This is a genomic window from Segatella intestinalis (assembly GCF_029348455.1).
GTDB lineage: Bacteria > Bacteroidota > Bacteroidia > Bacteroidales > Bacteroidaceae > Prevotella.
The window spans coordinates 1-57,671 of sequence record NZ_JARJVV010000017.1 but is presented as its reverse complement, the minus strand read 5'-3'; the positions used below and the strand labels follow the sequence as shown (position 1 = coordinate 57,671).

Sequence of the window (57,671 nt, the reverse complement as noted above, 5' to 3'; positions counted from 1 at the left end):
TGATGGTCGCTATATCACTGAAAATACAAACAATCCTTTTCATAACAATCAGTCGGAAACGAGCTCTGACGGAGGTATGTTGGGGTCTTTCTATTATGAACATTCTTTCAAGGATAACAGCATATTGGCATCGTATGCCAAATATAATTATGGATTTGCAAAATCCTGTCAGGTGAATGTGGAGGAGAATGCAGACAACACCGTACCCACCATGGTAGATTTCGACTCAAGACGAGACCAATATGAAGTGTCAATAGATTATGACAGTGGTGAAAAGAAATATGGAAACATAACTTCGGGTGCCAGCATGGAGTATACCATGGATAAAGACTATAACTATGTAGCCACACCTACCGAAGAGTTGCACACAAAACGGTTGAACAGTTTTGCCTATGCATCGTATGCCAACGGAATAGGCAAACTCTACTATATGGCTTCGGCAGGTGTGCAGTTGCTGAGCATATCTACGGATGCAGACAAAACTACTCATTGGCGTCCCAAGGCTTCGGCAAGCCTGACGTGGCAGTTGCCTCATCAGCAAGTATTACGAGCAAGTTATTATCTCACCAACCGCCTTCCAGAAACCAGTCAGTTGACAGCATACAATACTTCCACCAACCCTTGGTATCGGATAGAGGGAAACCCATATCTGGTACCTGTAATGATACAAAATATCGACTTGAAGTATGACAAGTCGATAGGTGACTTTATGATTCGTGTATATAGTAGTCATAATCGGTATAACAAAATGATAGAGTCGTATGTAAGAACAGAGGATAACATACAGATAGAGTCGTACCGAAACAATGGTACCTATATTGGTACTAATGTAGGTTCTTATATTTCCTATCGTGCCAAGTCGTTTAAGGCTTCTTTCTCAGCTGAGTATAACTGGGATAAATATAATGGTCAATCGGCTAAGGGATATGTCGACCTCAATGGACATGTACGTTGGGATTTTGGAAAATTTTTCCTCTATTCTACCTTCAACTGGCAGAACAAAAGTTACACGGCTATCAGCCATACAGAGTATCACAACCCAATAGAAGCCCATGTTCAACTGGCATGGCAAATTACCAAACAACTCTATGCATCCATAGCCATGCCTTATTATTGGGGAATAAAGAGCCAGACCAATATTACAGAGATGCCTGGTTATACGATGAATAATAAGATGCGCTTTAAGAGTGAAAGCCTAAGGCCATGGTTGCTCGTTTCGTGGACTCTTTATAAAAATCCTAAGCTAAGGATTGACGACAGAAATCCTGATATGTAAAAATATAATTTGTAGTATTATAAAAAACAGGTCGAAATGGAAAAGTACATACCTTATTTACTTAAATTCGCATTCATGATTTTTGCAGTTTTTCCTGCAATCAAACATGAATGGCTGGCTATAAGCGTGGGAGTCATAGCCTTAGCAATACCTTTGGTTTGCTTTGTCTGGTGCTGGATTTCCGATAGTGTGATGAAGGCATTTGAGCATGTTCGCAAAGACAGTATTTATAATGTGATGATTTCTTTTATAGGATTTGTTATATACTATTCTGTATATGATCATTTGCTAATATGGATCATTATTTTGGCATGTTATTTATTCGACTTCTATTGTGAATATTCTTCTCAGAAAGATCGTAAATGATTGAACTTTCACAAGTCCAGAAGTTATAGAAGTTAAAGAAGTTATCACTCCCTTCGGTCGTTAGAAGTTATAGCCAACAGCCTTTTTGGTTGAATATCTATCTGTAAAGCATATGGCTTTAAGTTCTCTAACTTCTTTTACTTCCCCATTTGCGGAAGTTGAGTAAATGATAAGTCAACTTCCGAAAATGGGGAAAGTAGAGTTAATATAAGGATGGCAGGATTGATACTCTTGCTATCCTTTTGGGGTATAAGAAAGTGTGTTTGTCACACAAAATACGGTTTTTTGTGACAAAAAATATTAAATGATCCGACTATTAGTATGAACAGCTATACTTATTTCGCTGATTTTTATATCTTTGCACCATCGTTTTAAAATAAAGTCATCAGCATGAAAAAAATCATTTATATTATTTCAATTCTTTTCGTAGCAATTGTTATTACAACTATTGCATATGCTTTATTTGATTTTAATCATGAAAATTTGATAATAATTTTCTTTTCATCTTTAATTTCAATTATCATTACGGAATATGTTAGGAAAAGGATTTCTTGACTAACATTGATTGGGTAAGTTTTCATGGTTACTATAAAAGTATTAATTGAATAATAAGCATTAAATGAAACTCGAAAAAATGCAAAACAATATGATTTTCAACAAAAAAATAGTGTGGAGGATTTGGAGTATATGGTTATTCCTTAACCTAAGTTTGTTGATTATTGCAAGTAGGCAAACGGCTGAAACAGGTAGCAGAATCGCCTGTATATATCCTTTTAATTACCACATGGCTAATACAAGTTTGTGGGCTTATGACATTACGGAATTTATAGGCTATGCATTGGTTATACCACCTGTTGTGGCTTTTCTGTTTCAAAGATTTAAGAGATCAGAAAAGGATAGGTTTTGCCAAATGATGATATTTGCTTTTAAAACCTATATCATATATTGCTTTGGCTTTGTTGTAATAGCTTATTGGGATGACTCTGCCATTATAGAGTTTTACCTTACGATAGCCAAGGCCATAGCCATGATGATAGTTACCTACTATGTGGCATATTAAATGTGGTTCTGATACTTGTAAGAATTTAATTTGTTGTGTATATAAAAATAAACAGAAATGGAAATGTACATACCTTATTTACTTAACTTCGCTTTACTGAAGTTTCGCAAATAGGGAAGTTATAGAAGTTAAAGTCATATGCTTTATGACTAAATAGTCGACAAAAAGTTCACTTTTTATTTTGTTTTGTCTTCGATTTGCTGTAACTTTAAATAAGTTACGCTGCATCTCAACAATAAAAACAAAAAGTTCACTTTTTATTTTGTTTTGTCTTCGATTTGCTGTAACTTTGCACCCGCAAACTACAATTTGATAAAAGTTGTTTTCTAACTGATTAAAAGATTAGATTATGAGTGAACAGATTGAGCAACAGAATAACAAGGTGCAGACAACAGCAGAGAAAACAACTGCGGCTGCAGAACAGGTGGCTGGTTTCCAGGTGGTAAACGAGGGCTTCACTACACGTGAGGCTATTGAGGAAGCCAAGCGATGCCTCCATTGTAAGGTGCCACAATGTAAGAAGGGATGTCCTATCGGAAATGATATCCCCGACTTTGTGCATGAACTTTCCATGGGTAATATGGGTGCGGCTATGTCTATCATCAATGCCAAGAGTAATCTGCCTGCTATCTGTGGACGTGTGTGTCCTCATGAGAAGCAATGCCAGGGCAACTGTGTGCTGGGCAAGAAGGGAAAACCTGTACAGATAGGCAAGTTGGAGCAGTTTGTTGCTGACTTCGATACCAAGATGAACCTCTCTCGCGAGAAGCTTCCACAGAAGACTCGTGGACGTGTGGCTGTCATCGGTTCTGGTCCTGCCGGACTTACTGTTGCTGGTGATTTGGCACGTCAGGGCTTTAATGTCACGATCTTCGAAGGACAGGCTGAGCCTGGTGGTGTGCTGATGTATGGTATTCCTGAATATCGACTGCCCAAGGCCGTGGTACGTGCTGAGGTGAGCAAGATAGAGGCTCTCGGTGTACAGTTTATCACCAACTGCATGGTGGGTGAGAACAACGTGACAATAGACAGTCTTTTCCGTGCTGGCTACGATGCCATTTTCATGGGAACAGGAACCAGCGTACCTCAGAATATGGACTCTACACCTGGTGCCAAGTTGCATGGTGTGAGCCAGAGTACTTATTTCCTGCACAATGTCAATGCCTATAACGAGGGAGCCTTGACACGCGACATGGTGCCTCTTCGTGATGGAGAGAAGGTGGGTGTGATAGGTGGAGGAAATGTGGCCATGGATGCTGCACGTACTGCCATTCGCCTGGGTGCTGATGTGACTGTGCTCTATCGCAAGACACAGGAAGAGATGCCTGCCATACAGAGTGAGTATGATGAGGCTGTGAAGGAGGGTGTCAAGTTTGAATGGAAAACTACAGTCGAGGCTTTCCTCAAGGGTAAGAACGGAAGACTGGGAAGCTGTGTACTCAATACTCCAGAAGGTGAGCGTGTAGAGAAATTCGACCGCATCTACTTGGCCATCGGATCACGTCCTGCCAACCGTATTGTCTCTACTACTGCAGGTATCGAGGTTGACGAGAAAGGTTATGTCAAGGTGGTGGAGCGTCCTTTTGGTATGACCACCCGCAGAGGTGTGTTTGCCGGAGGCGACGTGGTTCATCGTCCTCAGACTGTGGTGCTTGCCATGAAGGCTGCCAAGGAGGTGGCTCAGGGTATTGCTCAATATGTCGATGCCATCAAGTTGCTCGAAGAGGCAAAGCGCATCGAGAAGAGCGGCACGACAGACGTAGAATAACGTTATAGACTTTTAAATCGCATTAATATCTCCCAAAACTCATTGGTGGTTTTGGGAGATATTATTTTTTTATTTACTTTTGTAGGCATAACTCAACTTATGTAAGTTGTAGAAGTTCAATAAGATAAAACGAATGAAGAAGACTATATTGATGATCGTGCTGGTATGTTGGGCAGTGGCAATGGTCAGGGCACAGAAAACCTGCGTCATAGCCAATGCCGAAGACCATGTGCCTGTGCGTGAAGCTTTGATTCATACCGATAACAATCATTGGGCACGTACCGACTACAGAGGATACTGGACCATGAAGTATCAGTTTGACAGTGCTACGGTGTCGAAACCGGGCTTTCTGAAGACTACCATCTATCTGAAGAATCTCCCCGATACGGTGTTTCTGCTGCCACAGAGTCACCAACTCAGAGAGGTGGAAGTATGGGGAGAGAATATGCCTGGCATCAAGGGCATTCAGAACGATGCGCACCGGCAGGCTGAGATAGGTGGGGCAAATGCTCCCAGCGGAGCGAGCTTCGACTTGGCCAAAATGCTTGACAAGAGGGGAAGACGTGACAGCAAGCACCTGCGAGAGGCTCAAAAGATATTCGGCGAGATGGATCGCAAAGACCCCATTGTGGCTGCCTACGAGAAGGCCACAGGGAAGAAATATCAGGCTAACGACAGTATGATGAAGTCGAGCGTGGAGCCTATAGAACCTCGCCAGCAACCTGCCGTTGCATCTGATGCAGAAAAGGCAAAAGCTGCAGGAGAAAGAAATGGGCAAGGCAATGTGCCGGAAAAGAATCCCGGCAAGGAGCAAGGTAAAGGAAAAAACAAGGAACAAGGGAAGGAGCCGCTTCCTGTAAATGATGAAAAATCGTCAAAAAAGGTACGCGTGTCGGTAGAACAGTCGGTAAGTATCCTAAAGTGACAGATTTGACGTGCTTTTTTGGTTACTAATATAGGGTTTTCGGAATTATTTTCGTAACTTTGCAGCCAAAATAAAAAAAGAATTTAAAATGTTTGAAAATTTAAGTGATAGACTGGAACGATCCTTCAAGATTCTGAAGGGTGAGGGTAAGATAACCGAAATCAACGTGGCAGAGACCATGAAGGACGTACGCCGTGCTTTGCTCGACGCCGACGTCAACTTCAAGGTAGCTAAGGAATTCACCAACAAGGTGAAGGAAAAGGCACTTGGTATGAATGTGCTCACGGCTGTAAAGCCTGGTCAGTTGATGGTAAAGCTGGTTCACGACGAGCTGGCTGAGTTGATGGGAGGCGAGGAAGCTCCTCTGAAGCTCGAAGGTCATCCTGCCATCATTCTGATGAGCGGTCTGCAGGGTTCGGGTAAGACCACCTTCAGTGGAAAGCTTGCCAATATGCTCAAGACCAAGAAGGGCAAGAAGCCATTGCTCGTGGCTTGCGACGTTTATCGTCCTGCTGCTATCGACCAGTTGAAGGTGGTAGGAGAGCAAGTGGGTGTTCCTGTATACAGTGAGCCTGAGAACAAGGATGTTTGTGTCATTGCCGACCATGCCATCCAGCAGGCTAAGACCAATGGCAACGATGTTGTCATCGTGGATACTGCCGGTCGTCTGGCCATTGACGAGCAGATGATGAACGAGATCAGCGGTCTTAAGAATCATCTTCGTCCCGACGAGACTCTCTTCGTAGTTGACTCGATGACTGGTCAGGATGCTGTCAATACAGCCAAGGAGTTTAACGACCGTCTTGATTTCAATGGCGTGGTTCTTACCAAGCTTGACGGTGATACCCGTGGTGGTGCTGCTCTCAGTATCCGCACTGTGGTAACCAAGCCTATCAAGTTTATCGGTACTGGCGAGAAGATGGAGGCTATCGACGTGTTCCATCCTGCCCGTATGGCCGACCGTATTCTCGGTATGGGTGACGTGGTTTCGTTGGTAGAGCGTGCTCAGGAGCAGTTCGACCTTGAGGAGGCAAAGAAACTGGAGAAGAAGATTCGCAAGAATCAGTTCGACTTCAACGACTTCTATGCTCAGATACAGCAAATCAAGAAGATGGGTAATATCAAGGATTTGGCTGGTATGATTCCCGGTTTAGGCAAGGCCATCCGTGATGTGGATATTCCTGATGATGCATTCAAGAGCGTTGAGGCTATCATTCAGAGTATGACTCCCAAGGAGCGTTCTAATCCAGGTATCCTCAATACCAGCCGTCGTCAGCGTATCGCCAAGGGCTCGGGTACCAATATCCAGGAGGTGAACAAGCTGATCAAGCAGTTCGACCAGACCCGCAAGATGATGCAGATGATGACTGGTGGCGGAATGGCAGGCATGATGAGCCGCATGAAGGGTATGAAGGGAATGCCCGGTATGCCAAAGATGCCAGGAATGTGATAACACATAACATTGATTATTTAATATTGAATGAAATGCAACTGATAGACGGAAAGGCAACGGCAAATGCCATTAAGGAGCAGATAGCCGAAGAGGTGGCACAAATTGTTGCCAACGGAGGAAAACAGCCACACCTGGCTGCTGTACTCGTAGGACATGACGGAGGCAGCGAGACCTATGTCAAGAATAAGGTGCTTGCCTGTGAGAAGTGTGGATTCAAGTCGACCCTTATTCGTTACGAGGACAACGTGACCGAGGAAGAGTTGTTGGCCTGTGTGGACAAGCTGAACAAGGATGAAGATGTAGATGGCTTCATCGTGCAACTGCCTCTTCCTGCCCATATTGACGAGCAGAAAATCATCATGGCCATTGATTATCGCAAGGATGTGGACGGTTTTCATCCCATCAATGTAGGTCGCATGGCTATAGGTCTGCCTTGTTTCATCTCTGCCACTCCGTTGGGTATTCTTACCCTGTTGCAGCATTATCATATTCCTACCAGTGGCAAGAAGTGTGTAGTGCTTGGCAGAAGCAACATCGTGGGCAAACCTATGGCGCAACTCATGATGCAGAAACAGTGGGGTGATGCTACCGTAACGGTTTGCCATTCTCACTCTGCCAACTTGAAGGAGGAGTGCCGTGAGGCGGATATCATCATTGCAGCTATCGGAAAGCCCAACTTCGTTACAGCCGATATGGTGAAAGAGGGAGCTGTGGTGATAGATGTTGGTACAACCCGCGTGCCTGATGCTACCCGTAAGAGTGGCTTCCGTCTGAATGGTGATGTCAAATTTGACGAGGTGGCAGAGCGTTGCTCTTATATCACCCCTGTTCCTGGTGGTGTAGGTCCTATGACCATCTGCTCGCTGATGAAGAATACATTGGCTGCAGGAAAGAAGGAATTCTACAAGTAGCAATATACTTGATTTTTTATAACTCTCTAATTTGTTGGAGGCCGAGTGTAGTGATGCACTCGGTCTTTTTTTTGTTTCCCTAACTCCAGAACTTACTGAAACTCTCTATATATAATAAATAATGTTCGCGCGCGTAGAAGCATGGAAAAACTTGTGTTTTAGCTTGAAAATGTAAGTAGACTGGGAGGTTGTGATAGGGTGTGAATAATCGATGTGAAAGTCTTAAAGTTATTTTGCAATCGTACAAAAAGAAGAAAATATGTGCTTTTTTTCCAGTTTTCACGGGATAAATGTAAAATATTATGGGAAAAGTTTGGTAGTTAAGTTTTTTTTTTATTACTTTGCACTCGATTTCAAAAATGTGCAATGTGTTGCGCAATAATAAAGATTTCAATAACATTTTTAATAAATTAATTTTTAGAGAGACATGAAAAAGTTAGGTTTATTGTTTGCTGCCGCTGCAATGGCAGTTTCAGTAAATGCTCAGACAGTTACTGAGAGCAAGACATTTGACAACTTCTACATCGGCATCAACGGCGGTGCTCAGGTAAAGACTACTGGCGAGAGCTGGATGAACAACCTGAACTCAAACGCTGGCCTTCGTATCGGTCGCTGGTTCACTCCAGTATTCGGTTTGGCTGCTGAGGGTAATGTTTACTTCAACGATCACTGCAAGCACTACATGCCACAGTCTAAGACTTTAGCTCGCTACATGAACGTAGGTTTGATCGGTACTGTAAACTTGAGCAACTGGTTTGCTGGTTACAAGGGTGAGCCACGTTTGTTCGAGGTTGTTCCTGTATTCGGCTTCGGTTGGGGTCATACATTCGGTACAGCTGCTGGTGATAATGAAAAGGAGCTCAACGCTCTTACTTCTAAGGCTGGTATCGACTTCACATTCAACCTGGGCAAGGCTAAGGCATGGCAGGTATATGTTGAGCCTTCTATGAACTGGGCTTTGAACGGCTATGGCTATGAGGGTGTTGCTTACGACATCAACAAGTCTGCATTCCAGTTGAACGCTGGTATCGTTTACAAGTTCAAGAACTCTAACGGTTCTCACAACTTCACAATCGCTCAGCTCCGCGACCAGAACGAGATCGATGGTTTGAACAGCCAGATCAACAGCCTTCGTGGTGACTTGAACGACAAGGACGCTCAGCTTTCTGCTAAGGACAAGCAGATCAAGGATCTTCAGAATGCTCTCGACGAGTGCAACAAGAAGCCTAAGTATGTGAAGCCAGCTACTGCTACAAACTTGCAGCCAACTGTATTGTTCCGTCAGGGCAAGGCTGTTGTAGACAAGAGCCAGATGCCTAACATCGAGTTGATCGCTCAGTATATGAAGAATCACGCGGATGCTAAGGTTGAGATTAAGGGTTACGCTTCTCCAGAGGGTAACAAGGACTTCAACCAGGCTCTTTCTCAGAAGCGTGCTGACGCTGTTAAGAACGTACTCGTTAAGAAGTACAAGATCGCTGCTGATCGTTTGACTACTAAGGGTATGGGCGCAACAGACAAGCTCTTCAAGCAGGTTGAGTTCAACCGTGTATCTACTTTCAACGACAACGCTGTTGCTGAGTAATTGAAAGCGATACGCTAAAAACGATATTGAATAATATCAAAATAGGGAATCCCTAAGGCTTCGGTCTTAGGGATTTTTTTTGTTTATAGTAACTGATTGATATGTAAATGTAGCAAATGTCTTATAGATTGTAAGTATTATAGGTTATTTTTGTAACAAAATACGCGTATTTGTGAAAGTTTATACGAAATTTGTTGGCTATTACATAAAAACTCAGTATCTTTGTAGGCAAAATAAACGAAGATACAAAAATGATGAAACATCCATTAAGAAGTAGTGTCTGTACTGAAGGCAGAAGAATGGCAGGTGCCCGTGCACTCTGGGTAGCTGCTGGTATGAAACATGAGCAGTTTGGCAAACCTATTATCGCCATTGTGAACAGCTTTACACAGTTTGTGCCAGGTCATACTCATCTTCATGAAATCGGTCAGATTGTCAAGAAGGAAATAGAAGCAATGGGTTGCTATGCAGCCGAATTCAATACGATAGCCGTAGACGACGGTATTGCAATGGGTCACGATGGTATGTTGTATTCACTTCCAAGCCGTGATATCATCGCCGATTCTGTAGAGTATATGGTAAATGCACATAAGGCTGATGCCATGATTTGCATCTCCAATTGTGACAAGGTGACTCCGGGTATGCTGATGGCTTCTATGCGTCTGAACATCCCTACTGTATTCTGTTCGGGTGGCCCTATGGAGGCAGGACGATGGAAAGGCGAGAATGCCGACCTGATCACTGCTATGATCAAAGGTGCTGACACCAGTGTCTCTGATGAGGAGATGACTCAGATAGAGCAGTGTGCATGTCCAGGATGCGGTAGTTGCTCGGGTATGTTTACTGCCAATTCCATGAACTCTCTTACCGAGGCTATCGGTCTGAGCCTTCCTGGCAATGGTACCATCCTGGCTACTCACAAGAACCGCATTCAGCTCTTCAAGGATGCAGCACGTCAGGTGGTTAAGAATGCTTATGCTTATTATCAGGATGGCGATGAGAGTGTATTGCCACGCAATATCGCTACCCGTGATGCATTCCTCAATGCCATGACATTGGATATCGCCATGGGCGGAAGTACCAATACCGTGCTTCACCTGTTGGCTGTGGCTCAGGAGGCTGGCGCCGACTTCAAGATGGAGGACATCGATCAGTTGAGCCGTAAGGTGCCTTGTCTCTGCAAGTTGAGTCCTAACACTCAGAAGTACAGTGTGCAGGAGTGCAACCGTGCAGGAGGAATCATGGGTATATTGAATGAGCTCAACAAGGGAGGACTTATCAACGGCTCTGTAATGCGAGTTGATGGTCATACTCTTGACGAACAGATGAAGAAATATGATATCACCACTGGTCAACTCGACCCAGAGGCCGACAGAATCTATCATTCTGCACCTGGTCGTAAGTTCTCTACCCAGATGGGTAGTCAGGATGCTCAATGGGAGAGCCTGGATACCGACCGTGAGAATGGTTGTATTCGCGATTTGGAGCATGCTTATACCAAGGATGGTGGTCTTGCTGTGCTGTTTGGCAATATTGCCCAGAACGGTTGTGTGGTAAAGACTGCCGGTGTAGACCCTGTGCTTTGGCATTTCGAGGGTCTTGCCGTATGCTTCGACTCTCAGGAGGATGCCTGCGAGGGAATCTTGGATGGCAAGGTGAACTCGGGCGACTGTGTCGTTATTACCCACGAAGGCCCTAAAGGTGGTCCTGGTATGCAGGAGATGCTTTATCCTACCTCTTATATCAAGAGCCGCCATCTTGGCAAGGAGTGTGCGCTCATTACCGATGGTCGTTTCTCGGGTGGTACGTCAGGTCTTAGCATCGGTCATATCTCACCAGAGGCTGCAGCAGGTGGTAACATCGGCAAGATAAAGGATGGCGATATCATCGTGATCGATATTCCTAACCGCAGCATCAATGTGAAGTTGAGTGATGAGGAACTCAATGCCCGTCCACAACAGCCATTGAAGCGCAACCGTGTGGTAAGCAAGGCTTTGCGTGCCTATGCACAGAGTGTAAGCTCTGCCGACAAGGGTGGTGTGAGAATCATAGATTAGTAGTATCTTTAGAAATTTAAGAGAATTCGGAGGAAAGTTAAGTGAGTTCCCACTTAACTTCCCTCATCATATAAAAACAATAAGTATAAATGGCAAAAGAAGTAATTTCAGGAGCAGAAGCATTGATGCGCTCATTGCAGGCAGAAGGGGTGACAACCATCTTCGGCTATCCGGGTGGAAGCATCATGCCAGTGTTTGATGCACTGTATGGTTACACGAGAGGAGAAAATAAGGTGTTTGATCACATCTTGGTACGTCACGAGCAGGCTGCTGCTCATGCTGCACAGGGTTATGCCCGAGTCAGCGGTGAGGTGGGAGTGACTCTTGTGACAAGTGGTCCTGGTGCAACCAATACGCTGACTGGTATTGCTGATGCCATGATGGACTCAACCCCTATTGTGGTTATTGCTGGTCAGGTGGGTGTTGGTGCCTTAGGTACTGATGCATTTCAGGAAGTAGACTTGGTGGGTGTTACCCAGCCAATCTCCAAATGGTCTTATCAGATCAGACGTCCTGAGGATGTGGCATGGGCTGTAAGCCGTGCTTTCTATATCGCCCGTAGCGGTCGCCCGGGTCCTGTCGTGCTCGACTTCACCAAGAATGCCCAGGTGGCTTCTTGCGAATGGGAACCGGTGAAGTGTGAGAAGGTGACATCCTATAATCCTTATCCTAAGATTGACGAGCAGGCTGTGGCTGAGGCAGCCGAACTCATCAACAAGGCAAAGAAACCTTTTGCCTTGGTGGGTCATGGCGTGGAACTTGGTGGTGCCCACAATGAACTGTTGGAGTTCTTGGAGAAAGCCGATATCCCTGCAGGACGTACGCTTCTCGGACTCTCAGCTCTGCCCAGCAATCATCCTCTCAATATGGGTATGCTCGGTATGCATGGCTCTTATGCCACCAACATGAAGACGCAGGAGTGTGATGTGCTGATAGCCATCGGTATGCGCTTCAGCGACCGTATCACGGGTGTTCCTTCCAAGTATGCTCCTCAGGCTAAGGTGATTCATCTCGATATTGACAAGGCCGAGATAGACAAGGTGATAAAGACGGATGTCGCTGTCATCGGTGACTGCAAACAGTCGTTGCCAGCCATCACACGTCTGCTGAATAAGAATGTACACCGTGAATGGCGCGACTCTTTCGATGTGTATCGCCAGCAGGAGCAGGAGAAAGTTATCGAGAAAGACATTCATCCTAAGGAAGGTCCACTGTTGATGGGTGAGGTGACCAATGTGGTGACCGAGGCTACTCACAACGAGGCTGTGCTCGTGAATGATGTCGGTCAGAATCAGATGATCAGCAGCCGTTATTTTAAGTTTACCAAGAAATTGTCTATCGTCACCAGTGGTGGCTTCGGAACCATGGGCTTCGGTTTGCCTGCAGCCATCGGTGCTACTTTCGGTGCTCCCGACAGGACAATCTGCTGCTTCTTCGGTGATGGCGGTTTCCAGATGAACATCCAGGAACTGGGTACTATCATGGAACAGCAGGCTCCTGTGAAGATGATTCTGCTGAACAACAACTACTTGGGCAATGTGCGTCAGTGGCAAGACCTGATGTTCGAGGGTCGCCGTTCGTTCACCCACATGTTGAATCCACGTTATGCAGAGGTGGCTCATGCCTATGGTATTCCTTACGATGTGGTCATCGACCGCAAGGACTTGAAGGCAAAGGTAGAGAAAATGATTGCCACCAAGGGCCCTTATCTCTTGGAGTGCGCCATCAAGGAGGACGAGGACATCGTGCCTATGACTCTGCCAGGCAAGAGCGTGGACGAGATGCAGCTCGAGTTGAACTATTAAGAGTGGAACTGGAAGAGTGAGGAATCGACTCCTTGTGAAAGAGGGGTGAAGTATCAACTTCTTTGAACGATAAGATTATGGAGAATAACAACGAAAAGAAATTATATACACTGCTTGTTTATTCTGAGAACATTGCCGGTATTCTGAATCAGATTACAGCCGTGTTTACTCGCAGACAGGTGAATATCGAGAGTTTGAATGTATCTGCCAGCAGTATCAAGAACATTCACAAGTACACCATTACAGTGTGGAGTGACGAGGAGCAGATAGAGAAAATCAACAAGGCGATAGAGAAAAAGATTGATGTGGTGAAGAGTGACTATTATACCGATGACCAGATCTTTATCCACGAGGTGGCTCTTTTCAAGATTTCCACACCCGTCTTGCTGGAAAATCCTGAGGTGTCGCGTACCATCCGCAAGCACGATGCACGCATGATGGAGGTAAATCCTACTTACAGCACGGTGCTCCTTGCAGGACTGACAGAAGACATCGCCGACTTGTTCCATCAGCTCAACAGCTTTGACTGTCTCTTGCAGTATACTCGCTCTGGACGCATTGCTGTGACAAGAAGTTATGATGAGCCTGTATCCGATTATCTTAAAAAAGGCGAAGAGGAGTAACTTCATAGAGTGATGAAAATAGTATAAAATATGAATTATAAGAGTCGTATTTCTATGGTCATCTGACTATGGAAATACGACTTTTATATAATAAAACAAGTACGAGATATGGAATTATTAAGCAAAGTAGGAAGATATGAGTTCCTTTCGGAACCTTTTCATTGTGACTATTCCAGTCACTTGTTTATGGGGCATTTGGGCAATCATCTGTTGAATGCTGCCGATTTTCATAGCAACGACAGGGGATATGGTATGAACTATCTCATGCCTCGCCATCGCACATGGGTATTGAGCCGTCTTGCCATTGAGATGACAGAGATGCCCAAGTCGTATGACAAGTTCGCAGTGGAGACATGGGTGGAGAATGCCATGAAGTATTTTACAGCGCGCGACTTCAAGATCTGCAGCGCATCACCGGCAGGTGAGGAGGAGAAAGTATATGGTTACGGCAAGAGTGTGTGGGCTATGATAGACACGCAGAGCCGCCAGCCTGTAGACATCTTCTCGATCAACGATGGCTTGATATCTCAGTATATCGAGACAGAAAAGGAATGTCCCATTGCTGCCAGCTCGAGGGTGAAGATGTCGGCAGATGCCCAACTCGTCAGAACCATTGACACCTATTATAATGATGTGGACGTCAATGGACATATCAATTCGGTGAAATATATCGAGCACATCCTCGATTTGTTTGATTTGGATTACTATAAGGCCCATTTCCTGCAAAGATTCGAAATAGCTTATGTGGCAGAGAGCCATCAAGGCGATAAATTGAACTTCTATATGGAGAAAGTAGGAGAGAATGAATATTGCATAAAAGTAACAAAAAGCATGCAAAATTCTGAAAAAGATATAGAAGTTGTAAGAAGTAAAGCGAAATTTATAAAAAAGTGAAAGAAAAATTTGGTTGTTTCATAATGATTTATTACCTTTGCAACCGAATTAATAAAAGGAATAAACCCATAGCCGCTTTCTTGGATAGGGAGTGGACGGATCAAAAGACTTTCTTTGAATAAGTAGGGCTCGCATCCGTATGGATAAGTAAAACCCGCGGCTTCACAACAGTAGTCGCACAAAAAATTTTTATTATGGCAGAAATGAATTTCGGTGGCGTAATTGAAACAGTAGTCACCAGTCATGAATTTTCATTGGAGAAAGCACGTGAAGTATTGAAAAATGAAACTATCGCCGTTATCGGTTATGGTATTCAGGGTCCTGGTCAGGCATGCAACCTTCGTGACAATGGCTTCAACGTAATCGTTGGTCAGCGTGAGGGTAAGACTTATGAGAAATGTCTGAAGGACGGATGGGTTCCTGGTAAGACTTTGTTCTCTATCGAGGAGGCTGTTCAGAAGGGTACTATCATCTGTATGTTGCTTTCTGATGCCGGCCAGATTGCTGTTTGGCCAAAGATTAAGCAGTATCTTACAGCAGGTAAGACTTTGTATTATTCACATGGTTTCGCTATCAACTGGAGCGATCGCACAGGCGTAGTTCCACCAAAGGATATTGATGTTATCATGGTTGCACCTAAGGGTTCTGGTACTTCTCTCCGCACTATGTTCTGCGAGGGTCGTGGTTTGAACTGCTCTTATGCTGTTTACCAGGATGCATCTGGCAAGGCTGAGGAGAAGACAATTGCCTTCGGTATCGGTATCGGTGCCGGTTACTTGTTCAAGACTACATTCCATCGTGAGGCTACTTCTGACCTTACTGGTGAGCGTGGTTCTTTGATGGGTGCCATCGAGGGATTGTTGGAGGCTCAGTATGATGTGCTCCGTGAGAATGGTCACTCACCATCAGAGGCTTTCAACGAGACTGTTGAGGAGCTGACACAGAGCCTTGGCCCTCTCTTCGGTGAGAAGGGTATGGACTGGATGTATGCTAACTGCTCTACTACTGCACAGCGTGGTGCGCTCGACTGGGCTCCTCGTTTCCGCGAGGCTATCAAGCCAGTTATGGAGTGGTTGTATTACTCTGTTAAGACAGGTAATGAGGCACAGATTTCTATCGACAAGAACTCTCAGCCTGACTACCGTGAGAAGTTGAACGCAGAACTCGAGGCTATGCGCAACAAAGAGATGTGGCAGGCTGGTGTTACTGTACGTAAACTTCGTCCTGAGAACAACTAATTTTTTTCTCGTACATAATGTTGGAAAGGGAATGGTCCGTGAGGGGTCGTTCCCTTTTGTTTTTTTGTTCCAATGCTGATACCTCAAAATGAAGACATAAATATTGCAAATAATATAGATAACAATAAACCAGTCACAAATTGTGAGCAGTTATAAAATAATGAGATCGTAGTTACCACTCTTGTAGACTGTCAAATAATGTCTGTTCGTGGAAATCAATTATGATAGATAGAGGCTTGGCAGAACTTTACGTAGTTTTTTTTTGAAAGAAAAGTCTCAAAGTATCATTCTTGACTTAAAAATATTTGTAATGCACTGATTTATAGGTGTATATAATAAATGATACTTTTTGTGTTTTGTTGCAAAAAGTATCATAAAAGTATCATAGAAGTCTCATTTTGGGCCGATTTTAGGCTTTTCCAGCCTTTTCCCAGTCTTCTGCTTTATCTTTCAGATACTGAACTTTAGCAAGTTCAGAAGTTATAGAAGTTAAAGAAGTTATCACTCCCTTCGGTCGTTAGAAGTTATAGCCAACAGCCTTTTGGGTTGAATATCTATCTGTAAAGCATATGGCTTTAACTTCTCTAACTTCTTTAAATTCTTTAACTTCCCCATTTGCGAAAGTTGATGCAGGTATTCTTCATTATGTTTTCTTTGAATGCTTGTTGGAAATAGAAATGATAGTGCCCAAAATAAATCTTATTATTTGGGCACTCGTTGCCCCGCCATGTTGGCAGTGTGTGCCCGAGGCTTGTTCTGTTGATGCCCGCTGGTTGTTCTGCGGATGCCCATACGTTGGTCCATAAGGGATCATGTGGTGGGCACGAACTTCTTTAACTTCTTTAACTTCCCATTTGCGTAAGTTGGCTTAATGATTGATTATCTTAATAACGTGGAATAAGGCATAATGCCGCATCGAAAATGATATTTTTCGCTTAAAATGAGATTTTTGTGATACTTCTATGATACTTTATCTCATATTTCAAGAGAAGTCTCATTGTTGATAACTGGTATTATATCAATTAGTTATAACGATATTGAATATCAAAAATGATACTTTGATACATTTTTATCAAAAAACAAATTAACGTGCATGAACCATATTAATTTAGCCAACCATCTACAGCTATTCCATTAAGTTGCTGAATAAATGTAAATATCACTGCGTTTATGCGGAATTTCTATCCAAGAACACCTGCAGATATCCGGCATAATATAACGGAATATTATACAAAGTGAAAGACTTACCTTTCTGAGTCGTTACTGTATCCGATGTCATCGGACCATTCCAAATCAAAACTATTATTTCGCATTCCATTTCCAAACCAAAAATACTCAATATCGATGCATATCCAAACCAAGATCTATGTCAGAAGAGATATACGATCCATCGATATGGATTTGATTTTCACCCACTAAGTATTCCAATGCTTCATCCACGTACTCGGAAGGAAGCAGGATGTTGCGCAGTTCGATGATGAAGTGCGGTTTGTGGTCGCCAAGCAGCTGGCGTATGGCCTGTTTGGCTTTCTCGAATTCCTGTTTTCTTGTTTTGTTGCTGGTGTATTGTTCCAGGCAGACATCACACTGGTGGCAGTCCTCGCGGCTTGCCTCGCCAAAGTATGCCAGCAACTGTCTGGAACGGCAGATGTAATCTTCCTGTGCATAATGCAGGATTCCTTCTATTCGCCGTACGTATTGCTCGCGTCTCTGTTCCCATACTTCTTGTGGTATGAGAACCTTCTCGCCATCTATTCTGTCTCTGGTGTATGTGATATAAGGAGTCTTGCGCCTTGGCACGAACTTGACGATATGGCGTGCTGCGAAGTTCTTGAGAACGACATATACCTGTTCTGTGCTGGTATCAGCCTGATGGGCTATCAGGCTCTCATCGATATAAACGAAGTCGGTGAACAGCCCGCCGTAGGTACGCAGCAGAGCCGTCACAATGGCCTCCTCTTTGGGAGAGAGGTTGTCGAGCAAATACAGATCGTTTCTGTTCAGGCAGAACATGAGACGTGCCTTTCCGTCGGGATTGTCCTCGTAGTGTATGTAGCCACTACGTTCCAGAATTCTGAGTGCAGAGTCCACCCTGACAGGAAAAAACTTGTAGATATAGCTGAACTTTTCTATATTGAACTCGAATGTCTTTCCTTTTCCGCTGCCAACGCCTATCTGGAAGAAGTATGCCAGATGCTCGTAAACATTCCTGATCAGGTCTTTTGGCGGGAATGTATCGTCGATACGTTTCCTGAGTTTTCGCTCATCGCTGGGGTCGTAGAGCAATACGGCATAAGCCTTGTTGCCGTCTCGACCAGCGCGTCCAGCCTCCTGGAAATATGCTTCCAATGAGTCGGGACAGTCGATATGGATAACCATCCTTACATCAGGTTTGTCGATACCCATACCGAAGGCATTGGTAGCCACGATGACTCTCACCTCGTCCTGTTGCCAGGCTTTTTGGCGCTCATCTTTTACAGATGGCAGGAGTCCTGCATGATAGAAGGTGCTCTTGATGCCATTCTGGTTGAGCAGGGTGGCAATCTCCTTGGTACGTTTCCGGCTTCTGGCATAGACGATGGCAGAGCCTTCTGTGCATCTCAGGATGTGCACCATCTCGTTGATCTTGTCGCCTACGGTGCGTACGATATATGCCAGGTTCTTGCGCTCAAAACTCATTTTGAACACATTCTTCTTCTCGAAATGCAGTTTTTCCTGTATGTCGTTGACAACGTCTGGTGTAGCCGTAGCGGTAAGGGCAAGGATAGGGGTGTTGGGTTTCATATCCCTGATGCTGGCAATATTCAGGTAGGAAGGACGGAAATCGTAGCCCCACTGGCTGATACAATGGGCTTCATCTACAGTGATGAAACTCACCGGTATATGGCGCAGTTTGGTTTGGAAAATCTCGGAGGCGAGTCGTTCGGGTGATACATACAGAATCTTGATACCACCAAAGATACAGTTTTCGAGAATCTGTATCACCTCACTTCTCGATTTGTCGGCATGGATGGCTGCAGCCTGTATGCCGCGCTCCTTGAGGTGCTGTACCTGGTCTTTCATCAAGGCTATCAGAGGTGTAATGACGATGCACACACCCTCCTGTGCAAGTGCAGGAACCTGAAACGTGATAGACTTTCCTCCACCTGTAGGCATCAAACCCAAAGTATCCTTTCCGGCGGCAATGCTTTCGATGATATCGCGCTGTATGCCACGGAAGTCGGAAAATCCCCAGTAAGTATGTAATATCTCCTGAAATTTATCCATGGGTTGATAGGGTATGAGATCTTGTGTCTATTCAGTTTTCATTGGGTCGTATGTCTTCTATCTGCAGTTGTACCTGATTTTTCTTGAAGACATTCTCCTCGATGGTATATGCTATGTCGAAACTGCGCTTGCTCTTGATGTATCGGGCAGACGCACTCTGTCCAAAGGCAATTCCGTTGACCACATTGCTCGACTTGGAGTCTACCAGTTCCAACTTGATGTGTTCCTGCTCGCGTCCCACCACCTTGCTTGTGCCATAGTCGTACACCCGGTGGGTGCAGAATACTGGCTTCTGGTTGCAGGGACCAAAGGGTGAGAAGCGCTTCAGGTCGTTGTGGAGGTGCTTGGTGATATCCTTAAAGTCGACGACAGCGTCTATGTTCAGGATAGCCTCGGTTTGTTCAGGCGAGATGTGTTCTTCCACATATTTCTGGAAACGGTTTCTGAACTCCTTGACATGTTCCCATTTCAGGGTGAGTCCGGCAGCATAGGTATGTCCGCCAAAGTTGACCAACAGGTCGCGGCAGCTCTTGATGGCAGAGTAAACGTCAAATCCTGTCACACTGCGGGCAGAGCCGGTAGCCATGTCGCCTTCTTTTGTGAGTACCACGGTGGGGCGGAAATAGATTTCGGTCAGTCGTGATGCCACGATGCCTATCACGCCTTTCTTCCATCCTTCGTCGTAGAGGACGATGCTGGAGTTGTGCTTCTGGCTTTCCAGTCTCGACACGATGCCGTTGGCTTCTTCGGTCATCTGCTTGTCGATGTCCTTGCGCTGTTCGTTGTATTCATTGATATGTTTTGCCATGCGCAGGGCTGTGGCAAAATCGCGCTCCACCAAGAGGTCAACACTCAGTTTGCCGTTTTCCATTCGTCCGGAGGCATTGATGCGTGGTCCTATCTTGAAGACGATATCGCTCATGGATATTTCACGTCCGTTGAGTCCGCAGATATCGATGATAGATTTCAGGCCTATGCTGGGATTGGAGTTGAGTAGCTTCAGACCATGGAAAGCCAGGATGCGGTTCTCGTCTACTACCGGTACGATGTCGGCAGCAATGCTGACGGCACAGAAATCGAGCAGGGGAATGAGTCGTGAGAAAGGTATTCCGTTGTCCTTGGCAAAAGCCTGCATGAATTTGAAGCCTACGCCACATCCACAAAGATGCTTGAATGGGAAAGGGTCGTCTGGTTGCTTGGGGTTGAGTATGGCCACGGCCGGTGGCATCACCTCGTCGGGCACGTGGTGATCACAGATAATGAAATCGATGCCAAGAGTCTTGGCATACTCTATTTCCTTGACTGCCTTGATGCCGCAGTCGAGGATAATAATCAGTTTGACACCTGTTTCGTAGGCATAGTCTATTCCCTTCTTGCTTACTCCATACCCCTCGTCGTACCGATCGGGTATGTAGTATTCTATATTGGAATAGAACTGCTGCAGAAACTTGTATACCAAGGCAACAGCCGTGCATCCGTCTACATCGTAGTCTCCATAGACCAAGATGCGTTCCTTCCGTCCCATGGCATCATTCAGTCGGTCGACAGCCACATCCATATCCTTCATCAGGAAGGGATTGATGAGGTCGGCCAGCTGTGGTCTGAAGAATCTCTTTGCAGCCGATTCTGTGGTGATGCCTCGCTGGATAAGAAGCTGACCAAGGATAGGGCTGACATTGAGCTTGTCGCCTAATTCTTTAGCCGTTTTTTGCTGTTCTGGTGTCGGTGCTTCATAATTCCATTTAAAATGCATTTTATTGTTTTTTATTTTCTGGCTGTAAAGTTACGAAAATATTATGACAATAAGAAATGTTTTAGATGAAAATAATAAAATAAGGGGCTGCAAAGTATTTTTGCAGCCCCTTACGGTATGTTTGTTGATTGTTTTTAGATGCCGAGCTTTTTGCGGATATCCTTAGGAATGGCATTCTTGTTAACCATGAAATCCATGGTCTTGTAAGCTACGAATGCCTTGGTCATGTACCAGGTTCCCTTGTAGTCGCCATACTCGCCCCAAGAGTTCTTTACCATATAGTACTCTTTACCGTTCTGATCCTTGGCGATACCATAGATGTGCATGCCGTGGTCGTCGGTAGTCTCCCAGTTGTCGAAAGCATCCTGACGCATCTTCTGTGTAGGAACGATTTCAGGAGCATTCACGCCGAGTGAGTCGAGCTTTTCGTTCTTCTCGCTCTTTGAGAGCTTGAACCAGTGGTCGGCATCGGTGCCAGCCATAGAGCGTACCTTCTTAACATCGTAGGCGATACCTAAGCCCTTGCGTGTGAAACCATCTTCGGTCACGTCGCCACCCCATGCTACAGTGTAACCATTATTAACGGCGTTGTCGATGATCTTGCAGAGGTCTTCCATAGGCACGTTGTAGCTCAAAGGCCAGCGCCAGTTGTCCTGTACCTCAACAGCAAACTTGCTCCACATTGGGTGGTGAGTATAGCTGGTGATGGAAACATAATCGTCAAGATTGATGCCGAGGCTCTTGCAGAAAGTCTCAGGAGTGTACTGCTTGCCCTCGTATGTGAACTTCTCAGGAGTTTCGCCGATATAAGAGTCGATGATGCCCTGCAAGCCGCTCTTCCATGCAGTAGAAATCTTCTTGGCCTTGCTCTTGGCTACAGCCTCTACGTAAGGAGTCATGACATCGAAGAACTCGCCGAAGTTGGCAAGTGAGTCACCGGTCAAAGTGCCTGGTGCAGGCATGGCGTTCTCAGGAACGATGCCATAGTGCTGCAAAGCATAGAGTACATCGTAGGCGCTGCCACCCTGTGAGAAACTAACGTCTCCATGCATACGGACTGCCATAGTGGCACGATCCATATAAGTCTTGTTGGCTACGTACATCTCACTGAGGTCGTATGTCTTGCCAGTCTTCTTCAGAATCTCGCTCTCAAAGAAACTGAGGGTAGAGTATGCCCAGCACGTACCGCTACGGTTCTGATCCTTGATGCTTGTAATAGGGTTCTGCTTTACCACTGTAAATACAGGCTTGTTCTTAGCGATGGCAGCTGAGTCCTTCGCTGTCTTTGCGCTTGCACCTGTGGCAACCAAAGCCATCATGGCAGCAACAATCAATGTCTTCTTCATTAACTTTTCTCTTTTTAAATTATTAATAATGTTGTATTCTTTCTCTTTAGGTTGGGGCATCTGAGAACTTCTTACTCTTTGCCCATGAACACCTCCACATCCTTAGGGTGGTAGGGGATTCGGTCTTTACCGATAAATCGGCAGCCATCCTTGGTGATGAGCACATCGTCCTCGATGCGGATTCCTCCGAAGTCCTTGTATGTTTCCAGCTTGTCGAAGTTGAGGAACTCTGCGCAGTGCCCCTTTGCCTTCCAGTCGTCGATGAGTGCTGGAATAAAGTATATGCCCGGTTCGTCTGTTACGACAAAGCCTTCCTGCAGGCGTCGTCCCATGCGCAGACAGTTGGTACCAAACTGTTCCAAGTTAGGACGAACCTCCTCGTCGAAGCCTACGTTTATTTGGTCAAGGTTCTCCATGTCGTGTACATCCATACCCATCATGTGACCTAAGCCGTGGGGCAGGAACATGGCATGAGCTCCGGCTCTTACAGCCTCTTCGGTATCGCCCTTGGCAAGTCCCAGTTCCTTCAGTTTATCAAACATCAGTCGGCATACAGCAAAGTGTACGTCTGCATATTTTACGCCAGGCTTGGCCACCTCGAGTGTATAGTCATGACAGGCTTCCACGATAGAGTAGATCTCCAGCTGGCGCTGTGTGAACTTACCGCTTACAGGCATGGTGCGTGTATTGTCAGAACAATAGTTGTTGATGGTTTCTGCACCTGCATCGCAAAGAGCCAAGCGGCCTTCCTGGAGTATGTTCATGGATGGATTGCCATGCATGATTTCACCGTGCTGGGTAAAGATGGTTGGGAAACTGACCATGGCACCATACGAGTTGGCAATGCCGTCGACCTGTCCTGCTACATATTTCTCAGTCAGCCCCGGACGGGTAAGTCGCATGGCTGTGGTGTGCATCTTGTAACCGATGACAGCAGCACGCTCCAGTTCCTCAATCTCTTCTGCCGACTTGGTAGATCTCATCTTCACTACAGCCTGAATGAGAGTAAGCGATGCTTCCTCTTTCTGCTGGTTGGGATGAATGCCGAGCAGATCGAATATCTGCAACTTGATGTCCCATCTGTAAGGAGGGAGGAAGTGTATCTTGCGCTTCTTCGACATGGCGTTGTTGCAGATGGTCTTCAGCGACTTCATTGGAGCCGTGTTCTGGATTCCCACTTGTTCAGCCATATCGTGCACACTGTCTACGCTTCCGTACCAAACGATGTCTTCAATGTCTATGTCGTCGCCAATGAGTGTCTCGATGTCATTGTCTACATCTATCACACCAACCAATCCGTCTCGGTTTTGTCCGAAGTAATACAGGAACGAAGAGTCTTGTCGAAAAGGTGCATACCCGTTATTAGGGAAATTGCAAGGCGATTCGTTGTTGCCAAAAATAATGATGACGCCGCTTCCTACCAGTTCTTTCAACTCTTTGCGGCGCTTGATATAAGTATCCTTGCTAAACATATTTTAGAATTTTACTTTAATTTGCTGCAAAGTTAGTAATTATTTCCCTAAAAATGCTTATCTTTGCAATCAAAAGTGTATATTTAGTGTGAATTTATAAAATATTAATAGATTCGGACTACATTTTGTTGCAAAACGGATAAAAAATAGAAACGGATAGTAGGTTATGAACTTAAGACTTAGTGCAGGTTTGGTGTTGGAAGGCGGCGGTATGCGTGGTGTGTTTACCAGTGGTGTGCTGGATGCCTTTATGAAGTATGATTTGTATTTCCCCTTCACGGTGGCAGTGTCGGCAGGGGCTTGTAACGGTATGTCGTATATGAGCCGTCAGCCACGTCGTGCACGTATTTCCAATATTGATTATTTGGCCCGCTATCAGTATATTGGCCTGCACCATCTGGTGACTCAGGGGTGTATTTTCGACAGGAAATTGCTTTACGACAAGTTTCCCAATCAACTGTTGCCCTTTGATTTTGATACCTACTTCAAGTATGCCGACCGTTTTGAGATGGTTACCACCAACTGTCTGACAGGAAAGGCCATGTATATGTCAGAGAATCATGACCGACAGCGTGCGCTCGACATTGTACGTGCCTCCAGCAGTCTGCCTTTTGTGAGCAAGATAGTATGGGTGGATGGTATCCCGATGCTGGATGGTGGTATAGCCGACAGTATTCCGGTACTGCGTGCCATAGAGAAGGGATATGAGCACAATGTGGTGGTGCTGACGCGCAACAAAGGATGGCGTGATGACGGGAAGGACAGAAAGATACCTTATATATATAAGAACTATCCGCGTCTGCGTGTGGCGTTGAGTCATCGTCATAAGGCATATAATGAGCAGATACAACTGATAGACGACCTGGAGGCTGCAGGCAAGATAACCTGCATACGTCCCTTGCGGCCATTGGAAGTGGGACGTATCGAAAAGGATACCGACAAGCTGGAGCGCCTATACGAAGAAGGCTTCGCTCTGGGCGAAGCCTTCTGTAAGGAGCATCTTTGATATGCTTGTTTTATTTATAGTACTTGCGAAAGTTCTGTTGTTTATACCTCTTCTACATACTTGGGGCTTTCGCCGTACTTGTTGGTTCCTGGTTTTGAATCCAAGCAGCAGAAGACGAATACTACGAGACTTAGCAGTCCGCTGATGATAAACAAAAAAGAACCGGCCATAATGTTCATAGAGGTGCTGTTGTTCATGTTTTCAATGATTTCCTGGCTCAGCATGTCAGGAGTTTCTATCAGTTCAAAGATATTGATGTCCATGCTGAGAATGCCATAGAAAATGGCAACAAGACCAATCATGCTGATAATGAAGGGTATGCCAACAAACCATCCGCTACGGCCTGTGTCATGCAGACGGCGGAAAGTCAGTGATAAGGATAAAATGGTAATGGCAAGGCTGACGAGGTTGGAGATGATGACACCCGCTGTTCCCATATAGCCGACAGGAGTCATGATGAGGTTGATGATGAATATACCTAATACGGCCCACCAAAACTCGGAGCGGCGTGCTCTGCCTTTGAATGTTACGATTTTCTTGCATGCTGTCGAGCATGCCTCAATAAATCCCATCTGGGGTTTTTCTGCATAATTAGCCATAATAAAATTGGTTTAATAGTTAATAATTTATGTTGATTTTCTCTATTCTTCTCCCAACAAGTCGGGGCGCAGTCGTCTGGTGCGTTCCATGGCTTGGTCGAATTCCCATTGTCTTACTTTTGCCTCGTTTCCGCTCAAGAGGATCTCGGGTACTTTCCATCCCTTGTAGTCGGCAGGTCGGGTATAGATGGGTGCAGCGAGGATGTCGTCCTGGAAACAGTCAGACAGTGCACTCTGCTCGTCGCTGATCACACCTGGTATGAGTCGTATCACGGCATCAGATATGATGGCAGCTGCCAGTTCGCCTCCTGTCAGCACATAGTCGCCCACGGAGATCTCTCTGGTGATGAGGTGGTCGCGCACACGCTGGTCGATACCTTTGTAGTGTCCACACAGAATGATGAGATTGCCTTGCATCGACATCTCGTTGGCTATCTTCTGGTTGAAGGTCTCTCCATCAGGCGACACGTAGATGACATCATCGTAGTCGCGTTCAGCCTTCAGGGCAGAGATGCAACGGTCGATAGGTTCACACTGCATCACCATGCCGGCGCTTCCACCGTATGGATAGTCGTCTACACGTTTCCATTTGTCGAGTGTATAGTCTCTCAGGTTGTGCAGATGAATCTCTGCCAGTCCTTTCTTCTGTGCACGGGCCAGGATGGATTCTCCGAAAAATCCCTCCAGCATTTCGGGTAATACTGTAATGATGTCTATTCTCATAATGTCTGCAAAGTTAATCATTCTACAGGAAAGAAGCAAATGTTTGGCAGATTATTTGCCGAAAAAAAGAGGCGCACAAGTATTTTGCTACTTGCACGCCTCTCTCTTTATTTGTTATTTACTCTGTATTTTCTCTCTTTATGCGCAGTTCAAACCTTTGCCTCTGAGCAATGCCTCGCCATAGTTGTTCATGGCTGACATATAGTTTGCAACGATGCACTTTACCAAATTCATAATCTTTGTTTTCATAATTGTTATCCTTTCTTTCTTTTTTGTGTTAATACTGCGGGCTCAATTGTGTGTGAGATTTTACTTGCCCATTTCCATTTTGTTGTTTACATGGATTGCCTGTGCTACCATAGCACCTACAACCAATAAAATCATTACTGTAATCATAGTCTTTTCCTTTCTTTTTAGGAGGCTCCCTTTGAGCCTCGGTTTAACATTATCCTTTAAAACAATCTTACCTTTTCGAATGCAAAGGTAATGCCATTTTATTGAATATCCGTCACAAAGACATGACAAAGATATGAAAATGTGCGATTTTTTGATACATGTCAAGATGGTGGCACTTTTTGCCATTCAGTGCCATGGTATTTGACTTCTGTCTATATTTTGGGGTGTTTGTTGCCTGTCATGCTTTACAGTGCTTCGTCGTCAGGACGCTGAAAGGCAGCCTTGGCTTTCAGTTTGGGAAGATGTTTCTTCTTTCTGAGCCATGCTGCCTTTCGTGCTTCGTACTGTTCGCGATGACGTTCCAGGAAATTGTCTGCCATGCTTACAATATATTTACTTCTATATTTATATACCTTATTATATATAATGTCTATTCTTTGAACTTGCTGTAGATAACCTTTATCTGTATGGGACTTGCGGGTTTGCCCTCACTGTCGGTGGAGTTGTCACCCCTGAACAGTCGGGTAGTGGAGAGTCCCATGTCGTGGGTTATCTTACTTACATACTGGTAGTTGTCGCGTGTCACGTAGCTGATGCTTACGGGCAGAAGCGCCACTTTGTTCCAGTTGGCTGTTCGCTTAGCCACAGGCACCTTGTACATCTCGGTAATCAGATTGCCGATATTGTTGAAGGTGTAGGCGTTCTTTGGTGTAGAGGTGCTGCTCGAGTTGAAGGCTGCCGTGTAAGAGGTACGGTAGTTGGTAATGTTGCCATGCTCGAAGAAGCTTGTCAGACTATCAACCGGTATCATCAGAATGTTGGCAGGTGTGGCGAATGTGTATTCGTCGTCACTTTCCTGGTTGTTCATTCTTGGGAATGTAACCGAAGCCAAAGCCAAAGTGTCGTTCTCGTGTCCTCGCATGATATCTTCAACAGGAAGTGTGGCTGTGGTGTAGATGCCAGCTGGAGACTTAAGATAGGTGCAGTTGGTTTGGGTCAGCATATTGTTGATGCTGTTCTGGTCGCTCTCTATGTAGTTGGTCTGCAGTACTTCCTGTGTGCTGAAGAAGGGGTAAGAATAGTTTCTCTTCTCAGTACTGTCGCGCAGACCGTCATACGACTTGATGTTCTTCCAGCGCTCCCAACAGAATACCAGCTGCATGATGTTTACCTTGGCTACGTTTCCGATACCCGCCTCATGCTTGATATAGAAGCCCGGACATACGTTGTGAACAAACTGATAGTTGTTCTTGAAGTATTCAGGATGGTCCTTACGCATGGTCATCAGATAAGCACCATAGTTGTCGTACTGGGTGCCGTCCTTGGCAGTATAGCGCTTGTTGAGGTAAATCTTAAAGTATTTGTTCTTCAGCGTATAGGTGGCAGAAGCCTTGTAGCTGTTAGCTGTGTTGACATATCCCTTGGCTATAGGGTCGAAGTCGGAGTAGTAATTCTGACCTTCCTCCATAGGCTTGCTCATTTCGTAAGCCGTCACCTTCATCGGTGCAAGGGTATCGCCGTACGAACTCTCGTAGTTTACGAGCAGATAGCATGAATCGGCAGTCACCTTTCCTCCCTTGTACACTCCGTTTTCGTATTCTCCACCATGGGCGTAGCGAATATAGTCAAGTGTGTCGAGTTCGAAAGAGGCGAGGGTAGAGAACTGTGCCATGTAGTTGCCTGTGACATAGTTGCCAGTTTCAGGGTCCTTTACCATTCCTATGATGCCGTTGCTGTTGTTGCTGAGCACCGAACCTGTAGCGGCCGATTCTGTTATCACATTGTAGCGTGCGTCGGATATGTTGAGCCCGTCTACTCTGTTGGTGACAGACTGGCCTATAGAGTCTGTTGTGTCATCGCATGATGCCATGAAGAGGGCAGCGATGGCCAGTGTGGTTATCTTAAATAGTTTCATTATCCTTGAAATAATATCTTTGATTTTGTTATTCGTCGGGACAAACCTCGTTGATGAAGTTCTTGTAGGCTTCGGTATAGTCATCACCAGGGAATTTCATCACAGGCTTCTCCTTCTCGGCAGCATACTGAAGCAGTACTTCCGAAACGTTGGCTTCTCCCTCAATGACACCGTCGCTGTAGTCGATAGCCAGTTTGCCCAACTCGGTGAAGTCGAATGGAGTCTTGTATCCTTCGAGCAGTTCCGACTTGGCCTCGCGGAAGTCAACACAGTTAGAGAAGTTGTCGCCCAACTGTCCTTTCAGCTCATTGGTGTAAAGAGCCGAGATGACCTTTGTGTTGGCGAAGGAAGGCTCTTCAGCAAAAGCCGTCTTGATGTACAGTGGAGCCACAGCGCTCATCCATCCCTGACAGATGATGACGTCGGGCTGCCAGCGTAGCTTCTTCACAGTCTCGAGCACGCCTCTTGCAAAGAAGATGGCGCGTTCACCATTATCTGTATACTCCTGACCAGTTTCGTCGGTACCCATCTGGCGATTGTTGAAATAGTCGTCGTTATCGATGAAGTATATTTGCTGGCGTGTGACAGGGATAGAGGCCACCTTGATGATCAAAGGGTGGTCTGTATCGTCGATGATAAGATTCATTCCAGACAGGCGAATGACTTCGTGCAACTGGCCGCGGCGCTCGTTGATAGTGCCCCATTTGGGCATGAATGTGCGAATCTCGAAGCCTGCTTCCTGCATCTTCTGAGGTAACTCACGTCCCATTACTGACATGTGGCTTTCTGCCACGTAGGGGTCAATCTCCTGATTGATGAATAATACTTTCTTTGCCATAGTTATAATTTTATTCTTACGAATTAGGTGCAAAGATACAAAAAAAACTTCAAATTAAGCCAACTTTTTGTCGAAAACAAGAAAAAGAACCGCTTTATTGGCATATTTTTATAATATTTCTTTCTTATTTAAGAAAAAAGTTGTTATTTTGCACCCCGAAAACAAATTTAGCAATGAAAGTATTCGATAAGATTGTTGACCTCCAGAATGAACTCTTCGCAGTTCGCAAGGAGGGTAAGGAAATCGGTCTTGTACCAACTATGGGAGCGCTTCATGAGGGTCACGCCTCTCTCGTCAAGCGTAGTGTGAATGAGAATGGCGTGACAGTAGTCTCGGTTTTCCTGAACCCTACTCAGTTTAACGATCAGGGTGACCTGGACCGTTATCCTCGTACACTCGAAGCCGACTGCAAGCTTTTGGAGGCTTGTGGAGCTGATTATGTGTTCGCACCATCAGTCAAGGAGATGTATCCTACACCCGATGAGCGTCATTTCGAGTTTCCGCCTGTATCTACAGTCATGGAGGGTGCCCGTCGTCCTGGCCATTTCAATGGTGTGTGCCAGGTGGTAAGCCGCCTGTTCTATATTGTACGTCCTACCCGTGCTTATTTCGGTGAGAAGGACTGGCAGCAGATAGCTGTCATCAAGCAACTCGTGAAGTACATTGGGGCTGATGTACAGATTGTGGAGTGTCCTATTGTCCGTGATGAGGACGGATTGGCAAAGAGTAGCCGCAACACTTTGCTTTCAGCCGATGAGCGTGCCATAGCTCCAGCTATTTACAAGGCTCTGAAGGAGAGTGTGGAATATGCCAAGAGCCATACGGTGAAGGAGACTCACGACAAGGTTGTGGCTGACATCAACGCCATAGAAGGACTGGAAGTAGAGTATTTTGAGATTGTAGACGGCGACAGCCTGCAGGATGTGGATTCATGGGAAGCGAGCGACTACGTAGTGGGTTGTATCACAGTATATTGTGGTAAGACTCCTATCCGTCTCATCGACCATATCAGATATAAAGGATAAACGATTGTTAAACAAACCGATATTATGCAGATAGAAGTATTGAAGGCTAAGCTCCATTGTGTGACGGTGACAGAGGCCAACCTCAACTATATGGGCAGCATCACGATAGATGAAGACCTGATGGATGCCGCAGGGCTGATAGCGGGCGAGAAGGTTCAGATAGTGGACAACAACAATGGTGAGCGTCTCGAGACCTATATTATAAAAGGTGAGCGCGGAAGCGGTTGCATTTGTCTCAATGGTGCCGCAGCCCGTAAGGTGCAGGTGGGTGATACTGTTATCATCATCGCCTATGCGCTGATGGACTTTGAGGAGGCTAAGACCTATGAGCCTACAGTGGTGTTCCCCAAAGAGGGCAACAAACTGTAAACGAAGGAACAAACATATTGGATAAAACGATAAGACACACCGGCTGGGAGAGGTATAAAACACTCTCAGGTCGGTGTGTCTGTGTTTTTCATCACTAACTTTCTTTCTCTTCCTTTCGGTTAGCCCAAAGGAATGAGAAGCATAAACTAAAGAGTATTGCCAACATAGATATTGTCTTTTACTTGGTCTATATTTATATTTACTTTTTCTTTGTTTCTTTACCTTCCTACTTTTTTACCTTTTTACTTTTTTACCTTTTTACCTTTCTATAAGGTACCAAAGGTTCTGCAGGATGATGATTGTCAGAACGAGGAACAGGAACAGGTAAAATCTTTCCCGTCGGAAGAAATCAGCGAGGGTGAACCGTGCCTTTATTTGCTCGTTCAGATAGTTGCGATAATCTCGTATCATGGCATAACCGATGATGATGCCTGATATGAGTATGGACGCTCCGATGATGAGCAGTACAGACTCTGTTGTTGTTGCTGCATATAGTTCTTTCATGGCACAAAATTAGTATTTTTCGTTGAAACAGGGTGTCGCATTCCTCAACTTTTGTGTCGCATTCCTATCAAAAAGGTGTCGCATTCGTAGGAATGCGACACCTTTTTGAGGATTTTTTCATTTTTTTTGTTCGAAAACAGAAATAGTATTTCTTATTCGCTCAACTTTTGCAAAGGGGAAATTTCTATGATTTATCTTCTTTCTATGAATGTATTTCTCGCCAGACGGTAGGAGTGCAGCCCTCTTTGGCTTTGAAAACGCGATAGAGATGAGTGCGCGAAGAGAAGCCACATTCTGCCGAAACGATGTCGTTGCTGTAGTCGGGACATTCTGTCATCATCTGCTTGGCTGCATTGAATCGTATCTCGCTGAGCCATATTCTGAAGGTGGATTTCAGGCACTGGTCGAAGTAGATACTCAGTTCGTTTTTCGAGATGTGGAGTGTGTTTGATAGTGTCAGCATATTGGCAGCGCTGTCTTTGTAGCCCATGTTGGCACACCACCTGTCAAGACTTTTCTGGATGAATTTCCTTCTTTCTTCTGGCAATTGGGGCGTATTGTCGATATCATCCATCTCGTTGTCATTGGACTCTTCTGTCTTTTCTTCTGACTTTGCTTTTTTTCTCTTTGCGTTCGCCTTGATGGCTTCTTCCTGTTCTTCTTCCTTGTCCAACAGTTCTTCGGTAGGAGTGTAGCTGCTGCCGAGTGCCACAAAGCTGAGGTTGAAGAAGAGAAGGGCGAGCAGGCCAAAAGGTCCTGCGATGAACAACAATGTGTTGGAGAGGATAGCGAAAGGCATGATGATGGCAGCCAAAAACAGGATGACCACGCTGGAACGGGCATATCTCACATAGGGGAGCATATCGGATGCCGCCATTGTTTCGAGCATGTTCTTGCGCTTGATCATTTCCTGCACAATCATATAAATGCAGTACACCACATTTCCGAAATAGAGTGCCAGCATGACGTAGAGCCACTTGCCGATGTACAGACCCTGATTGAGGTAGGAACTTAGGGCAAAGATGGCGATAATGGCGATATAGATGGCTGAGCATACAAAGTGGAACTTCCTTCTGTTGGCATGGGTTGCCTCTATGTTATAAATACCCATGGAGATGAGGGTGAAGCAGGGGGTATAGATCAGGATGTTGATTATAGCACCCAAGTTGGCGTCTGTCGCCCTGAATCCGAAAAACATCTGCATGAAATATTGCAATGCCAAGCCTATCATGGCGATTAATATCATTCCACGCGAACGCTCGAATCGCTTGTTCTTCCAACTCACGTGAAGATGGGTCATAGCCAAGATGAAAGCGTTGATGAGCATGAAGATTAAACATGCAAATTGAAGTAGGTATAATGGGTTCATAGTTTTTTATTTTTTACTTTTTCAATGCAAAAGTATAATAAAATTCTCAAAAACGGACCCTTTTCTTTGAAAAAAATGATAAAAAAACAGAAAAACGGGCAGAACCATGAGTTCTGCCCGTTTATGATGAAAAGCTTTTTGCTTCTTAGTCTTTAGAATGTATAATTCTATGTTTCTTGGAATTACTCGATAACTACGAGGGCATCCTCTTCGAGAACAGCCTGACCTGGTTTCACGCAGATGGCGGTTACCTTGCCGTCCTTCTCAGCCTCGATGTTGTTCTGCATCTTCATCGCCTCGAGAACGACAACAGTATCACCAGCTTTTACTTCCTGACCAACAGTCACCTCGATGCTGGTGATGGTACCTGGCAGAGGAGCCTTTACGGCATTGGCGGTATTTACGTTGGCAGCAGGAGTAGCCTCTGCATCATCCGATGCGGCTGGCTGACCGAGCACTACTTTCTTCTTCTCAGGCTCAGCTTCCTGTTCCATTTCCACCTTGTAAGCTTCGCCGTTCACGTTCACGCTTGCGATGTTTCCCTCTACAGCGTCAATCTGAACCTTATACTCTTTTCCGTCGATTGTATATTTAAACTCTTTCATTTCTGTTACTTTATGGTTTAGCTGTTAAACTCAGGAACTTGGCATTCCACATAGTCTGTCGTGGCTGTATGGTGATGATGCCCGGCTCCTTGTCGTGTACGTTATTGCCCTGATACTCGTAGAGTGCCATGGCAATGGCAGCATAAATATTTTTGTCCATTTAATATAATGTTTAATTATTAATGTTTAATGTTTAATTGTTAGTGCTAAATGTACACAAAGTAAACATTAAGCACTAAACATTAAACATCATCTCATTACATTGGCATACAACCATGCTTCTTGGCTGGCAGGTTCTGACGCTTGGTAGCGAGCTGAGCCAAACCGCGGCAGATGCGGAAACGGGTGTTGCGTGGCTCGATGACGTCATCGATGTAGCCATACTGAGCTGCCTGATAAGGATTAGCAAACTTGTCAGTATACTCCTGCTCCTTCTCTGCCAGGAATGCCTTCACGTCCTCGCCGGCTTCCTTCTTAGCCTTGGCTTCCTTGCCACAGAGAACGGCAACGGCACCGCTGGCACCCATTACGGCAATCTCTGATGATGGCCAAGCGAAGTTCAGGTCGGCACGCAACTGCTTGCAGCCCATCACGATGTGGCTACCACCATAGCTCTTACGCAATGTGATAGTGATCTTTGGCACGGTAGCCTCGCCGTAAGCGTAGAGCAACTGTGCACCATGAAGGATGACAGCATTGTACTCCTGACCTGTACCTGGCAAGAAGCCTGGTACGTCTACGAGAGATACGATAGGGATATTGAAAGCATCGCAGAAACGTACGAAGCGGGCTGCCTTACGGCTGGCATTCACATCGAGTACGCCAGCGTATGCTGATGGCTGGTTGGCAACGATACCTACACTCTGACCATTGAAGCGGGCGAAACCAGTGATGATGTTCTTGGCAAACTTAGGCTGAACCTCGAAGAACTCGCCGTTGTCGGTCACAGCGCCAATCACCTTATACATATCGTATGCCTGGTTAGGATCCTCTGGGATAATCTCGTTCAGAGAATCGTCCATGCGGTCGATAGGGTCGGTGCACTCTACACGTGGAGCCTCCTCTGTGTTGTTGCTTGGGATGTAAGAGAGCAGGCTCTTAATCATTTCGATAGCCTCTTCCTCTGTCTTGGCAGCGAAGTGGGTTACACCACTTTTGGTAGCGTGAACCGAAGCACCACCGAGGTGCTCTGCATCGATATCCTCACCAGTTACGGTCTTGACAACCTTAGGACCAGTCAGGAACATGTAAGAAGTCTGCTCCTTCATGATGATGAAGTCGGTCAAAGCTGGAGAGTAAACGGCACCACCGGCGCAAGGACCCATGATAGCTGAGATCTGTGGGATAACACCTGAAGCAAGGATGTTGCGCTCGAAGATCTCGCCATAGCCGGCGAGTGCGCAGATACCTTCCTGAATACGTGCACCACCTGAGTCGTTCATACAGATAACAGGTGCACCCATGGTCATTGCCATATCCATCACCTTGCATATCTTCTGTGCCATAGTCTCAGAAAGCGAACCACCATTTACGGTGAAGTCCTGAGCATATACATATACCAGGCGGCCAGCGATAGTAGCACTACCAGCAACCACACCGTCGCCAAGATACTGCTTCTTCTCCATACCGAAGTTAGTGCAGCGGTGCAACTTGAACATGTCATACTCCTCGAAGCTGCCGGCATCTACCAGCATTTCGATACGCTCACGAGCTGTATATTTGCCACGTGCATGCTGCTTCTCGATGGCTTTCTCGCCACCGCCAAGACGAGCCTGTTCGCGCTTGGCGATCAGCTCCTTAATCTTTTCTATTTGTTTGCTCATAATTAATTATTATGTATAGTTTTCTTTTCTTTTATAGTGGATGTAGGCGACAGATGCGCACAAATCGGTGGCAAAGATACGAAAAAAACCGCAGATAGCACGCTATCTACGGTTAAATATTTAGAATTCTATTAAAATACGTCCATTTATCTGTCTTCCTGTCAGATAGTTGGGCACGGCATATTGCTGATTGGTCACATCTGTCACCCAGTAGTAGCTGTTCACATTGTCGATTCCGAAGAGGTTGAGACAGTCTACACCCAGCCATATATCTTTGAGGAACGATTTCTTTGTTCGCTTGGTGTTGTCGTAGAGCAGGTAGCTCATACCGATGTCTGCTCTTCGGTATGAGGTGGCCCTGAAGGTGTTGGTCTCCAGTTCGCGGTGAGGAGCCGAGAAAGGCAGTCCGTCGGCGAAGGCCAACTTGAGTGACATGCGCCATCGGTCACTTCCGGGGAAGTAGTCGGTGAAGAAGAGGTTCATGGCGTACCGCTGGTCGGTAGGCAATGGGATGGACTTGCCGCCCAACTTCATCTTGGTATTCATGATGGAAAGGCTGATCCAAGAGTCGGTGCCTGGCACGAACTCGCCGTAGAGTTTGAGGTCGAGTCCGGCTGCATGTCCGCTTGCCTCATTGTTGCCGTAGTAGGTCACCTTCACGTTGTTGACAGAATAGGGCACCAGATTGCTCAATGCCTTGTAGTAGGCTTCTGCCGAGAACTTGAATCGCTGGTTGGCCATGCGGAACCGGTAGTCGTAGCCTGCTATGAAGTGGATGCTTCGCTGGCTCTTTATTTTCTGGTTGAGTGAGGCGATGGTCATTCCGTTGACGGTAGAGGTGTCTCTCAGTTCCTTGAAGAATGGTGCCTGATAGTATAGACCTGCTGCCAGACGGATGGTGGTGTTCTCGCTATAGGCTGGAATGATGCCCAGCGAGATGCGTGGACTGAGGATGGTTTCCTTGTTAAAGCTCCATTGGCTCAGGCGTACACCATAGTTGAGGGTGAAATGCGTATGTCCTCCCTTGCTGGCAAAGCGGTAGGTGTCTTGCAGATATGCCTCTATGCGGTGGGCGTCGAGGGTGTTGCGGGCTTTGAGCGAGTAGATCATCATCAGGTCTTTTCCTGTATGTGGCACGCTGTAGCCGGCGCTGTCGCGCATTTCGTATTCCACAGAGTTCTCCGATATGTGTTCTTTCTTATAGGTGAAGGCTGCTTCCATCTCGTGGTGCTGCGCCTTGTGTCTGAACATCAGCTTGGCACTCAGTACACGGGCTGTCAGATAGTTGCGTGCATGCTCAAAGTAGGTGCCAACACCCAGATTCTCACTCGTTTCGGTCTGGTCGAGCCAGTACTGGCTCTGAATGTCGTATTTCTCCTGTTCCTTGGTATAGAAGGCACTTCCTATCAGCGACAGGTTGGTCTTCGTACCGAAGTTGCGCGTGATGCCAAGAGTTCCGAAGTAGGTGATGAAGCGGTCTTTCTCGTGTCCGTCAAAATACACCTTGAAACTCTTCACATTCTCCATCGTTCCAAAGGTGGTCTCTCTGTTTTCGGGCTCAAAGTCGTAATGGTTGTCGGATATGTAGCCTATGAGGTCGAGTTTCCATCTCTTGTTGGGAGTATAACTCAGATAGGTCTGGTAGTCGAGGTATTTGGGCTTGTACTCACCCTTGGTTTCCATCGATCCGAGCAGGTATGAGTTGGTCTTGTATCTCACGCTGTTGAGCCACGACAGTTTCTTGGTTCCCAATCCTATATAGGCATCAGCGCCCAGCATACTGGCAGCCAGACTTCCTTCTACAATCTGTTTCTTGCCTGCCTTGGGCTTCAGGGTCTTGTAGGTGATATCGAGGGCCGAGCTCATCTTGTCTCCATATTTGGCAGCATAGCCTCCTGTAGAGAAGCCTATCTTGTCTACCATATAGGGGTTGATGACCGAAAGACCCTCTTGCTGTCCGCTTCGTACCAGGAACGGACGGAATACTTCCACATTATTAATATATACAGAGTTCTCGTCGAAGGCACCGCCTCGCACATTGTATTGTGATGACAGTTCGCTGTGGGTGCTCACACCTGCCTGTTGCTGGATGAGGTTCTCCACAGCATTGCCACTGGCAGAAGGTGCCATCTTGGCATCTTTGGTCTTCAGTTCCTGGGTCTGACTGGTCTGAATCTTCTCGCCAGTCACCTGCACCTCGTCTATCATATTATCTTCGGTATGCAGCACTATCTGCAGGGTCTGTTTTCCCCTTGGACGTCGCAGCACACGGGTCTTTGTCTTATAGCCTATCATCGAGAACTTCACCACCACACTGTCTGCCGACATGAGTTGCATGGAGAATTCTCCCTTGAGTGATGTGAAGGCTATCTTGCCTTGCTTGGCTACCGACACAGTAGCCAGTTCCACGGGGTTCATGTCCTGGTCGGTCACTCTTCCCCGGAGCGTAAAACTTTGAGCCACAGCCTGTATGGCGGCGACTGTCATTATCGTGAATATTAGAAAGAAACGTTTCATTATTCATAAAACGCAGAAAAAGACTTTTTATTATGATGCGTGTCTCGTATTTTTTTCGTAATTTTGCAGCCAGATTTCAGAATAGGTATTACAACATTAAGAAATTCGTTATTATTATGTCAACAATTATTTATCCGTCACCTATATTTGGTCCCGTCAACTCCCGTCGTTTAGGAGTATCGTTGGGCATCAACCTCATGCCTTCCGACGGCAAGGTATGTTCTTTCGACTGTCTGTATTGCGAGTGTGGCTTCAATGCCGACTTCCGTCCTCACAAGAAGCGCCCCACACGTGAGGAAGTACGCACAGCCCTTGAGCAGGTACTGGCACAGCGCAAGGCCAACAACGAACCCCTCGACGACATGACCTTTGCTGGTAATGGTGAACCTACAGGGCATCCCGATTTCCTGGGCATCATCAAGGATACCATAGCGCTGCGCGACAAGTATTTTCCCAAGGTGCAGGTGTCGGTACTGAGCAATGCCACCTATATCTATAAGCCTGAGGTGCGGGAGGCTCTTATGTTGGTGGAGAACAACATCCTGAAGCTCGATACCGTGGATATGGACTATATCCGCAAGGTGGACCGTCCGCAGCAGCCTGCTTACGATGTGGAGGATGTCATCCGTTATCTCAAGATGTTTGATGGACATGTTATCATCCAGACCATGTTTATGCATGGCGACGGAACCGACAATGTGAGCGAGTACTATGTGGCACCCTGGTTGGAGGCAGTCAAGGACATCCAGCCAGAAAAGGTAATGGTCTACACCATCGACCGTGAAACTCCCGACAAGCTTTTGGCAAAGGCTACTCACGAAGAACTCGATGCCATCAAGGCACGTGTGGAGGCGTTGGGTATCAAGTGTACAGCCAGCTATTAATCAGCATACATATACGATGAAAGCAAAAAGCAATATTCTGATTATTAGCGATATGTGTGGTTATGGCAAGGTGTCGGCAGCTGTGCAGATGCCCATCCTTTCCTATATGGGTCACGATGTGTTCAATCTGCCCACCATGTTGATCAGCAACACCTTTCCTTATGGCAAGTATGCCGTGATGGAAAGTACTTCGTATATGAAGGACGCCATGCAGAAGTGGGACGAGTTGGGAATTCATTTTGATGCCATCACCACAGGCTTCCTTGCCTCTGAGGAGCAAGCCAAGATGGTGGCGCATTACTGTCGTGAACAGGCAGAGCAGGGGACGGAGATATTTGTGGACCCAGTGATGGGCGACTATGGTCGCCTTTATTCTGGAGCCAACGAGGGTACCGTGCGGTGCATGCGGGAAATGCTGGGTGTGGCTCATCTTTGCTTTCCCAACTATACCGAGGCCTGTCTTTTGGCAGATGTGCCTTATAAGGAGGAGGGAATGACCGAAGCTGAGGCTTATGTCCTTGTCGACAAGTTGCGGGCATTTGGCTCGCAGTCGGTTCTCATCACTACTTGCATTGTCGACCAGCAACATGCCGTGGTCGGCTACAATCACTTTAACAATGAGCATTTTCTGCTTCCTTACGAGGAAATACCGGTACAGTTTCCTGGTACGGGCGATATTTTTTCGAGCATCATTGTAGGAAGGATGAGAGACGGAGACAGTCTTCGTCATGCCACCCGCACTGCCATGGATATTCTGCGAAACTGGATTGACATCAATAAAGATAATGAGGACAAGAACCGTGGCATTCCCGTAGAGCGCCATCTTTCCGACTTGTAACGTAAACTATTATTCTGTGCAGATAGTTTTTTCTGCTGTGTAGACAGAATAGTGTTGTGATTCGCGCGCTATATATAATAAGGTGTAGATCTTTCGTTGGGTTCAATACATTATTGAACCCTGCGAAAGTTAGGCGCGTTGCAAAATGCAATCGTTTGCATGGCAAAAAGGGGAAAAATCTTTGGTCATTTGGATCATTTTCTGGTATTTACTATAATTTTGTACCAGCAAATGAAAATAATACCAGATGTCAGGATAAGTACATTCGAATAGTTTTTAGCAGTGTTTTTTAAAGGTAATATAATAAATTAGGTTTTTGATATAATATAGGAACGTTTTTCGTAAAGTCAAATGAGCAGAGTAAAGCTTACTTTCACTCTGGCATGACGTGAAAAGGTGCGCTTATGCGACGTTTCGGAAATTTGGTTTGTCGTGAGACAAACCTTTTTTTGTTCTTTCATTAAATACAAATTGATGAAAGGGTATTCTAAGTCAGCTGTGTATGTGTATACTTATACAGTATAATTATGCGATAATTGCTAAAAAATAATTATATAACTATGAAAAAGTCGTCGGTCAACTGGAAAAATAATTTTTCCCAACTGGGTGATTTTTTCAACTCAACTAAGCTAATCGTATTCCTGAATATTTATTCATGAATTTCCCTTGCTGTTGTTGCTTATACAGTTGCCTGAAGACAGCGGCGAGTTGCCATCCAAAAAGTTTGATTCTCGGAAGAGTGTATCTTTTCACTCGAGAAAAGTGTTGATAGTGATGAGGGAGGGGGATAAATAAAATAGCCTCGGGATTTCCGAGGCTATTGAGTGGATATGGTTTGTTGTTATTTTGCAGATTCAAATTCGCGGAGGAAGCGGGTATCGTTCTCAGAGAAGAGACGAAGGTCGCTGACGCGATATTTCAGGTTGGTGATGCGCTCCACACCCATGCCGAAGGCATAGCCGGTATAGACATTGCTGTCAATGCCGCATGCATCGAGGTCGTGAGGATCTACCATACCGCATCCTAAAATCTCTACCCAACCGGTATGCTTGCAGAAGTTGCATCCCTTACCGCCACAGATGTTGCATGAGATGTCCATCTCGGCACTTGGTTCGGTGAAAGGGAAGTAACTTGGACGCAAACGTATCTTGGTGTCTGCACCGAACATTTCGCGGGCAAAGGTAAGAAGCACCTGCTTCAAGTCGGTAAAACTTACATTCTTGTCAACATACAAGCCTTCTACCTGATGGAAGAAGCAGTGTGCACGGGCACTGATGGCCTCGTTGCGATATACTCGACCTGGGCAAAGTACACGGATAGGAGGCTCGTGAGTTTCCATATAATGAGCCTCGTCGCCAGAGGTATGGCTGCGCAGGAGGATGTTCTTGGTGACATCATTGGGATCGCTCTGCTCGATGAAGAAGGTGTCTTGCATATCGCGGGCAGGATGGTCGGCTGCAAAGTTAAGCATGGTGAACACGTGCTTGTCGTCGTCAACCTCAGGTCCGTGATAGAGCGTGAAGCCCATACGAGAGAAGATGTCTATGATTTGATTCTTGACAATCGTAAGAGGATGGCGGGTTCCCAATGCTACAGGGTAGGCTGTACGGGTCAAATCGATGTCGTCACTTGAGGCTTCAGCCTCTTCGAGCTGCTCCTTCAAACCATTGATCTTGTTTTGGGCAACCTGCTTCAACTCGTTGATCTTAACGCCAATAGCCTTTTTCTGATCGGCAGCCACTGTACGGAAGTCTGCCATAAGGGCATTGATTTCGCCCTTCTTGCTTAGGTACTTGATGCGAAGCTGCTCCACCTCTTCGGCATTCTTTGCTGTCAGTGCGCTGACTTCCTTCAATAGTCCTTCTATTTTCTCTAATAACATATTTCTAACTTAATTAAGTCTAATTTGTGTGCAAAGATAACATTTTTCGGTTGAAATATGAAATATCTCAAAAGAAATGTGTACTTTTGCATGCAAAAATTTGAGAAAAACAGGTTGGTTTATGAAAAAACTTTCTTTTATTGCCGTCTTCATGGCGGCACTGACCATCATTGGATTTTCTGCAACAGGGTGTTCTGACAAAAAACCGGCTGCTGTTGCAGATTCCGCAAATACTGACACCTTAGTGGCAGACACACAGGCTATGGACTCTACTGAGGCTCTGATAGAGGAAACTCCTATGCCCAAGGCGGCTGATGAGTTGTTTGATGACTTTATCTTTAATTTTGCCGCCAACCGAAAGCTTCAGTTGAAACGTGTACACTTTCCTCTGCCTGTCTACAGACACGACAAGGTAGTGAAGACCATTGACAAGCGTCATTGGAGAATGGAGCATTTCTTTATGCGACAGGATTACTATACGCTGATATTTGACAACCAGCGTCAGATGAATCTTGTAAAGGACACAACTATCGATCATGTGGTGGTAGAGAAAGTGTTCTTCAGAACGAAGACGGTGCAGCAGTTCCTGTTCAATCGTATCAATGGTCAATGGATGATGACTTCGATTAATTACAAGCCGATGTATGCCAATATGAATGCCAGCTTCCTGAAGTTTTATGGATCTTTTGCTTCGGATTCCACCTTCCAGTCGCAGCATCTGCACAATCCTGTGAAGTTTGTTGGTCCTGATCCTGATGATGACTTCAGTACGATGACGGGTGATATCGAACCGGAAACATGGCCTGCCTTTGCTCCCAAGTTGCCTAACGGGATGATATACAACATCATTTACGGACAGAAATATACGGAGAGCAGCCAGAAGATATTTGTTATCAGAGGTATTGCCAATGGAATGGAAACTCAGCTTACTTTCCGTCGTGTGAAGGGCAAGTGGTTGCTGATGAAGCTGAATATGTAGTAGAGAATACACCTCTTTATATATAATAAGGTATATAGAAATGAAAGATATAAGAAATTACAGCTTGTTGGGGCACAACACATTTGGTATTGATGCCTGTTGCCGTCGATTTGTGGAGTATGCCTCTGTAGAAGAGGCTCAGCAGATAGTCGCCTCCTTGAGTGAGGCAGATGAACCTTTGTTGCTCTTGGGCGGTGGCAGCAACCTGTTGCTTACGCAGGATTATCCTGGCACCGTGCTTCACTCAGCCATTCTTGGTGTTCGTGTTGTAGCCGAAGAGGGAGACAAGGTGTTCTTGGAATGTGGCAGCGGTGAGGTATTTGATGATGTGGTGGCTTATGCCGTCAAGCATGGATACCATGGAGCAGAGAATCTTTCGCTTATTCCAGGTGAGGTGGGTGCCAGTGCTGTACAGAATATTGGCGCCTACGGAGCAGAGGCCAAGGATATTATATATAAGGTGGAAGCGGTGGAGGTTGCCACAGGAAAAGTGGTGTGGCTGTCGAACGAAGACTGCGGATATGGTTACCGACAGAGTAGATTCAAGCACGAGTGGCACAACAAGTATCTTATCACGCATGTGGTATATGAGCTTTCGCGTACTTTCGTTCCTTCGCTCGAATATGGCAATATCAATTCCGCTCTGGCAGCCAAAGGTATAGAAAAACCTACAGCAGAAGAGTTGCGCCAGGTGATCATAGAAATACGCCGAGCCAAACTGCCCGATCCTGATGTGCAGGGCAATGCCGGCAGTTTCTTTATGAATCCTATTGTTGGCAAGGGTAAGTATGACGAGTTGGCTGCCCTGTATCCGGGAATGCCTCATTACACCATAGATGCCGAGCATGAGAAGATACCGGCAGGATGGATGATTGACCAGTGTGGCTGGAAAGGTAAGAGCCTTGGACGTGCCGGAGTGCACGACAAACAGGCACTGGTGTTGGTAAACCGTGGCGGAGCTACAGGAGCGGAAGTGGTGACGCTTTGTCGTACGGTACAAAAGGATGTGAAGAACAAGTTCGGTATAGACATCTATCCCGAAGTGAATATATTCTGAAGAATACACAAATAAGATATGTTGAAGGTAACACTGTTAGGAACGGGTACCTCGGGTGGGGTGCCTGCTTTGGGCTGTGAGTGTGACGTGTGTCGCAGTACTGATCCTAAGGACAAGAGGCTGCGGAGCGCTGCCATGATAGAGACAGAGAGCACCCGGCTGCTGATAGATGCCGGTCCGGATATCAGGCAGCAGATGCTCAGAGTGCCTTTCAGAAAAATAGATGGGTTGCTGATTACCCATAAACACTATGACCATGTAGGGGGAATAGACGACCTGCGTCCTTTCTGCAAATATGGTGATATCAATATCTATGGTGACAAGGGTGTGACGAAATCGTTGCCTGTTACTATGCCATATTGTTTTCCTGCCTCTTCTAAAGAACTGTATCCTGGTGCTCCCAAACTGCAGTTGCATACCATCGAGCCCCATCATATATATAAAATAGGTGATATAGAATGGATGCCTGTCAAAGTGATGCACGACAAAATGCCCATCCTCGGATTTCGTTTTGGCAAGTTTGCTTATATCACGGATATGAAAACTATACCTGACGAGGAACTGCCTTACCTGAAAGGCTTGGAAGTGCTCGTTGTCAATGCCTTGAGATTCGATAAACCGCATCACAGTCATCAACTGGTGGACGATGCCATCCGCTTTGCGATAAGGATAGGAGCCGAGAAAGTGTACTTTACCCACATGACGCATGATATAGGCTTACATGATGCTGCCAACAAACGGCTGCCGAAAGGTTTCCAGTTTGGTTATGATGGACAGGTAATTGAACTGTAAGGAAGATGCAAGGAAAAAGCGCTAAAAGTGTTAAAAAATGGCTGTTGCCGAGCATGAGAAAAACTTTAACTTTTGTTAGCAGTTTGTAAGTTGTTGATTGTTAGTGGCTTACAAAATAGTTACAAAAAGGCCCTAAAAAAAGTCACAAAAAAAAGAACAACGTATTAAAAAAATACTTACCTTTGCATCGTTTTAATAAACAAATGATTGTTTTACAGATTTAAAAAGCAAAGAAAATGAAGAAATTAGTTTTGATGTTCGTAGCTATTGCAGCTATCTCTTTCGCATCTTGCGGTGGTAACACAAAGTCAAATGCAAACTCTGCAGATTCAGTTGATACAACAGCTGTTGATTCAGCTGATACTGTAGCTACTGTTGACTCAGCTGCTACTGATTCAGTTGCAAAGTAATTAAGTATTAGTATACTTAACGAACGAAAAATGAGAGAAACACCGCTGGACCTATGGTCTGGCGGCTTTTTCGTTTATATACACCAAACTCTTTATATGATAGACACAAGTGCATTTCAAGGCAAAAAGGCTGCTTATTATACTTTAGGTTGTAAACTTAACTTTTCGGAAACCTCTACTTTTGGAAAAATGCTCGAAGACATGGGCGTGATAACTGCCCAAAAGGGAGAGCGTGCAGACATCTGTTTGATCAATACCTGCTCGGTGACAGAAGTTGCCGATCATAAATGCCGTCAGGCTATACACCGAATGGTGCGACAGAATCCTGGCGCTTTTGTTATTGTTACGGGTTGCTATGCGCAGCTTGAATCGGAGAACGTAAGTAAGATAGAAGGTGTTGACCTGGTATTGGGTGCTAATGAGAAGGCGCATCTGTTGCAGTATCTCAGCGATGCCTGGGCACAGAAGTTCGCTTTTGAGTCAGGACTGGAAGAAGTTGGTGTGAATGCGCTGCATGAACATCACAGCGTGAAGACCAAGGACATCAAGACTTTTCAGCCTTCCTGTTCGCGTGGTAACCGTACACGCTATTTTCTGAAGGTGCAGGACGGCTGTAACTATTATTGTACCTACTGTACCATTCCTTTTGCACGAGGCAACTCGCGCAACCCAAGTATTGCTTCGTTGGTTGAGCAGGCTGGGCAGGCTGCAAGCGAAGGAGGAAAGGAAATCGTGATTACTGGTGTCAACATTGGTGACTTCGGACAGACTACCCATGAGTGTTTTCTTGACTTGGTAAAGGCGCTCGACCAGGTGACTGGTATTCAGCGTTATCGTATATCAAGTCTGGAACCAGACTTGTGTGACGACGACTTGATAGCTTATTGTGCTGAGAGCCGTGCCTTCATGCCGCATTTTCATATCCCCTTGCAGAGCGGTAGCGACGAGGTGCTGAAGCTGATGCACCGCCGTTACGACAAGGCTCTCTTTGCCCATAAGGTAAACCTTATCAAGGAGAAGATGCCCAATGCCTTTATTGGTGTGGATGTGATGGTGGGCTGTCGTGGTGAGACTCCTGAGTGTTTTGAGGAATGCTATGAATTTCTGAAGAGTCTGCCTGTCACACAGCTTCATGTGTTCCCATATTCGGAACGACCAGGTACTGCAGCTCTGCGTATCCCTTATGTGGTAAGCGACAAGGAGAAAAAGTTGCGCTCTAAGCGTCTGCTCGAACTGAGTGAAGAGAAAACCCAGGCTTTTTATGCCCAGTATATAGGAACGGAGGCAGAGGTACTCTTTGAGAAAGCGCCACGTGGCAAGGCCATGCATGGCTTTACCAAGAACTATGTACGTGTGGAACTGTCGCCGGCTTTGGCAAAGGAAGAGTATGACAACCAGCTTATCAAGGTTCGTCTGGGAGATTTTAATTATGATAAGACAGCCCTTAAGGCTGAGATTCTTTAGCGATGAACTATTACAACGACTTTGGCTCCTGGATACGTACTCAGTTTCCCTTCAGAGTGCAAAAGATATCTATAGACGCTGGGTTTTCCTGTCCTAACAGGGACGGGAAAATATCCAGTGGCGGTTGTACCTATTGTGACAACCGGACTTTCAACCCAAGCTACTGCAATCGCAAAAAGACAATCACCGAACAGTTGGAAGAAGGCAAGCGCTTCTTTGGCAGGAAATATCCTGATATGAAGTATCTGGCTTACTTCCAAGCTTATACCAACACTTATGCCTCGTTAGAAGAGCTTCGCAGAATGTATGAGGAAGCACTTCGGGTAGAGGATATAGTGGGAATAGTCATCGGGACGCGTCCAGACTGCGTGAGCGAGGAGTTGCTGGATTACTTGGCAGAGCTGAACAAACGCACCTTTGTACTGGTGGAGTATGGCATAGAAACAGCCAATGATGAAACTCTCTTACGAATTAATCGCGGTCATGACTTTGCCTGCAGCAGAAAGGCGGTGGAGCAGACGCATGTCCGGGGAATATTGACAGGAGGACATATTATTATCGGCCTTCCCGGCGAGGATGCTGAGGAGAGTCTGCGTCAGGCTCCTATTATATCTTCGTTGCCTCTTGACATACTGAAAATACATCAGATGCAGGTTATCAAGGGCACCCGTCTTGCTCAACAGTATGCAGAGCATCCTTTCCATGTATATACGGTAGAAGAGTATATAGAAGTCATAGTGGGGTATATTAAGCTTCTAAGAAAAGATCTGGTGCTTGAACGTTTTGTGAGTCAGTCGCCTGCAGAACTGCTGATTGCTCCCAAGTGGGGACTGAAGAACTATGAGTTTACCAATTTGCTCAACAACAGATTAAAGCAGGAAATGGAACGTTTTCGTTAAGTCAAATGAGCAGAGTAAAGCTTGCTTTCCCTCTGCCATGACGAGAAAAGGTGCGCGTAAGCGAACGTTTTCGTTAAGTCAAATGAGCAGAGTAAAGCTTGCTTTTCCTCTGCCATGACGAGAAAAGGTGCGCATAGGCGAACGTTTATCATTATAAAAACTTAATTATTCGGCACAGATAAGCTGTTTGTGCTTAATAATTTGTATCTTTGTCGGTTGATATGGCAAAGGTAGCAATCGTTATATTGAATTGGAACGGACAGAAGATGTTGGCAAAATATCTTTCTGGCGTTGTGGAATATTCCAGACAGGATGCAGAGGTATGGGTGGCTGACAATAGTTCCACCGATGGCTCTATGCATCTGTTGGAGACACAGTATCCACAGGTGAAGACTATAGTTCTGGAGCAGAACTTTGGTTTTGCGGAAGGTTACAACCAGGCCCTGAAGCAGATAGAGGCTGAGTATTATGTATTGTTGAACAGCGATGTGGAAGTGACACATCATTGGCTAACTCCGCTCATCGAGTTTATGGACAGTCATCCGCAGGTGGCAGCCTGTCAGCCTAAACTGTTGGCAGAATACGATAAGGACAGCTTTGAATATGCTGGTGCCTGTGGTGGCTTTTTGGACAAATATGGTTATCCTTTCTGCAGGGGGCGTATCTTTGAGACTGTGGAGAGGGACAACGGACAGTATGATTACCAGCAGGAAGTGTTGTGGGCTACAGGTGCCTGCATGATGATACGTGCCAAGGACTATTGGGATGCCGGAGCGCTTGACGGTCGTTTCTTCGCACACAATGAAGAGATAGATTTGTGCTGGCGCCTGCGTCTGATGGGGCGCAAGATATACTGCATACCAGAGAGTGAAGTATATCATGTCGGTGGTGGTACGTTGCCAAAAAGCAATCCTATGAAGACATTCCTTAACTTCAGAAACAATCTGACTATGCTTTACAAGAATCTGGATGACAGGGATCTGCAGCATGTGATGTTCATTAGATGGTTTCTGGACTATCTGGCTGCATTCGAGATGTTGATTCTGAAAAGAAACTTGGGCGACTTCAAAGCTATATTCAAGGCGCGAAGGGCTTTCAAAGTCTGGCGTAAGGATTTTGATGAAGACCGCCAGCGAATACAGTCGGGTAGGGTTGAAGGTGTTGTCCCGCAAGTGTATGAAGGCTCGATATTGTGGCAGTACTATGCCAAGGGGAAAAAAGTCTTCTCGAAATTGAGCTTCTGACATTCCTGTGGCTTGAACTTTCGAAAATCGATAAACAAACTACAAAATAAAATCTAAGATGAAGAAAAAACTATTCATGTTGCTGGCTGCGTTTCTTTGTTTAGGAGCGCAAGCTCAGGCGCCGGTCCATGTGACGGTGACCAATCCTTCAAAAGAGGCACGTAAGGATGTGCCTGTGGTTATTGATATCCGTCAGTGGGGAGATGTCAAAAAGGCTGTAGTAACAGTAGACGGCAAGGAGGTGCCTTCGCAGTTGGATGACATCGACCGTGACTGTGTGAACGATGAGTTATGCTTTCTTGTCGACCTTGACAAAAAGGAAACCAAGGAGGTCAGCGTGCAGTTATTGCAGGAAGGTGACCAGACTGCCTATCCTGCCCGTACCTTTGCCGAACTGGTATTGCCAAGCCGAAATAAAAAACTGGCTAAAAATGCGCAGGATATCTATATGCGCAGTATCTCATTTGACAAGAAGACCAAGGATCCTTACCATTATGTCCACTCCCATGGCGTCTGTTTTGAAAGCGAATTGGTAGCCATGCGTGTGTACTTCGACCATCGACAGACTATCGACCTATATGGCAAGGTGAACAAGGGACTGGTGATTCGTGATACGCAGTTTTATCCTTCTGAGGAACAGTTGAAGGGTGGCTCGGGTGATGACTGCCTGTGGGTGGGCAATACCTATGGCTTGGGTGCCCTCCGTGGCTGGGATGGAGAGAACCAAGTATTGCTGACCAATGTAATGTACCAAGAACAGAGAGTTATCTCGGAAGGTCCTGTAAGAGCCATTGTTGAAGTAGTAGACAATGGCTGGACTCCAGCTCCAGGACTCAAACCTGTCAATGCCACCATACGTTATACCATCTATGCGGGGCATCGTGATTTTGATGTCGACGTGTTCTTTAACAAAGATGTGTCGGATTATCAGTTTGCCACAGGATTGATCAATGTGAAAGGTTCCAGCGAATATACTGACGGCAAGGGCTTAAGAGGCTGCTATGGCAGTGACTGGCCAACGGGCAAGGATGACGGCAAGCACAAACTGGAGACAGTGGGCTTGGGTATCTATGTGCCGCAGGCTGCGCTGGTGAAAGAGATGCCTGCCAATAAAGACTGCTACACACAGGTGGTTCGTCCTTCAGGCAACAAACTGAGTTACAAGCTGGCTTATACCAGCGCCAATGAGACCTATGGCTTCAAGGGTGAGAAAGAGTGGTATCGATGGTTGAAAGACTGGAAGAAACTGAACGAAGAACCTGTGCAAGTGTATTATAATATACGATAATGACTACACAAAAGGGCAATAATGAGCAAAAATACACCAAAATTGTTCATTATTGTTCTTTTTGTTTAAAAATATTAGTAAAAACACTTTGTTTTTATCACATTTTTTAGTATTTTTGCACACGTAATGTTAATAGATAGCGACAAAGTGAAAAATATTTTTAAATATATGGCATTCATGGCGGTGACGCTTCTTCTTTGTTCGGCTTGTGAACTCAAGTTTAAGCCGAATGAGGAAGCAGAGGCTGCTGTACTTTCCGTACAGCGCTATGATCGTCTGGAAAGTCGTTATCTGACAACAGGAGATTTCTCTGCCTTGCAGCAGATGAATACCGATTATCCGATAGAAACACGTACGTTGATAGAGAAGATGCTTCAGTTGGGCACGATTACTGATGCCAATATCAGCAATCGGTTTCTGATGTTCTATCAGGACTCTACTCTGCAGGCGCTTATTGCCGATGCTGAGGCTGAGTATGCCAATATGGATGATATCAACCAGCAGTTGAAGGAATCGTTTGAACGTCTGAACGCCTGGATGCCAGAGTTGCAGCAGCCTTCTTTCTATGCACAGATAGGAGCGCTCGACCAGAGTATCGTGGTGGGTGAACACTCTGTAGGAATTTCGCTTGACAAGTATATGGGCAGCGAGTATCCGCTATACAAGAAATTTTATACAGCCCAGCAACGGGCTACCATGTCACGAACTTATATTGTTCCGGATTGCCTTACCTTCTATCTGTTGAGCATTTATCCTATGGATGATTTTGATAATCGTTCGCAGCTTGACCGAGACCTTCACATGGGAAAAATCATGTGGGTGGTGAATAAGGCGATGAACAAGGAAGTCTTTACCACAAGTTATGTAAAGACCATCAGCAGTTATCTGAAGCGTAATCCAAAGATAACCGTACGGCAGTTGCTGGAGTGCAAGGATGATTCGCCTATCAAGGCATTGCACAAAGACTGATTATGAAGAAACTTATTATATTTATAGCAACCTTTATGATGGTGTCATCTATACAGGCAGCTGAGAAGTTGGACTTGGAGGATATTACTTCGAGATGTTTTACAGCTTCTTATGTCAGCGGAGTGAATCCGATAGAAGGCACCGACCTGTATGCTTCTATCAGCAACGATGGAAGTCAAATCGTGAGTTATTCGTTTAAGACTGGCAAGCAGGTGACAGTCTTGTTTGATGCCGCAGCATGCAAGGCTCCCTTTGAGTCGGTAGATGGTTACGAACTGAGTCCTGACGGAAAGCGAATGCTCATTCTTACCAAGCGTAAGAGTATTTATCGCCGTTCTTTTACAGCAGAGTATTTCATTTACGACATTGCCAGCAAGTCTTTGCTCAAGTTGTCGGATGGAGAGAACCAGCAGGTGGCTACATGGTCACCAGACTCCCGCCATGTGGCTTTTGTAAGAGAGAACAATCTTTTTATCACAGATGGTAAGAAGGAGGTACAGGTTACAAACGACGGCAAGTTCAATGAAATCATTAATGGTATCCCAGACTGGGTGAACGAAGAAGAGTTTGGTTTCAATAAGGCTTTTGCTTGGAATGCTGACGGAACTGCACTCAGCTGGATTCGTTATGATGAGTCGAAGGTGAAGACTTACTCCCTGCAGTTGTTCTGCGGTCAGAAGCCTGCCTTGAAACAGTATGCCGATTATCCAGGTGAATATTCCTATAAGTATCCCAAGGCTGGTCAGGACAACTCTGTGGTGAGCCTTTGGAGTTATGATGTGAAAGCCGGCAAGACAGTACGCATGAATGTACCTTTGGCTTCGGACGGTTATATTCCTCGCGTAAAGCAGGCTCCTGATGCCAAGAGTATGATAGCCTTTACGATGAACAGACATCAGGACGAACTGAATCTTTATTCTTTCAATCCTTTTACGGGTGAGGCGAAGCTGGTGATTAAAGAGAGTGTGCCCAAGTATGTGAAGGAAGAAGTGGTGGAATGGACTCGTGTAGGCAATAAGTACATCTTGCTGCCCAGTGATCGCGACGGCTTTATGCATCTTTATCTGTACGACATTAAGGGGAAGTTGATTCGCCAGGTAGAAAAGGGTGATTATGAGGTGACTGATGTATATGGCATGAATGAGAAAACGGGTGATATATATTTCCAGTCAAGCATGTTGAGTCCGCACGACAGACAGGTCTATGTGGCACATGCCAACGGCACGACCGAAAGACTTACCGATGCACGTGGAAACAATGCTGCCATATTCTCGGGTGATTATCGTTATTTCTTCAATACTTGGAGCAGTTACAGTCATCCTTATGTCTTCACCTCGCGTACCAATCGTGGAAAGGTGGTAAGAGTGTTGGAGGACAATAAGGAGTTGCTCGACAAGGTTGCCCAGTATAATTGGGGAAAGCGTGAACCTTTCTCTTTCACCACATCCGAGGAAGTGAAACTGGATGGATGGATGGTGAAACCAGTAGACTTTGATGCCAACAAGAAATATCCCGTTATACAGTTCCAGTATTCTGGTCCGGGTAACCAGCAGGTAAAGGATGCATGGAGTACAGGAAGTATGGGTAATGGAGGAGCCTTCGACTATTATCTGGCCCAGGAAGGATATATTGTCGTTTGTGTAGATGGTCGTGGCACTGGAGGCAGAGGAGCAGCCTTTGAGAAATGTACTTATCTCAGACTGGGTGACTTAGAGGCAAAAGATCAGGTAGAGACAGCTCTTTATTTAGGCGGTCTTCCTTTCGTAGATAAAAACCGCATCGGTATCTGGGGATGGAGCTTTGGTGGATTCTGCACACTGATGAGTATGAGTGAGGGCCGTCCTGTATTCAAGGCAGGTGTTTCTGTGGCACCTCCCACCAACTGGCGCTATTATGACACGGTGTATACTGAGCGCTATATGCGTACACCTCAGGAGAATGCCGCTGGCTATCTGACCAATCCCATAGAGCGTGTTGACAACTTGCATGGAGCTTTGCTTATGTGTCATGGCATGGCTGATGATAATGTTCATCCACAGAATACATTCGAGTATGCCGAGGCTTTGGTTCAGGCAGACAAGGACTTTAAGGAGATATATTATACCAATCGTAATCATGGCATATATGGAGGCAACAGCCGCAGACATTTCTTGCGCCAGATTGTGAATTGGTTTAACGACAATATGAAATAAAGACGATTAGAGTATGAAAGCTAAGAACGGATTCAATCTTCGTACTGTTTGTGGGGAAAACATTCTCGTGGCAGAAGGCGAGGAGAATATTGATTTCAGCAATATCATCAGCATGAATGAAAGTTCTGCTTACTTGTGGAACAGCATTCAGGGAAAAGACTTTGAGGTGAAAGACCTGGTTGATCTGTTGATAGAAATGTACGAGGTGGATGAGGAAACTGCCACTCGTGATGCTCGGCTGTTGGTAGACCAATGGAAACAGGCTGAGATAATAGAATAAGGTGTAAATTCAACGTATAAAAGAAGAAGTGAAGGAGTTTAGAAAATAGATTCTTTTCAACTCTTTCACTTATACTACTTGTATTACATGATTCCGAAAATCGGAATCCATATCTTGCGATAAAAGGCCAGCAAATACCTTCGGCAAGGCGACAAGGCAGTCCAGATGGCAGAGTAGATTCTCCATTTCCTGCCGTCAATTCTGTCGAGTGTTTGATGGCTTTTTCTGTAGAATCCCACAGCTATAGCCTTGATGTCTTTCATCTTGCAACTTTCTGTTGTGAGGTTTCCGTCGCCCTTCAGTGTGACGTCCTCGCCCTCAATTTTGATGATGCGATGCAGTACATAGTGGCGAGGACTGATTTCTGCCAATACAGGCTCACCGATATTGTATATCTCGCGTTTGGCAAGCAGGGCTTTGTCGCGCTTGTCTTCCAGGAACGGACGCATGGAAAAGCCCCTGAGCTGCAGGGTGACAGTGTGTCCCTCATTAAGCAACTTAATGATTTCGGGCAGTAGTTGCGCATTAGGAAACTGTATTTCCGTTACTTGTAATGTAGTCTCTTTCATCATATAAAATCTTATACAGAATGGGGTTATGCTTTTCTGATGGCTTGGTTGCATACAATGGCAGCCTCGCGATTGGGAAGGCAGTGCAAGGTGTAGATATCCGACAGCTCAACAAGATGGCTGATGGTATTGCAGATATTGTTGAAAATATCCAGATCCCATTTCATAGAAGAACAAGATGGCAGTATGGATGCAAAGGCTTCTGCTGGTGATAGCTTTTCCACATAGTTCTTTTGTGCGCGGTCTATGCGGGTGATGGCACCGAGTTTTGCTTTTACGTTGCGATAGCATGGTGTCTTTCCGCTCCAGGGACTACCATATATATAAGGTGTATCGTCTATGATTCGTAGGATAGGGTTGTCGTCGTTCATCAAGTCGCACCCCGACAGATAGCGCAGCCACATGCTCACCTGTGTACTCTTTCCCGTTCCGCTCTTGGCAATGAAGGCATAGCCATATCCGTTTTGCCTTACAAGTGATGCATGCAGCAAGAGTGTTTCTATCTTGCTTCCCGCAAAGGCAAAGATGAGCATCAGGGCATTGTTGAGTCCGAATTTTCGCATGTTGTAGTTACCGTTCAGTGCGCATTGGCAGTCGCTGAAGTCTTTATTGGTCAGCAACAGGCAGCAGTTGGCACCTTGTATGTCCTTGATGATGTACTGGTATCCGCCATTGTCGAGTTTATCGACGATGGTGTTTCCATTTCCTGTATCAAAGGCTCTGATGCGTTTGCGTTTTTCCTTTGGGTAGGGGCTCAGGGTATCGTCAACCGAGAGTTGAAAAAAAAGTTCACCCTTCAGATTTTTCTCTCTGAAGGGTTCTAATGATGGGATAAGATGCATGCCGTTGAATGGTGACTCGGCAAAGCAGATCTTGATGTCGAGTTCGGCTATGCTAAAGAAGTTCTCATTTTGCATTACGCTTCTTTTTCTTTTGTTGTTTCAGTGCGTCTTTTGCCTTAATCTTCTTGGCTGGCTTCTGAGCCACCTCTTCGTTGATCTCATAGTCGGGCTTAATACCCGAGAATATGAAACGGTCCATACCGATGATTTTAACCTGATATTTTGGTGCTGCATCCTCTATCATACCGCTTTTGTTTTTGGATTTCTTGGGTTGAGCGGTATAGCTGTTGCGCATTTTGTTATATTTCTTGGTCAGCTTTTTCAGGTTTGTGCTGTAGCTTACCATGCAGGTGGGGTGTTTGTAACCTTCTCCCTCTAAATAGTCGCGCAACTGGTAAGAGTAATCTTCTCTGCTTACCAGGAAGTGGTTCTTGCTGTTGAGCCAGGCAGAGTCTACTGCCTGCACATCGGTGAAGCATACGATAGAATCGTTGAACGATGATGCAAATCCAAAGATATAAATTCGCTTCATCTCGTCTTTGGCCTGCATGCTGACAGCGATAAGCAAAGTGGCAGCAATGGCTGCAAATACTGATTTTCTAAGTTTCATTTTCTGTTTCTTCTGTTATGGATATTGCTTACTGGCCTAAGTAGGTCTTCAGCGTTTTACTTTTCGTGTTGTATCTCAGCCTGCGAATTGCCTTCTCCTTAATCTGTCTTACTCTTTCGCGGGTGAGGTTGTATTTGTCTCCAATTTCCTCGAGGGTCATTTCTTGCATGCCGATGCCAAAGAAAGCTTTTATCACTTTCTGCTCTCTGTCGTTGAGAACATCGAGCACTCTTCCTATCTCTGTTCGTAGCGATTCCTGATCGAGTACGTTGTCGGTAGAAGGTGAGTCGGTGTTGGGCAGGAAGTCAAGCAGGCTGTTGTCCTCGCCGTCGGCGAAAGGTGCGTCCATGCTTACATGGTGCGTATTGATCTTCATCGCCTCTGCGATCTTTTCCTCGGGAAGGTCTATGCGGTCGGCCATTTCTTCCACACTGGGCTTGCGCTCGTTTTCCTGCTCAAACTTGTTCAGTTCGCGGGCGATACGATTGACACTTCCCACCTGGTTGAGCGGGAGGCGTACGATGCGGCTTTGCTCTGCTATGGCCTGCAAAATGCTTTGTCTAATCCACCATACAGCATAAGAGATAAACTTAAATCCTCTTGTCTCGTCATATCTTTCGGCTGCTTTTATCAAGCCGAGGTTTCCCTCGTTGATGAGGTCGGGTAAGCTCAGACCCTTGTTCTGATATTGCTTGGCGACGGAAACGACAAATCTAAGGTTGGCCTTCGTCAATCTCTCAAGTGCTTTGCGGTCACCCTTTTTGATTTGTTGAGCCAGTTCCACCTCCTCATCTGCTGTGAGAAGATCCTGGTGCCCAATTTCTTGAAGGTATTTTTCAAGTGATGCACTCTCTCTGTTGGTTATCGACTTTGATATTTTCAGTTGTCTCATGGTTAGCATTATTTTTTGTTCGTAGATGCAAAAATACGCTTTTTTGTCGATATGTGCAAAAAAAATAGCAGATATTTGAGAAAATATCTGCTATTTTTTTATTTATAGAACTGTTTTACTTATTTATTATCATTTCTCAGGCTTGTTCTTGCCCCTCAATAATTGACTTTGTTTTACTTAGTCTTTCTGAAGAGGCACGGCGAAGTATGACTTCTTGCCTGTAGGCCATACACCCTGAATGTAGAGTACTGGCTCCTTGCTTGTGGATGCACTCTTTACTATCTTCTGCAAGTCATCGAGCGTGGTGATGTTGGTATCATTTACACGCTGGATAATAAGTCCGCGCGAAATTCCGGCATCCTTGAGTGCGCCAGCTCCAACCTTTAATACCTCCAGACCATATTTGATGCCAAGTTCTTTCTTTTGTGCTTCTGTCACAGGACGGAAGGTTCCACCCAATACATCCAGATCGGCACTCTTGATGACCGAAGTGTTGCCTTGAGCATTTTTGAGTGTGATGCTCTTGGTGTAGCTCTTCTTGTTGTGTAAGTAGGTGATAGAGAGTTTGTCGCCAGGGCGTTTGCCGTTGAGGGCTTCCTGGAGTTCAGCCATCTTGGTCACCTTCTTGCCGTCTACCTTGGTTATGATGTCACCTTCCTTCAAGCCTGCGTCGGCTCCGTTTCCGTCCTCATCCACTTTGGCAACATATACACCTTCATTGGTGCCTAAATCAACTTCTTTGCCATTTTCCTTCTGCGAGTTGATGTAGTTGAGCACATCGCTTCCCTGAATGCTGAGCATCACGCGCTGTACACTGCCATATTTCTTCAGGTCGTCTACTACCTTATTCATTATAGAGGTAGGAATGGCGAAACCATAGCCTGCGTATGAACCTGTCTGCGAATAGAGCATGGCGTTGATACCTACCAGCTCGCCCTGTGTGTTGACCAGTGCACCGCCTGAGTTTCCTGCATTGATGGCGGCATCAGTCTGTATGAAACTCTCCACACCGTTGGCACCTAACGAGCGAGCCTTTGCAGAGATGATACCTGCTGTGACAGTGTTGTTCAGACCGAAAGGATTGCCTACTGCAATGACCCATTCGCCAACCTTGACGTTGTCGCTGTTGGCAATAGGAAGAGTAGGGAGGTCTTTCGCGTTGACTTTTATCAGGGCAAGGTCTGTACTTTTGTCTGTACCAATGATGCGTGCAGAGAATTCGCGGTTGTCGTTGAGTGTTACCGTCAGTTCGTCAGCTCCTTCTACCACGTGGTTGTTGGTGACGATATATCCATCGCTGCTGATGATGACACCAGAGCCTGTAGCCTCTCTCTTGGGAGTCTGCACTTTCTGTTTGCGTGTTCCGCCTTGTCCACCGCCAGGGTTGCCAAAGAAACCGAATGGATCGAAGAAATCTCCAAACGGATTGCTTTGAACATCTACTGTCTGTACCTTTGAGTTCTGTACATATTTGATATGGACAACTGCTGGCAGAGCCTTTTCGGCAGCATAGGTTAAATCTACTGGTTGACCAGGAGCGGCCGAAGTCACTGATGGTGCGGCTGCATTGACTTTCATGAATGCGCCTGCTGAGAATGCGAGTGAGCTGATGCAGAGCACAGCCAAAACATATTTGCTTACTTTTCTCATAATGTATAATTTTTTGTTGTTAATTTTAATGTTTGCTTTGTTGGCGTTGCCAACTTTTCATTTCGGTTGCAAATATAGGTGCAAAAAACGAGAAACAGTCAATTATACATGTATTTTTATCCCGTTTTAACATTCTAAATTAACATATTAACGGCTCTTAAACAAGAATGTGCCTAAATTTACAAATATTCAACACTTTGCTTGATATGCATAGTTGTAAATATGGAATTAATATTTTGTAAATTGCAAAAAACTATTAACAAAACAGTCTTGCTAAAGCCCTTTTTGTGTACTGATAAGAGGGCTTTTGTTATCCTTATAGGTAGGGTGTTCAAAATCCGTTTAAAATCCGACGCATTTTTTACCTATGGTATTGATGCGTTTCACTGCCAAATTTGGAGAGAGGTTTGCATTAGTCCATTCTTTAATGTGCCGATGTCTT

General features: G+C 45.5%; 49 protein-coding genes (1 of these 49 running past the window's edge). 28 read left to right on the top strand and 21 right to left on the bottom strand.

The features are described from left to right. The 12 genes from P3T48_RS11705 to ilvC form a co-directional block, all read left to right on the top strand. Nucleotides 1-1,276, top strand: the 3' portion of a protein-coding gene (locus P3T48_RS11705) for a TonB-dependent receptor (protein WP_276506818.1). It extends 980 nt beyond the left edge of the window; only the last 1,276 of its 2,256 coding nucleotides appear in the window; the start codon falls outside the window, past its left edge; its stop codon occupies nucleotides 1,274-1,276. Nucleotides 1,277-2,288: 1,012 nt separating this feature from the next. Continuing rightward, nucleotides 2,289-2,702 carry a hypothetical protein gene (locus tag P3T48_RS11700; RefSeq protein ID WP_276506817.1) on the top strand — a complete coding sequence of 138 codons (414 nt, stop codon included), beginning with the start codon at nucleotides 2,289-2,291 and terminating at the stop codon, nucleotides 2,700-2,702. A gap of 349 nt (nucleotides 2,703-3,051) precedes the next feature. Continuing rightward, nucleotides 3,052-4,470, top strand: a complete 1,419-nt coding sequence (locus P3T48_RS11695) for an NAD(P)-dependent oxidoreductase (RefSeq protein WP_276506816.1) — start codon at nucleotides 3,052-3,054, stop codon at nucleotides 4,468-4,470. A 133-nt stretch (nucleotides 4,471-4,603) separates the two neighbouring features. Continuing rightward, the gene (locus tag P3T48_RS11690; protein WP_276506815.1) at nucleotides 4,604-5,395 is read left to right on the top strand and encodes a hypothetical protein; all 792 of its coding nucleotides are present in this window, start codon (nucleotides 4,604-4,606) and stop codon (nucleotides 5,393-5,395) included. An 88-nt stretch (nucleotides 5,396-5,483) separates the two neighbouring features. Continuing rightward, nucleotides 5,484-6,845, top strand: a complete 1,362-nt coding sequence (gene ffh, locus P3T48_RS11685) for a signal recognition particle protein (RefSeq protein WP_022252242.1) — start codon at nucleotides 5,484-5,486, stop codon at nucleotides 6,843-6,845. A gap of 35 nt (nucleotides 6,846-6,880) precedes the next feature. Beyond that, on the top strand, nucleotides 6,881-7,759 hold the full coding sequence (gene folD / locus P3T48_RS11680; RefSeq protein WP_276506814.1) for a bifunctional methylenetetrahydrofolate dehydrogenase/methenyltetrahydrofolate cyclohydrolase FolD: 879 nt from the start codon (nucleotides 6,881-6,883) through the stop codon (nucleotides 7,757-7,759). A gap of 427 nt (nucleotides 7,760-8,186) precedes the next feature. Continuing rightward, the gene (locus P3T48_RS11675; RefSeq protein ID WP_276506813.1) at nucleotides 8,187-9,344 is read left to right on the top strand and encodes an OmpA family protein; all 1,158 of its coding nucleotides are present in this window, start codon (nucleotides 8,187-8,189) and stop codon (nucleotides 9,342-9,344) included. Between the two features lie 254 nt (nucleotides 9,345-9,598). Continuing rightward, a complete protein-coding gene (ilvD, locus tag P3T48_RS11670) occupies nucleotides 9,599-11,401 on the top strand; it encodes a dihydroxy-acid dehydratase (protein ID WP_276506812.1) in 1,803 nt (600 codons plus the stop codon). 89 nt (nucleotides 11,402-11,490) lie between these two features. Further along, nucleotides 11,491-13,206: a biosynthetic-type acetolactate synthase large subunit gene (gene ilvB / locus P3T48_RS11665; RefSeq protein WP_217757346.1), complete on the top strand. Its 1,716-nt coding sequence runs from the start codon at nucleotides 11,491-11,493 to the stop codon at nucleotides 13,204-13,206. 77 nt (nucleotides 13,207-13,283) lie between these two features. Beyond that, on the top strand, nucleotides 13,284-13,829 hold the full coding sequence (gene ilvN / locus P3T48_RS11660; RefSeq protein ID WP_022252249.1) for an acetolactate synthase small subunit: 546 nt from the start codon (nucleotides 13,284-13,286) through the stop codon (nucleotides 13,827-13,829). A gap of 108 nt (nucleotides 13,830-13,937) precedes the next feature. Continuing rightward, nucleotides 13,938-14,723 (top strand): acyl-[acyl-carrier-protein] thioesterase, encoded by a 786-nt coding sequence (locus P3T48_RS11655; protein ID WP_158464387.1) that lies wholly within the window; start codon nucleotides 13,938-13,940, stop codon nucleotides 14,721-14,723. Nucleotides 14,724-14,917: 194 nt separating this feature from the next. After that, nucleotides 14,918-15,961: a ketol-acid reductoisomerase gene (ilvC, locus tag P3T48_RS11650; RefSeq protein WP_022252252.1), complete on the top strand. Its 1,044-nt coding sequence runs from the start codon at nucleotides 14,918-14,920 to the stop codon at nucleotides 15,959-15,961. Between the two features lie 1,335 nt (nucleotides 15,962-17,296). On the opposite strand, the gene P3T48_RS11645 is transcribed toward ilvC, so the two are convergent. From P3T48_RS11645 to P3T48_RS11630, 4 genes are all read right to left on the bottom strand, one after another. After that, complete coding sequence (locus P3T48_RS11645; RefSeq protein ID WP_276506811.1) at nucleotides 17,297-19,228, bottom strand: RecQ family ATP-dependent DNA helicase; 1,932 nt, start codon at nucleotides 19,226-19,228, stop codon at nucleotides 17,297-17,299. Between the two features lie 31 nt (nucleotides 19,229-19,259). Further along, nucleotides 19,260-20,981, bottom strand: coding sequence for a single-stranded-DNA-specific exonuclease RecJ (gene recJ / locus P3T48_RS11640; protein ID WP_276506810.1), 1,722 nt, complete (start codon nucleotides 20,979-20,981; stop codon nucleotides 19,260-19,262). Between the two features lie 134 nt (nucleotides 20,982-21,115). Then, entirely contained in the window at nucleotides 21,116-22,327 is a 1,212-nt protein-coding gene (locus P3T48_RS11635; protein ID WP_158462998.1) for a C1 family peptidase, read from the bottom strand. Nucleotides 22,328-22,398: 71 nt separating this feature from the next. Continuing rightward, nucleotides 22,399-23,799, bottom strand: coding sequence for an aminopeptidase P family protein (locus P3T48_RS11630; protein WP_276506809.1), 1,401 nt, complete (start codon nucleotides 23,797-23,799; stop codon nucleotides 22,399-22,401). 166 nt (nucleotides 23,800-23,965) lie between these two features. On the opposite strand from P3T48_RS11630, the gene P3T48_RS11625 reads away from it, so the two are divergent. Beyond that, a complete protein-coding gene (locus P3T48_RS11625; RefSeq protein ID WP_276506808.1) occupies nucleotides 23,966-24,805 on the top strand; it encodes a patatin-like phospholipase family protein in 840 nt (279 codons plus the stop codon). A 41-nt stretch (nucleotides 24,806-24,846) separates the two neighbouring features. Here P3T48_RS11625 and P3T48_RS11620 read toward each other — a convergent pair whose 3' ends face one another. From P3T48_RS11620 to P3T48_RS11600, 5 genes are all read right to left on the bottom strand, one after another. Beyond that, nucleotides 24,847-25,404, bottom strand: a complete 558-nt coding sequence (locus P3T48_RS11620) for a DUF805 domain-containing protein (RefSeq protein ID WP_276506807.1) — start codon at nucleotides 25,402-25,404, stop codon at nucleotides 24,847-24,849. A 42-nt stretch (nucleotides 25,405-25,446) separates the two neighbouring features. Continuing rightward, complete coding sequence (gene trmD / locus P3T48_RS11615; protein WP_022252622.1) at nucleotides 25,447-26,127, bottom strand: tRNA (guanosine(37)-N1)-methyltransferase TrmD; 681 nt, start codon at nucleotides 26,125-26,127, stop codon at nucleotides 25,447-25,449. A 641-nt stretch (nucleotides 26,128-26,768) separates the two neighbouring features. Continuing rightward, nucleotides 26,769-26,903: a hypothetical protein gene (locus tag P3T48_RS11610; RefSeq protein WP_022252624.1), complete on the bottom strand. Its 135-nt coding sequence runs from the start codon at nucleotides 26,901-26,903 to the stop codon at nucleotides 26,769-26,771. 50 nt (nucleotides 26,904-26,953) lie between these two features. Continuing rightward, entirely contained in the window at nucleotides 26,954-28,438 is a 1,485-nt protein-coding gene (locus P3T48_RS11605) for a DUF4270 domain-containing protein (RefSeq protein WP_194253490.1), read from the bottom strand. A gap of 28 nt (nucleotides 28,439-28,466) precedes the next feature. Continuing rightward, nucleotides 28,467-29,276, bottom strand: coding sequence for a glycogen/starch synthase (locus tag P3T48_RS11600; RefSeq protein ID WP_217757359.1), 810 nt, complete (start codon nucleotides 29,274-29,276; stop codon nucleotides 28,467-28,469). A gap of 173 nt (nucleotides 29,277-29,449) precedes the next feature. Between P3T48_RS11600 and panC the strand changes: the two genes are divergently transcribed. Next, complete coding sequence (panC, locus tag P3T48_RS11595; protein WP_022252627.1) at nucleotides 29,450-30,301, top strand: pantoate--beta-alanine ligase; 852 nt, start codon at nucleotides 29,450-29,452, stop codon at nucleotides 30,299-30,301. Between the two features lie 24 nt (nucleotides 30,302-30,325). Continuing rightward, the gene (gene panD, locus P3T48_RS11590; protein WP_022252628.1) at nucleotides 30,326-30,670 is read left to right on the top strand and encodes an aspartate 1-decarboxylase; all 345 of its coding nucleotides are present in this window, start codon (nucleotides 30,326-30,328) and stop codon (nucleotides 30,668-30,670) included. Nucleotides 30,671-30,928: 258 nt separating this feature from the next. On the opposite strand, the gene P3T48_RS11585 is transcribed toward panD, so the two are convergent. The 6 genes from P3T48_RS11585 to P3T48_RS11560 all read right to left on the bottom strand — a co-directional run bounded on the left by P3T48_RS11585 (nucleotide 30,929) and on the right by P3T48_RS11560 (nucleotide 37,488). After that, nucleotides 30,929-31,174, bottom strand: coding sequence for a hypothetical protein (locus P3T48_RS11585; RefSeq protein ID WP_276506806.1), 246 nt, complete (start codon nucleotides 31,172-31,174; stop codon nucleotides 30,929-30,931). A 202-nt stretch (nucleotides 31,175-31,376) separates the two neighbouring features. Continuing rightward, nucleotides 31,377-32,543 (bottom strand): helix-turn-helix domain-containing protein, encoded by a 1,167-nt coding sequence (locus tag P3T48_RS11580; protein WP_276506805.1) that lies wholly within the window; start codon nucleotides 32,541-32,543, stop codon nucleotides 31,377-31,379. A gap of 182 nt (nucleotides 32,544-32,725) precedes the next feature. After that, nucleotides 32,726-33,148, bottom strand: coding sequence for a biotin/lipoyl-containing protein (locus P3T48_RS11575; protein ID WP_276506804.1), 423 nt, complete (start codon nucleotides 33,146-33,148; stop codon nucleotides 32,726-32,728). A gap of 10 nt (nucleotides 33,149-33,158) precedes the next feature. Next, entirely contained in the window at nucleotides 33,159-33,308 is a 150-nt protein-coding gene (locus P3T48_RS11570) for a hypothetical protein (protein WP_022252632.1), read from the bottom strand. A 97-nt stretch (nucleotides 33,309-33,405) separates the two neighbouring features. Beyond that, entirely contained in the window at nucleotides 33,406-34,971 is a 1,566-nt protein-coding gene (locus P3T48_RS11565; RefSeq protein ID WP_022252633.1) for an acyl-CoA carboxylase subunit beta, read from the bottom strand. Between the two features lie 120 nt (nucleotides 34,972-35,091). Next, a complete protein-coding gene (locus P3T48_RS11560) occupies nucleotides 35,092-37,488 on the bottom strand; it encodes a TonB-dependent receptor (protein WP_276506803.1) in 2,397 nt (798 codons plus the stop codon). A gap of 116 nt (nucleotides 37,489-37,604) precedes the next feature. On the opposite strand from P3T48_RS11560, the gene P3T48_RS11555 reads away from it, so the two are divergent. Next, the gene (locus P3T48_RS11555) at nucleotides 37,605-38,372 is read left to right on the top strand and encodes a radical SAM protein (protein WP_276506802.1); all 768 of its coding nucleotides are present in this window, start codon (nucleotides 37,605-37,607) and stop codon (nucleotides 38,370-38,372) included. A gap of 16 nt (nucleotides 38,373-38,388) precedes the next feature. Then, entirely contained in the window at nucleotides 38,389-39,210 is an 822-nt protein-coding gene (locus P3T48_RS11550) for a pyridoxamine kinase (protein WP_276506801.1), read from the top strand. 841 nt (nucleotides 39,211-40,051) lie between these two features. Here P3T48_RS11550 and pheS read toward each other — a convergent pair. Continuing rightward, complete coding sequence (gene pheS, locus P3T48_RS11545) at nucleotides 40,052-41,092, bottom strand: phenylalanine--tRNA ligase subunit alpha (RefSeq protein WP_022252638.1); 1,041 nt, start codon at nucleotides 41,090-41,092, stop codon at nucleotides 40,052-40,054. A gap of 121 nt (nucleotides 41,093-41,213) precedes the next feature. Between pheS and P3T48_RS11540 the strand changes: the two genes are divergently transcribed. The 11 genes from P3T48_RS11540 (at nucleotide 41,214) to P3T48_RS11490 (ending at nucleotide 52,666) form a co-directional block, all read left to right on the top strand. Next, a complete protein-coding gene (locus tag P3T48_RS11540; RefSeq protein WP_276506800.1) occupies nucleotides 41,214-42,071 on the top strand; it encodes a DUF4348 domain-containing protein in 858 nt (285 codons plus the stop codon). 40 nt (nucleotides 42,072-42,111) lie between these two features. Next, nucleotides 42,112-43,128: a UDP-N-acetylmuramate dehydrogenase gene (gene murB / locus P3T48_RS11535; protein WP_276506799.1), complete on the top strand. Its 1,017-nt coding sequence runs from the start codon at nucleotides 42,112-42,114 to the stop codon at nucleotides 43,126-43,128. Nucleotides 43,129-43,149: 21 nt separating this feature from the next. Next, nucleotides 43,150-43,920 (top strand): MBL fold metallo-hydrolase, encoded by a 771-nt coding sequence (locus P3T48_RS11530; RefSeq protein ID WP_158463005.1) that lies wholly within the window; start codon nucleotides 43,150-43,152, stop codon nucleotides 43,918-43,920. A 236-nt stretch (nucleotides 43,921-44,156) separates the two neighbouring features. Then, nucleotides 44,157-44,330, top strand: coding sequence for a PG1828 family lipoprotein (locus tag P3T48_RS11525; RefSeq protein WP_276506798.1), 174 nt, complete (start codon nucleotides 44,157-44,159; stop codon nucleotides 44,328-44,330). A gap of 96 nt (nucleotides 44,331-44,426) precedes the next feature. Further along, nucleotides 44,427-45,794: a tRNA (N(6)-L-threonylcarbamoyladenosine(37)-C(2))-methylthiotransferase MtaB gene (mtaB, locus tag P3T48_RS11520; protein WP_276506796.1), complete on the top strand. Its 1,368-nt coding sequence runs from the start codon at nucleotides 44,427-44,429 to the stop codon at nucleotides 45,792-45,794. A 2-nt stretch (nucleotides 45,795-45,796) separates the two neighbouring features. Then, the gene (gene mnmL, locus P3T48_RS11515; protein WP_022252644.1) at nucleotides 45,797-46,693 is read left to right on the top strand and encodes a tRNA modification radical SAM protein MnmL/YtqA; all 897 of its coding nucleotides are present in this window, start codon (nucleotides 45,797-45,799) and stop codon (nucleotides 46,691-46,693) included. A gap of 221 nt (nucleotides 46,694-46,914) precedes the next feature. Continuing rightward, the gene (locus tag P3T48_RS11510) at nucleotides 46,915-47,937 is read left to right on the top strand and encodes a glycosyltransferase family 2 protein (protein WP_276506795.1); all 1,023 of its coding nucleotides are present in this window, start codon (nucleotides 46,915-46,917) and stop codon (nucleotides 47,935-47,937) included. A 58-nt stretch (nucleotides 47,938-47,995) separates the two neighbouring features. Then, nucleotides 47,996-49,225 (top strand): DUF4861 domain-containing protein, encoded by a 1,230-nt coding sequence (locus P3T48_RS11505; RefSeq protein ID WP_276506794.1) that lies wholly within the window; start codon nucleotides 47,996-47,998, stop codon nucleotides 49,223-49,225. A 168-nt stretch (nucleotides 49,226-49,393) separates the two neighbouring features. Further along, entirely contained in the window at nucleotides 49,394-50,194 is an 801-nt protein-coding gene (locus tag P3T48_RS11500; protein WP_158463004.1) for a gliding motility protein GldB-related protein, read from the top strand. A gap of 2 nt (nucleotides 50,195-50,196) precedes the next feature. Then, the gene (locus P3T48_RS11495; protein ID WP_276506793.1) at nucleotides 50,197-52,386 is read left to right on the top strand and encodes a S9 family peptidase; all 2,190 of its coding nucleotides are present in this window, start codon (nucleotides 50,197-50,199) and stop codon (nucleotides 52,384-52,386) included. Nucleotides 52,387-52,399: 13 nt separating this feature from the next. Next, nucleotides 52,400-52,666 (top strand): PqqD family protein, encoded by a 267-nt coding sequence (locus tag P3T48_RS11490; RefSeq protein ID WP_022252649.1) that lies wholly within the window; start codon nucleotides 52,400-52,402, stop codon nucleotides 52,664-52,666. Nucleotides 52,667-52,749: 83 nt separating this feature from the next. Here P3T48_RS11490 and P3T48_RS11485 read toward each other — a convergent pair whose 3' ends face one another. From P3T48_RS11485 to P3T48_RS11465, 5 genes are all read right to left on the bottom strand, one after another. After that, on the bottom strand, nucleotides 52,750-53,235 hold the full coding sequence (locus tag P3T48_RS11485; RefSeq protein WP_158463003.1) for a peptidase S41: 486 nt from the start codon (nucleotides 53,233-53,235) through the stop codon (nucleotides 52,750-52,752). A gap of 26 nt (nucleotides 53,236-53,261) precedes the next feature. After that, entirely contained in the window at nucleotides 53,262-54,152 is an 891-nt protein-coding gene (locus tag P3T48_RS11480; RefSeq protein WP_217757370.1) for a hypothetical protein, read from the bottom strand. Then, nucleotides 54,142-54,687, bottom strand: a complete 546-nt coding sequence (locus P3T48_RS11475) for a hypothetical protein (protein WP_276506791.1) — start codon at nucleotides 54,685-54,687, stop codon at nucleotides 54,142-54,144. The genes P3T48_RS11480 and P3T48_RS11475 overlap by 11 nt, the downstream gene beginning before the upstream one ends. A gap of 28 nt (nucleotides 54,688-54,715) precedes the next feature. After that, the gene (locus P3T48_RS11470; RefSeq protein WP_276506790.1) at nucleotides 54,716-55,579 is read right to left on the bottom strand and encodes a sigma-70 family RNA polymerase sigma factor; all 864 of its coding nucleotides are present in this window, start codon (nucleotides 55,577-55,579) and stop codon (nucleotides 54,716-54,718) included. A 177-nt stretch (nucleotides 55,580-55,756) separates the two neighbouring features. Next, on the bottom strand, nucleotides 55,757-57,229 hold the full coding sequence (locus P3T48_RS11465; RefSeq protein ID WP_276506789.1) for a trypsin-like peptidase domain-containing protein: 1,473 nt from the start codon (nucleotides 57,227-57,229) through the stop codon (nucleotides 55,757-55,759). Between the last annotated feature and the right edge of the window lie 442 nt (nucleotides 57,230-57,671).

Coding starts and splice junctions, on each gene's coding strand:
- P3T48_RS11690 (WP_276506815.1), top strand. CDS start 4,604: ATGAAGAAGACTATATTGATGATCGTGCTGGTATGTTGGGCAGTGGCA.
- P3T48_RS11495 (WP_276506793.1), top strand. CDS start 50,197: ATGAAGAAACTTATTATATTTATAGCAACCTTTATGATGGTGTCATCT.
- mtaB (WP_276506796.1), top strand. CDS start 44,427: ATGATAGACACAAGTGCATTTCAAGGCAAAAAGGCTGCTTATTATACT.
- P3T48_RS11505 (WP_276506794.1), top strand. CDS start 47,996: ATGAAGAAAAAACTATTCATGTTGCTGGCTGCGTTTCTTTGTTTAGGA.
- P3T48_RS11695 (WP_276506816.1), top strand. CDS start 3,052: ATGAGTGAACAGATTGAGCAACAGAATAACAAGGTGCAGACAACAGCA.
- folD (WP_276506814.1), top strand. CDS start 6,881: ATGCAACTGATAGACGGAAAGGCAACGGCAAATGCCATTAAGGAGCAG.
- P3T48_RS11700 (WP_276506817.1), top strand. CDS start 2,289: ATGATTTTCAACAAAAAAATAGTGTGGAGGATTTGGAGTATATGGTTA.
- P3T48_RS11475 (WP_276506791.1), bottom strand. CDS start 54,687: ATGAAACTTAGAAAATCAGTATTTGCAGCCATTGCTGCCACTTTGCTT.
- P3T48_RS11580 (WP_276506805.1), bottom strand. CDS start 32,543: ATGAACCCATTATACCTACTTCAATTTGCATGTTTAATCTTCATGCTC.
- P3T48_RS11585 (WP_276506806.1), bottom strand. CDS start 31,174: ATGAAAGAACTATATGCAGCAACAACAACAGAGTCTGTACTGCTCATC.
- P3T48_RS11465 (WP_276506789.1), bottom strand. CDS start 57,229: ATGAGAAAAGTAAGCAAATATGTTTTGGCTGTGCTCTGCATCAGCTCA.
- panD (WP_022252628.1), top strand. CDS start 30,326: ATGCAGATAGAAGTATTGAAGGCTAAGCTCCATTGTGTGACGGTGACA.
- P3T48_RS11635 (WP_158462998.1), bottom strand. CDS start 22,327: ATGAAGAAGACATTGATTGTTGCTGCCATGATGGCTTTGGTTGCCACA.
- P3T48_RS11470 (WP_276506790.1), bottom strand. CDS start 55,579: ATGAGACAACTGAAAATATCAAAGTCGATAACCAACAGAGAGAGTGCA.
- P3T48_RS11540 (WP_276506800.1), top strand. CDS start 41,214: ATGAAAAAACTTTCTTTTATTGCCGTCTTCATGGCGGCACTGACCATC.
- P3T48_RS11525 (WP_276506798.1), top strand. CDS start 44,157: ATGAAGAAATTAGTTTTGATGTTCGTAGCTATTGCAGCTATCTCTTTC.
- P3T48_RS11490 (WP_022252649.1), top strand. CDS start 52,400: ATGAAAGCTAAGAACGGATTCAATCTTCGTACTGTTTGTGGGGAAAAC.
- P3T48_RS11485 (WP_158463003.1), bottom strand. CDS start 53,235: ATGAAAGAGACTACATTACAAGTAACGGAAATACAGTTTCCTAATGCG.
- P3T48_RS11575 (WP_276506804.1), bottom strand. CDS start 33,148: ATGAAAGAGTTTAAATATACAATCGACGGAAAAGAGTATAAGGTTCAG.
- ffh (WP_022252242.1), top strand. CDS start 5,484: ATGTTTGAAAATTTAAGTGATAGACTGGAACGATCCTTCAAGATTCTG.
- P3T48_RS11630 (WP_276506809.1), bottom strand. CDS start 23,799: ATGTTTAGCAAGGATACTTATATCAAGCGCCGCAAAGAGTTGAAAGAA.
- ilvD (WP_276506812.1), top strand. CDS start 9,599: ATGAAACATCCATTAAGAAGTAGTGTCTGTACTGAAGGCAGAAGAATG.
- P3T48_RS11600 (WP_217757359.1), bottom strand. CDS start 29,276: ATGGCAAAGAAAGTATTATTCATCAATCAGGAGATTGACCCCTACGTG.
- ilvN (WP_022252249.1), top strand. CDS start 13,284: ATGGAGAATAACAACGAAAAGAAATTATATACACTGCTTGTTTATTCT.
- P3T48_RS11480 (WP_217757370.1), bottom strand. CDS start 54,152: ATGCAAAATGAGAACTTCTTTAGCATAGCCGAACTCGACATCAAGATC.
- P3T48_RS11620 (WP_276506807.1), bottom strand. CDS start 25,404: ATGGCTAATTATGCAGAAAAACCCCAGATGGGATTTATTGAGGCATGC.
- ilvC (WP_022252252.1), top strand. CDS start 14,918: ATGGCAGAAATGAATTTCGGTGGCGTAATTGAAACAGTAGTCACCAGT.
- murB (WP_276506799.1), top strand. CDS start 42,112: ATGAAAGATATAAGAAATTACAGCTTGTTGGGGCACAACACATTTGGT.
- P3T48_RS11550 (WP_276506801.1), top strand. CDS start 38,389: ATGAAAGCAAAAAGCAATATTCTGATTATTAGCGATATGTGTGGTTAT.
- P3T48_RS11605 (WP_194253490.1), bottom strand. CDS start 28,438: ATGAAACTATTTAAGATAACCACACTGGCCATCGCTGCCCTCTTCATG.
- trmD (WP_022252622.1), bottom strand. CDS start 26,127: ATGAGAATAGACATCATTACAGTATTACCCGAAATGCTGGAGGGATTT.
- mnmL (WP_022252644.1), top strand. CDS start 45,797: ATGAACTATTACAACGACTTTGGCTCCTGGATACGTACTCAGTTTCCC.
- P3T48_RS11565 (WP_022252633.1), bottom strand. CDS start 34,971: ATGAGCAAACAAATAGAAAAGATTAAGGAGCTGATCGCCAAGCGCGAA.
- P3T48_RS11610 (WP_022252624.1), bottom strand. CDS start 26,903: ATGGCAGACAATTTCCTGGAACGTCATCGCGAACAGTACGAAGCACGA.
- P3T48_RS11625 (WP_276506808.1), top strand. CDS start 23,966: ATGAACTTAAGACTTAGTGCAGGTTTGGTGTTGGAAGGCGGCGGTATG.
- P3T48_RS11570 (WP_022252632.1), bottom strand. CDS start 33,308: ATGGACAAAAATATTTATGCTGCCATTGCCATGGCACTCTACGAGTAT.
- P3T48_RS11645 (WP_276506811.1), bottom strand. CDS start 19,228: ATGGATAAATTTCAGGAGATATTACATACTTACTGGGGATTTTCCGAC.
- P3T48_RS11655 (WP_158464387.1), top strand. CDS start 13,938: ATGGAATTATTAAGCAAAGTAGGAAGATATGAGTTCCTTTCGGAACCT.
- P3T48_RS11675 (WP_276506813.1), top strand. CDS start 8,187: ATGAAAAAGTTAGGTTTATTGTTTGCTGCCGCTGCAATGGCAGTTTCA.
- P3T48_RS11500 (WP_158463004.1), top strand. CDS start 49,394: ATGGCATTCATGGCGGTGACGCTTCTTCTTTGTTCGGCTTGTGAACTC.
- P3T48_RS11555 (WP_276506802.1), top strand. CDS start 37,605: ATGTCAACAATTATTTATCCGTCACCTATATTTGGTCCCGTCAACTCC.
- panC (WP_022252627.1), top strand. CDS start 29,450: ATGAAAGTATTCGATAAGATTGTTGACCTCCAGAATGAACTCTTCGCA.
- recJ (WP_276506810.1), bottom strand. CDS start 20,981: ATGCATTTTAAATGGAATTATGAAGCACCGACACCAGAACAGCAAAAA.
- pheS (WP_022252638.1), bottom strand. CDS start 41,092: ATGTTATTAGAGAAAATAGAAGGACTATTGAAGGAAGTCAGCGCACTG.
- P3T48_RS11510 (WP_276506795.1), top strand. CDS start 46,915: ATGGCAAAGGTAGCAATCGTTATATTGAATTGGAACGGACAGAAGATG.
- P3T48_RS11560 (WP_276506803.1), bottom strand. CDS start 37,488: ATGAAACGTTTCTTTCTAATATTCACGATAATGACAGTCGCCGCCATA.
- ilvB (WP_217757346.1), top strand. CDS start 11,491: ATGGCAAAAGAAGTAATTTCAGGAGCAGAAGCATTGATGCGCTCATTG.